The organism is Myxococcales bacterium, assembly GCA_016716835.1.
Classification (GTDB): domain Bacteria; phylum Myxococcota_A; class Polyangia; order Haliangiales; family Haliangiaceae; genus JADJUW01.
In genome coordinates, this window is the sequence record JADJUW010000002.1 from 633,128 (window position 1) to 690,798 (window position 57,671).

Below are 57,671 nucleotides of genomic sequence, written 5' to 3' on the forward strand. Positions count from 1 at the left end.
GATCGGTAAGTAGCTGGTTTTCATTTGTGAGAGGCGGGCAATTGTCGACGACATCAACGTGTGAATCATTGTCATCATTCCACGTGTTGACGTGGAACGTGATTGACGTGGTATAGGCGCTCGGGTTGCCCGCCTGGTCAGTCTGGCGTGCGACGACGGGATGGCTGCCATCGGCAAGTGCGGGCGCCGCCTTGGTGCAGCTAAAGTTGCCGGTGGGGCAGTCTGCGGTGCAATAGGTAGCGCCCCCGGAAGATTGCTTGACGTATACTGTGGCGCCTATTTCGCATTCGCCCGAGAAGGTTGGCAGGCCCGTGGGGAGGGTCTCTTGGGCGGATGGCGAACTAATTGTTGGCGGGTTGGGAATCGACGTATCGACGGTCACGACGCGCGCGGGAGAAGAGGGGGTGCCTACGTTGCCTGCCGGGTCGGTCAAGCGCGCAGTTAGGGGATGGGTGCCATTGGCTATCGACAGCAAGGTGCAGCTAAACAGGCCCTGTGCCACACACGGCGCGGTGCACATGGGGGCGGCGCCATTATTGCTCACGGTGACGGTCGCGCCCGGTTCACCGCACGAACCGCTGACGTAGAGGTTGCTGCCTGTCGTGGCGTTAAGCGTAATTGAGCCGCCAGGTGTTTGGATGGTCGGCGCGCCCGGCGGCAGAGCGTCGACCGTGACGTTGATGATGGTAATTGCGGTGGTGCCGGTCTGGCTGGCGATTAATTCGTGTGGGCCATGGGTGAACGTCGCGACGTCGCACGTATAGGCGTCGTCGTTGCATAGTTCGCTACAGAACGTTATGCCGTTGTCGGAGACGGTTACGGTTTGGCCGGCGGCGCAGGCGCCATAGACAGCGACGGCATTTTCGGAGGCGTTAAGCAGTTCGTTATTCGATAGCGCCGCGATCGTTGGCGGCGGGCCGACGTTGGCGATCTCCAAGGGGACAGTCGTCGAAGGTGGGCTCGTTTGGTTGTCTAGCGTTTGAGTAGCGGAAACGAGATAGGCACCATAGGGTTGCTCGTCGGTGGGGGCACACGTAAAATGGCCATCTATCGTACACGCGGTGGTGCACCAAATAATCAGATTTTCATCGCCGTCCCGAGCGCCGACCGAAACACTCGCAGCTGCCAAGCAGTCACCTGCAATGCTCGGGGTGCGATCGTTGGTCGTCCCCCCGGGAGTCGTAATAGTGGGCATTGGCAGCTCATCTGGGCCATCGAGGGGAGGACCGTCTAAGGGCGCATCACCGGGCGGGGTCACCGAATCTAGGCCCAAGATGGCATTACAGCTCGTTTGCACCACCAAAAGTGTGGCTATCAATGCGAGCCGCGATCGAGACCTCATCCAACGATAGTATACAGAGATTCAGGCGACACTGGATGTCTGACGATGGCCCCTATGTAGGTTTGCGGTCCTACCCAACCGTCATGCGGCCGCCATCGCGCAGCGCTTGCGGAATGAGCGGCGAGGGCTCGCCGGTGGACACCAACCAGAGCTGATGCGCCGCGCGGGTAACGCCAATGTGCAGCAGGTGGCGCGCCCAGTTGGCGGCGGGGTAGGAGGCCGCGTTGACGTCGACCATGACAACGTAGTCAAATTCAAGGCCCTTGACCTGCGTAACATCGGTCACGTCGACGCCGGGCTGAAACGTAAATTCATCGCGTCGCACGCGCCGCATCGCGGGAATATCGGTGCGTCGCAGGCCCTCGTAGTAAAGGTCTGCCTGCTCTGGGTGACGCGAGACGACCGCGCACGACGCGCTTGGCTCGCGCGCCATGAGGTTGCGCAGTGCATCGCCCAAAAACGCCACCGCCTCGCCGACGTCGCCAAACTCGTGCAGCTCGACCGGCTCGCCATCGCGCGCCGCGAGCGCGTCGTCCGGGGCCAGCTCGGGGCCGAGCACCTCGCGCGCCAGCAGCATCACCTCGGCGGTGGAGCGATACGACAGCTTGAGCGGACGCACCACGGCGGCCTGGCCGGTTTGCGCCAGCAACTCGTCCCAACCGCTGAAGTTATTGTCGAACACCAAACGCTGCGCGGTGTCGCCGGCAATCGTGATCGATCGCGCGTTCGGGCGATCGTCGGGCGCGTCGACCGCTTCGATGAGCACCTTGACCTCGAGCGACGAGCGATCTTGCGCCTCGTCGATGGCAATGTGGTTGTAGCGCACCTGGTCGCCCTGCGGCGTGATCAGCGCGCCGCGCTTTAGCTGGATGAGGCGCAACAAGATCGGGTCATCTTCGTCGTCGAGTTTGCCCGCAGGGCTATCTTCGTCCTCGAGCGCGCCGCCATCGGCGGTGGCAATGGCCTTGCCTTCGTCGTCGACGGCTTGGGTGGCGCTGGCGGTTTGCTGCTTGACCCACCTTACCGTCCGGCGAACGTCGGACTCGGTGATGTCGCTGCCGGCAAAGACACGCAGCAGCAAGGACTCATTCGTAAACAGTTCGGCCCAATCGTCCATCATGACGTCGGTGGCGCGGCGCCAACGCCGCAGCATGCCCTCCATGGCCAGGCGCACGCTGGAGTCGAGATTGGCGCCCTTTACCCACGTCAGCAGCGACATGATGCGGGGCACCAAGGCGATGTCGGCGCGCGCGTTCCAGGCCTCAACGATGTCGCGGTTGCCCGCGGCCGTTTGCATGATGTCGGTGCCGACTTGGGCGATCTGATCGGCGACGTGTTGCTCGAGCATCCCCATGACGCGCGGATGCTTCTTGACGCGCGACACCTGCTCGGGCGGATCTTCGTTGTATTTAGTCGGCGTCTCGGGGAGCAAGCGCAGTCGCGTGGCGCGCGCCCAGCCGGTATATGTGACGACCGGCACGCCACCGACGCCGAGCGCGGGCAGCACGCCGGCGACATAACGGACCAGGCTCTGGGTTGGCACCACGAACAGCATGGCGTTAGGGCGAAATCGCCGACCGTCGGCAAAATTGAGAAACGCTATGCGATGGAGCGCCACGGTGGTCTTGCCCGAGCCAGCGCCGCCTTGGATGACGACGAAGCCACTTTCGGGCTGCGTGATGAGATCGAATTGCTCTTTGTCGATGAGCGCGGCGATTTCCGGCAGCGCCTTGTCGGCGCGCATGGAGGCGCCGTGGTGCACGCCGAGCTTGCCCTTCTCGCCGCTGGCGGCCACCGGCTTGGCGCGCGCGGCCTTGCCAACGCCCCCGTGCAACGTCGGCGCGAGGCTGCCGACGGCCTGGTGCCACACGTTGCGCGCGTCGCGGATAAACGTGCCCTGCGGCGCGCCGATGCGCCGCAACTTGCCGCCGTGGATGGAGATGTTGCGCCGTACCTCCACCATGCCGCTGGTGGTGCGGCCGGCAATTTCTTCTTCGTAGTCGTCGCCCTCTTCGTAGCGATAATAGATGTGCGAAATGGGCGCATTGCGCCAGTCGACGATTTGCACGCCGGAGGCGCGATCTATAAAGCCGCGCTTGCCAACCAAGACGTCGCGCGCCTTGCCGCCGCGGCCTTCGCCGGTTTTCAGCCGCATGTGCGCGAAGTAGGGGCTATTGATGTCGACCGGCAGCGACTTGCCGCCGCCCAGCCGGCCGCGCAGCGCCGCCAACCGCGTCATCTGCTCGACCAGCGGCGCGAGATCCTCGGCGCGCGCTTCGGAGATCTGGTCGCGCAGCGCCACCAGGTCGCGGTCGATGTCGCTGGTGACCAGGCTGGGCCCATCGCCGGCGTCTTCGCCCAGCGCGACGCGCGCCGAAACCTGGCCGGAAAGACGTTCCTCGTCGGCGACGATTTGCGCGCCAGCACTGTTTTTGGCAACTTCGTTTCGCATGCAGGGTTTGACAATCTATCTCAACCGGCGCGGGCGGCAAGGGACGCCGGACCAAAGTGCCCGTCGTTTTTGAAACTTTTGGGTTGCGCCCCCCGCCCAGTTGCCCTATTTGCGAGGTGAAATGGCACGCACCAAGGCCCTGGCGGCAACCGATCCTCTTCGTCGCTGGACCACGCAGGATGCCTTAGAAACCTACAATATTCAGGGCTGGGGCTGCGGCTACTTCGGCATCAATTCAGGTGGCGACATGATCGTCACGCCGCGCGCCCCCGACGGCAGCATCAAGGGCGAGATCAACATGAAGGAGCTCATCGACGAGCTCACCGGCCGCGGCATCCAGATGCCGATCTTACTCCGCTTCTCCGACATCTTGCGCGCGCGCATCGAGCTCATTTGCGGCGCCTTTCATGGCGCCATCAAGGAGTATGGCTACAAGGGTCAGTATCGCGGTGTCTACCCGATCAAGGTCAACCAGAACCGCACCGTGGTCGAAGAGGTCATCGAATATGGCCGTCCGTTTCACTTTGGCCTCGAGGCCGGCAGCAAGCCCGAGCTCCTCGCCGTCATGGCAATTCACCAAGACGACGAATCGATCATTGTATGCAACGGCTACAAAGACGAGGAGTACATTGAGACGGCGTTGCTGGCGTCCAAGCTCGGCAAGACCGTCATCTTGGTGGTTGAAAAGCCAAGCGAGATCGATCAGATCCACCGCGTCGTCGAACGGGTAAAGATTCGCCCGACCTTGGGCATTCGCGCCCGCCTGTCGAGCCGAGGTGCTGGGCGCTGGGAGCAATCCGGCGGCGATTTTTCCAAGTTTGGCCTAACGCCAACCGAGCTGGTTGAAGCCGTGCAGAAGCTCAAGGAGTGGGGCGAGCTCGACTGCTTCAAGCTGCTGCACTTTCACCTCGGCTCACAGATTTCGGCGATCAAGTCGGTCAAGAACGCGCTGCGAGAGGCCGGCCGGCTATTCGTCGAACTCTATAAGATGGGCGCGACGGGCCTGAAGTACGTCGACGTCGGCGGCGGCCTTGGCGTCGACTACGACGGCTCGCAGACCAATTTCGCCTCGTCAATGAATTACTCGGTGCAGGAGTATGCCAACGACGTGGTGTATTCGCTCAAAGAGATCTGCGACGCCGACAACGTGCCGCACCCGACCATCGTGTCGGAATCCGGCCGCGCGGTGACGGCACACCATTCGGTGCTGGTGGTCAACACGCTGGGCGTTACCGAATTTAACACCTCGGTGCCCAAGGAGCTGCCCAAGCCGCCAGTGCCGGTGGTGAGCAACATGTGGGAGATCTACCAAGGCATCTCGCAGAAAAATATCCTCGAGTCGTATCACGACATCGTCGAATACAAGGACCAGGTGCTGCAGCTATTCAACCTCGGGCATCTCTCGCTTGAGCACCGCGTGATGTGCGAGAACTTATTCTGGGCAACCTGCGAGAAGACGCTGCTGATGGCGCGCCAGCTGCCGCACATGCCCGAGGAGCTAGAAGGCCTGGAAAAGGCGCTTTCGGACACGTATTTCTGCAATTTTTCGATGTTCCAGTCGCTGCCGGATGCGTGGGCTGTCGACCAGTTGTTCCCGATTACGCCGCTGCATCGCCTCACCGAAGAGCCGACCCAGCGCGCGACGCTCGCCGACATCACCTGCGACTCGGACGGCAAGATCGAGAAGTTCATCGACCTGCGCGACATCAAGCACGTGCTCGAGCTGCACCCCGTCAACGGCGAGGACTACTACCTCGGCATCTTCCTCGTCGGCGCCTACCAGGAAATCTTGGGCGACATGCACAATCTTTTCGGTGACACCAACACGGTGCACGTCATGCTCAACAGCGACGGCGATTACGACGTCAAGGACGTCGTCGCAGGCGACACCGTGAGCGAGGTGCTGTCGTATGTTGACTATAATCCTACCGATCTGCTCGGCCGGCTGAGAAGCACCGTCGAGGCGGCGCTGCGTAAAAAGATCATTACGATCGAAGAGTCGCGGACGCTGATCAATCAGTTCCGCCAGGGCCTCATCGGCTACACCTATCTCGCACGCTCGTAGTCGGCCAAAACTCGGTGGCGTAAACTCGCCATTTCGGCGGGATCCGCCGGATTTTTGCGGCGGGTTTTCGCAAAATAAGGGTATGGGGCCCCCAGGGGCTGTGCTATGACGATCCCGTGTCGGGCCAGCATATTTCGGTACAGGTCGCCGTGCTTACGGTGAGCGATACCCGCACTGCGCAAACCGACACGTCTGGTCAGACCGCGGTCGACATGCTGGTGGCGGCGGGGCATCGCGTTGTCGCGCGCGCCATTGTTAAAGACGAAATCAATACCATCCACGGCCAGCTCAAGGCGTGGGTGGCCGACGGTCAAGTGGACGTCATTATTACGACCGGCGGCACCGGGGTTACGCCTCGCGATGTTACGCCCGAGGCGCTTGAGCCGCTGGTCACCAAACCCATTCCCGGCTTTGGCGAGTCGTTCCGCTATTTGTCGTTTTTGGATATCGGGACCTCGGCGATGCAAAGCCGTGCCGATGCCGCCTTGTGCGAAACCACCTATGTGTTTTTGCTGCCTGGCTCGACCGGTGCGGTGAAGCTGGCGCTTGAGAAGATTATTATTCCGCAGCTCGATATCAACAACAAACCGTGCAGCATCACGGCGCTGTTGCCGCGCATCCGCAGCGAAATTCGGTAGGCTTTTGGGTGCACGGGAGCCGAGGCTGACGCGGTGAATATTGATGATGTCTTGCAGCGCGCGTTGGCGACGCGCCTGAATCTACAAATCGCGCTGTCATCGCTGGCGGTGATCGAGGAGTGGATGGATTTGCATATCGATCGCTGGCTCGACAACGTGCCGGCGCCGCCCGAGATGCCCATGGGCTGCGAGGCCCAATTCGAGGTGGTGCTCGGCAGCGACCTACGCCAGGTGACATGGTCGGCGTGGGGCGACCCGCGCGGCTTTGTGCCCAAGCTCGCCAACTATTTTCAGCTCTGCGTCATGGGCAAACAAGATAGCGAGGTGCTCGATCAGCTCGGCAATGAACTGCAGCCGGAGCAAGTGGGCAGCTGGCTGACCGTGACGCCGGGCAAGGTCTTAACCGGCTGGCAGTTTTGCGAGCCCATTGCGTGGGCGCGGCTGCAAGAAAGCTTTGCGCCGCATGCGGCGAAGTTGGCGGTGCATGCGTGGCTTGAGCGCAACGACACCGAGCAGATCGAACGCTTCGCGCAGGCGATTGGTGACGGCGCGTATTCGGAGCTTGAAATTGCGATGCCGGGTGACGATGCAGCGGCGCAGCTTGCGGCGCTTGCGCGCGCCGTGCCGCATTTTGGTGGCGAGCCGCTGCCGGCGGCGCTGATCGCGTGGTGGGCGCAACGCGCGGCGCAGCTGCCAGCGGCCGCGTCCGATGAGACCGGGGCGTCAAACGCCTTCGCCGTGGTCGTGCGCATCGCGCAAGGTGCGGTGACCCACGTGGGCGCGCTCGGGCCTGGCATTGGCAGCGACGGGCTTGGCGATCTTGCGGCACTCGCTACCGCGTGCAGCATCTCGTGGGACAGCTCGCTGGCGCGCGTGGTTCCATCGCTGTCGGCTCAGGGGGTACGTCGGCTTGCGTACGTGCAGGCTAGCGGCCGCGCGTCGTTGCAGCTGTATGTCGAGCCTGGCGACCCGGCCGTTAACCCAAACCGCAGCGGCAAGGTGGTTGTGAAGCCGCCGGCGTCGTCGGCCAATTAGTTGTGTCGTCGCGCGATGAGTTGTTGCTAGCGAGCGATGCCGAGCTCGAGCGCGCGTGCGCGATGGATCGCTATCGCGCTTCGGGGCCAGGCGGCCAGCATCGCAACAAGACCGAAAGCGCGATTAGGTTGCGTCACCTGGCGCTCGGCGTGACGGTGCATGCCGACGGCTCGCGCTCGCAGGCCGAGAACCGCGCGACGGCGGTGACGCGTATGCGCGAGGCCTTGGCGTTGCAAGTTCGGCAAGGGATGGTGCTTGAAGGCTGGCAGCCGGAGGCGGCGCTCGCAGCGTTTGTCGCCGGCGGCGGTCGCGACATCACGCGGCGCTCGCGGCAGAGCGGGGCCGTGCTCCTGCAATTCGCGCGGCTGCTCGACGTGGTTGAAGCGTGCGGCGGCGAGGTTGGCGCCGCGGCGCAGGCCCTAGGCACCAGTTCGAGTGCCTTGTCCAAGCTGCTGACGTACGACGACGACGTGGTGCGCGCGGTCAACGAAATGCGCTCGCGCCGTGGCCTGCGGGCCCTGCGGTAGGGGCTCAAGGCCCCACCCACACCTGGGTTATGGGTGGCAAACCCCAACTCTTAGTCAGTAAAATTAGCGTGTTAGGGCGGTCTGCTTAGGCATGGTGCTTGCAAAGTTAAGGCGCATGTCGAAGCATGGTGTTGTGGTTGTAGGGGTGCTGGGCCTTGCGGCTCAGCTTGGCTGCTTGGCGCCGACGCGCGATGACGCGGCGAATCTTGATGAAGACAAGGCCGGCGTTACCGAGGCTAACGAAGACAGCTATGACTGGGCTGACGATCCTGGGTTGCGCATGATGATGCTGCAGGCCGAGGCCATCGGCACCAAATACGACCTATGCGACGAGACAGCCAACTACGATGGCATTTGTCTCGACTGGTGTTGGAACGATTTAGATTGCGGTGCGGCCCAGACGCAGGCGGTGCAAAACCGCAGCACCCAACGCCTGCCGATCGTGCTCGTGCATGGCTTTAACGCCGGCAAAAAGGCCTTCCATGACGTGGCACCACGGCTGCGCGATGCCGGCTTTATAGTCGAAGAAGTGCAGCTTTCGCCCTATGCTCCGACCGTCATCCGTACCGACGAGCTGGCGACGCAGATCGCCGAAATCAAGGCGCGGCATGGCGCGGCCAAGGTGCATTTGATCGCACATTCATTTGGCGGCATCGACGCCAGGCGCTTGGTGCATGTGCCGCCCTTTACCGACGTCGCCGCGAGCATCACCACCGTTTCAACACCGCATCGCGGCACGCACATCGCCGAGCTGCTGACGGCAGAGTGGGTGCTAGAGCTCGCCCCAGCGGTGCTCCGCCGCATCTCTTTTATTGGCGAGAGCGACGCGGATTTCGTTGAGCAAAACGATTTTGCCGCGCAAGTTGCCGACATGATGCCGGCCGCCATGGAGGCGTTCAACGCCGCCTATCCCGATCGCGCCGGCGTGTTTTATCAATCGTATGCGGGCTATGCAACGACGCTTGGCGTGCGCAATAGCAATCACCTGGGTGATTGCGAAGAGCAGTATTGGGGCGGCGACGCCGCCTATGATCACATCAACCCCTTGCTCGCGGTCAGCCATGTGTTGCTGCGTGGGGCCGACGACGGCCTCGTCGCGGTGCGCAGCGCCAAGTGGGGCCGCTTTCGCGGCTGCCTCCCCGGCGATCACCTCGACGTCATCGGCCAAATCCAAAAAAGCGGCGCCAACTCCGCCGGCTTTGCCCACCACGACTTCTATCTCCAGGTCGCGCAGGAGCTCGTAACCTGCGAGGCCGCGGCGAGCCGCCGCGCGTTTAACGCCGCGATCTTCGCCGAATGCATGCAAAACGCCGGCGCCCCGGTGAACTAGCGTGGCGGCAGTCCGTCGCTGCGTGGGGTTATAAAAAGCCCGCGCGTCGGCGGATTTCTGGCCCGATGCGGTCAACCATGGCGTCGACCGTTCCATCTCGCATTGTGCTTTCTGAAATCGGTTCAAGGCTCTGCACCGTGAGCGTGCCCGCCCGGTCAACGCTGAGGAGCCGCTTGCCGCTGGCATCCGGTCCGGCCCAAAGCGTCGCCTTGCTGGCGGCGATGCGCGCTACTAGGCGTAACTTAGCCATGTCCCAAATGCGAATTTCGTTGCTGTAGGTCGTCCCGAAGATGAAGTCGTCATTGACCATGACCGTTTGCACGCCCGAACCGATGCCTTGGAGCGTCGAGATTTACGCGTAGGTGTGGCAGTTCCACACCGCGACGGTGCCATCGCCAAGCTGACAAAGAGTGCGGGTCAATAAGTCGGGGTGTTTTGGCCGTAAGGTCTCGCCGCAAAAGATACAACGTCCCCACCGCCACCCGGTGCTTGTGCGCCACCAGTGCCAGCGGCACGCCGCCGGCCGTGTGCTCCAGCGATATCTGCCAGCGGATGGCTGGGCAAAACCTGGTTTTCCTGTGATTTCCTACGGTTGTCTGTGTCTCGGTCTGCATGTGTCATCTCCATGTGGGAGTGACAACTTCAATTGGGGGCGGGGACGAACAACGGGTCCCGATACCGAGCTGGCTGAGCGGATCTATGAAATGCAGGTTGCACCACGTGTGAACCCTAAGTGCGATTTGCACATCTACAGCGCGATTTACACTTTGCAGGCTGTTTGTAACCATTTGAAACCATTTGGGTAACGCCTGGCACAGCGCATGCATTGCTTAAGGCCAGAAGGAAAAAACAATATGAAAAAAACAACTGGTTCAAAGCTTCAACTCAAACGTGTCAGTGTTGCGTCGCTCAACAACATGAAAGGTGCCGACGCTGGCCCACTTGTACTTAATCAAATGGAAGAGGTTTTGTACAACACCGGCGCAGGGGCCCATCAAGAATGGGTTAAGGTTTGGGTATACGATGACAAAGGTAATCTGGTACAAGAAGACGCAAAAATCTGGGTAGCTAACGATAGTAGTTGCGGCGCCGGCACGAACGGTATGGCAAGCGCCGGTCGCTGCTAGAATTCAAGTCTGTTGAAGTTGTATAGGCCCTCTGTGGGGCCTATACTCGCTTAAGTACCTTGTGGATATTAACTTTTCTACAGAGCGTAGAGCGCGCGTCTTAGACGAATTGATTGTTTCTATTTTCGCTACGTACCGAACGGGTTCAAATCTTTTTTTGCCCTGGGATATTTCGTTGCTTTGCGGATACCTTCGCAGTAGTGGTCGAACCGACTATCCAATTTCAACGGCAGAGATCGAAAGTGCCATGGCTTATGGGCTGCAGACCTCGATCGAGCATCTAAGCGATTCAACTAAATTTTCACTCCATCTGCATGGTGGCACGACGGCGGCGGCGTGGACGGTTGCGCATTTGTGTGACGACGCCGAACAGGTTTTGAGGGCTTCATTCGACCTTCGTATCGAACAAGAGCTTGCGCAGCCCACATGGTGCAACGAGTACGACCTTGCCAGCGGGTTAGTTGGAGTCGGCGTTTATGGCTTAGAGCGCTACGAGCAAGATCCAGCTTACGGCCGCGCCATCATCGAACAAGTGGTAAATCATTTGGCGACCCTCGCCGAATGGGAAAACGGCCGTTGCGCATGGCGCGTATCTGACAAAGCTCCCCATTTCGCGGCATATGAGCCGGGAAAACGAGCTTGGTATGCCAAGAGGTTCGATTGCGGCATGGCCCATGGCATAGCCGGGGTTATTGCATTTCTTGGATACGCCGCAGAGCTTGAGCTTCCACAGGCAAAACACTTACTAGTTGGAGCGCAACAGTGGCTTGATGCCAAGGTTCAGCCTTCGAATCCATATAACCGTCATCCAATGTATCTAAATGTGGGTCAGGACGACAGGATTCCCCGAACGAGATGGTGCTACGGCGACCTCGGGGCGCTATGCGGTCAGTGGAATGCTGCAGCCCGTGTTGGGAGCAACATTCAACCATACCGAGACGCGCTCTTGGAATGCGCCCAACGGAGCGAAGAATTTACCGGCGTCGACCTGCCGATTGTTTGCCATGGCGCGACGGGAAACGCACATATCTATACGCGATGTTTTCTCGCCAGCGGCGATGAGAGGTTTTTGCATGCTGCGGATCGCAACTTCGAGCTTGCGGTCGCCATGTTAGAAAAACCAGGGGCCATGGACCCGCCAGATATCTATGAGGGATTCATTGGCAACCACGTGGGCACGGCGCTAGCCTTGTTAGCAAGTTTTTCCGACGAACTGCCAGGTTGGCATAGGCTCCTGTGTATTGACATTCCAGTGCAAGAACCGATTTCAAACGCGTAGTGGCAAAAGCCATTGCCTTAAACTCAGATGGAGCACCCGATTGCAGAAAATGAAAATGCTCGCTTCGCCTTAGAGTTGTGTCGTCAAGTCGCCGATTCACTGCGAACCGCTGTGCCCTTGGCAACGGCAAAATGGTGGGAGCGCGCGCTGTTTTGGGGCTATTGGTCGAGCTACACCGATGCCGAGCAAGACGCGGAGGCAGCACGGATTTCATTGTCACACGCCGTCGCGGAGGCCGAGGCAGCGCTTGTCGCTCCAATACCACAATTCCAACTCATTGGGTCTGGCTTCGCGCTAAGCCATTTGTTGTTAGACGATGCGCCCAGCTTGCTCCGACGCCTAGATGATCAGCTGATGCGCTGGATGGCCGATGAGAGTTTTCCGAAAGACCTTGGCATTCTTAAAGGTCTGGCCGGCATCGCGATTTACGCTAACGAGCGCCGACTTGCGGGAGATGCTCAATTCGCGCAGCAATGTCTTGAGCCTATTTGGCAATATTTGCAAAAGACCGTGAGCATTGAAGGGGCTAATTATTTTTGGGTCACACCACAAGCGGCGTTGCCTGCCTGGTTAAAATCGCGATACCCAAGCGGCCATGTCAACTGCGGACTTGCGCACGGGGTGCCCGGCATCCTTGTCGCGCTAGATCATATTAATACCGCGGGCATTGCCGATACCTCGGTGTATGCGCGGGGTGTTCTTTCGTGGCTTGATTCAATCGCCCGCGACGACTCGCCTGAGACCAAGTACCCGCAATTGCTTGTCGGTAACAGAGCGGTCGGTGATCCGCGTACGGCGTGGTGTTACGGAGATTTTGGAGTCGCCACTGCAAGATGGCGAACGTGCATCGCGCTCAAGCTGCCGACGCGCGCCGTCCATGCCGAAGCCCTCGCCGCGGCGGCTCGCCGCCTTGAGCTTACACGCGTCAAGGACGCGGGAATATGCCACGGTGCCATAGGCAATGCGTTGATGTGCAAGCAATTTTTCCACGCTTCAAGTGACGAGGCTTTTAGCGATCTAGCGACCTCGTGGCTCATGCGGGCTCATGCCTACCACCAACCAAACCTTCCGTATGGCGGCTTTGGGGCTTATGGCGGTGACGAAGAATCGCTAGAAAATGGAGGTTTTTTTCGGCTGACGCTTCTCTAGCCGTTGGTGCGATCGGCGTCGCCCTCGGCATGTTGAGTTTATCCATTGAACTCGAACCTTCCTGGTGCAGAATTTTCGCAATGGACCTAGCCCACTGAACTAGTTGCGCCCTGAAATGAGTCGCTTGCGTCACTTTTGAAGTTTCGCACGACGGCGATTCCCACCAATCACCAGCTAACCGCGTTGCAAGGCGAATCGATTCAGGCACGACACAACGCGCATAAACAAGAACGTTGGCATGGAGCGAGGCGGAGGTGATGCGTCCAATATGATTCACGACGGTGGTATTGTCTAAATCAATCGTCACAACATAGTTTGATGTTAAATTCCCGACAATCCAAGACGTAGTTGGTGCCGTTTGCCAACGCGCAATTTCTCGCAAATCTGAGAGTGACCAGCCGACGACTTCGCGGTCGGCTCCCGCCGCGTAGAGCCTCGTGCCATTATCGACGACGACGAGGTCTTGAGCGCTTCGCTTAAGGCCCAAGAGCACGCCTTCTCGGTTCCCCGAAACGCGGCTAACAATAGAAATCGAACCGTCTATTAATGCAGCAAAAATACGGGTGCTGTCATGCGACCACGTAAACGTATAAATTTGTCCAGGCTGAAAGGTCTCCCAGATTTTCTTGCCTTGACTATTCCACAGCCAGAGTGTCGAGCTTAGCTCAGCCAGCGTCGCAATATGTTGACCGTCAGGCGAGAGCGTGGCCGCCCGCCAGGCCCCGGGCAGCTCGGCAAGCAGCCGCCCGGTTGTGACGTCGATTAGGATTACGCGATTCAGGCGCTTGGTTTCAATCGTCACGAGGACACGGGAGCCATCAGCCGACCACTCTACCGCCGTAGGATAGCCATTTGGCACGACCCCTTCCGACACGATGCCGCTGTCGTCGACGATAAACAACTTGCCATCCGTCAGCCCCATGAGGAATCGCTCGCGATCTACGGGCGAACCAGACAGTAAGTATACTCCTTTCGATTCAATCGGCATTGTCTTAACGGTTTCCCCGTCGACAATTCGCTGCCAGACGAGCGTGCCATTTGTGCGCCACGAGACAATACGCCCCGAGGCAGCAAGCACGGCGATCTGGGACACAACGCCCGGCTCTCCGGGCAAGAGTCTTTTAGTTCCGTTTTTTAAATTCCAGATGGCAATGCCACCGTCCGCGGCGCGAACAAGCTCTTCATCGGCGATAAGCGGAGGCTCCTCGTTGTAGTCGGCATTAGTCACTGGTTCAAAGACACGTTTTAAGAAAACGCTTTGGCTATTCCAAACCATGGCCGTGCCGTTTCTCGCCCCTGTCGCGATTTGAATCTGGTCCTTCGCGACAGCCAAAACCGACAACGAGCCACCATGCGAGTAGGTATTAAGATCCAACCCTCTCGAAATAGACCATTCTTTTGCAGACCCGTCTATTGATGCGCTTATCACGCGGTCATGTCCCAGCAACGCCACACTACGGATTGCGGCCTTGTGGCCAGAAAGCACTCGAGATGGCGAGCTAGAAAGCATTCCTTGCTTGTCTCTGGAATAGACGTGTAGCATTGCGTCGGCGCCACCAGACACCAGATACGAATCGTCAGCCGACCAGGCCAAATCAGAAACCGCGCCAACATGCGCCACAAATCGTTGTTTGACTCGTCCATCCGCACTTTCAATTATCAAGATCTCGCCACTGTCCGCGCCTATCGCGATTTCTGGGCGGGTGGTGCTTATGGCAATGGAGTTAATAATGTAGTCAACGGCGCCAAGAGACCGCAGCCGTTTTTTGAGCGAGGAAAACAACCTCGTGTTGTTAGAGGTCGTGCTTGCGATAAGGATAATGACTTCGCCACTGCGCGGGTCGAGCTTTGACCAAAGAAACGTGTTTTTGGAATTTGGACTTTCAAATATCGTTCGCGTTGTTCCATCGCTAACATTCCATCCGACTACTTTTTCTCGAACACCGGTCGATACTATCTCGCCAGAAATTTCACTCCATACAAGGTCAAAAACGCCTTCTCCGTGAAGTAGGCGTTGTGCAGCAAGCTGGCCGGAGGCTGCATCCCAAATCTTTACCACACCGTCGCTGCCAGCGGTTGCTATGAAATCTGACGCGCCGAGCCACGCTGCAACCGTCCGTCCGCCGGCGGGGTGTGCACGAAGCAACTGAATCAAATCGCCATTTTTCCAGATTCTAGCTGTGCCATCGTTGCTCGCGGTTAGGATGTGCATACCATCGCGACTAAATTCCATTGAAGTAATTTGGTCGGCGTGACCTAGCATCGTCGCCGTCGCAGCCCCCGCGGTTTTGTACGCAGTCGTGGCAAGATGATCGATGGTCGACGAAGCGCTGCCACGGCGAATTACTTCCGCGGCAAACAGCAAACTGTTAACTGCGTTGTTATTCGTCAGCGCGCCTGCCGCTTGATCTGTGTAGTTTTCCACCAGCTGCTGCTCGGCCCGCGCCGCGCTCACCTTAGCCGACGTTTCGCTGCGCTGAGCCTTGCTGCGTAGCCCTGCGAAAACAATTGTCGAGATCGTGAGGCTTACAAGCACCACGGCGCCCAAGCCACGAATAATGCGCTTTCGTTTCACATCAGAGGCAACGCTAGCCGCCGCAAACGACTCCTCTAAGTCGGTAACGCGACTCGGATAGCGGCTGCGCCATAGCCGATATTCGGCGAGTAAATCGCCACGCCAAAGCAACCCCTTGTCGCGATTTCGCCCGACCCATTGGCGAGCCGCGGCGCGCAGTTGGTCGCGCATGCGCGCGCCCTCGGCGTCTTCGCGGCGCCAGTTAATGAGGCGAGGCCACGCCGAGAGCAAGGCTTCGTGCACTACCTCGATGCGGTCGAGCGAGCCGGCGCCTTCGGAGGCGGTGAGGAGGCGGGCGTGAATCAGCGCCTCGAGCGTGGTCTCGGCGTCGGCGTGCTTGCCTAAGATTTCCAAGGCCTCAGCGCGGGTTAAAATGGCGCGCGTGCCGTCGGCGGTGACGAGATTGCGAAAGACGATGCGCACCAGGCCTTGCGCTTCGGACGACATGGCGCCGAGCACGCGCTCGGCGTGTTGGGCGAGCGCGCCGCCGACGCCGCCGAGCGATTCATACGCCTTGCGCGCGAGCTTGCTGGCTTGCCTATCGCGCAGCTCCCACAATTGCGCCGCGGTAAATGAGAGCAGCGGCAAGGCCGAGGGCATGTCGGCAATGGCCTGCACCATTTCGCCGGGCAGGGCAGGGTCGTCGAACTCGTAGCCGGCGCGGCGCGCGGGCTCGATGAGGATGCGCAGCAAGTCATCCGGCGTCGGCGTCGCGAGCAGTTGCAGGCCGCTGACCAAGCGGTCGCGCAAGGCCTCGAGCTGTTGGCAGCGCAGCAAGAAGTCGTCGCGCACGGTGAAGACGACGCGAATGGGGTCGGCCGGCGATAACGACGCCTGCAGCAGCATGTCGACATACGCCTTGCGCTCGGCGACGTCGTGGCACAAGGTGAAGAGTTCTTCGAACTGATCGACGTAGAGCATCAGGCTCTGCTTGCGCGCCGTGGCCCACGCGCGCAGCACGTTACCCAGGCCCGCGCCGGCAAGCGCCTCATCGGTGGTGGTTTCGAGACCTTCGAGGCCGCGCACCATGGTGCGCAGCGCCAGCAGCGGCGAGCCGCCGGGCCGGACGATCACTGACTTCCAGTGGCTGCCCAGCGCAGGCAGCACACCGGCTTGAATGAACGAGCTCTTACCAGCACCCGACGGGCCGACAATGCCGAGCATGGCGGTGACGCGGAGGCGATTGGCGACGGATTCGGTTTCGCGCTCGCGACCGACAAACATGTCGGCGTCATCGGCGGTAAAAGCAGCCAAGCCGCGATACGGCGCGCGCTCATTGAGTTTGCGCTCGCTGTCGAGCGCCTCAATGGCGACTTGCGTGCTCAGCCACCCCCACAGCGTGTGGTCGCTCTTTTCAAAGCCGGTTGGCATGGAGACTAGGCGCGCGCCGCTGCGGCCCGAGCCGTCGAGCACGAACAGCTCGGCGTCTTCGCCCGGGGCTGGGGCGGAAACTTGGAAAAATGGTGCAAGGCGAAGCACCGGCGCGCCGTCTTGCGTCACCAGCAGCGGCTCGCCGGAGGTGACCTCGGCGCCCGCTTGCAACGGCACGACCGGGCGCGGCTGGCGGCGCGTCCCCATCCAGCGGTCGGCCGTCTCGCCATGCGGCACCACCAGCAAATAATCGTGCAGCCACGCCAGACCGGCGAGCGCGACTTGCAGCTGCGGCATGGTCTCTTCGAGCAGGCGTTTGGTGGTCGCGGCATCGGGCGCGAGCGCGGTTTCGTAGTGGTCCTTGGTGGCGACAAGGGCCCGCATCGCGCGCGATACGGCGGAGCGTTCGCTCGGCTCATCGCTGGTGCGCGAGGTGGTGCGCGAGGTGTCGGGACAAAACAGCTCGATGAGCTCGGGCAGCGGCGCGCTGTCGCGGCGATCGGTAAATTGCACGGCGATGAGCTCGGCGAGGTCGAGCCACTCCATTTCATCGAGGCCATGGCGCTTGAGCTGGCCCAGCGCGCGCGCGACGTCGGGCTGGCCGCGCTCAGCCAGCGTGCCGTAGTGGGTCCAGCAGGCGAGCGATAAGTTGCCGAGCAAGCGCGTGGTGACGCGCATGATCTGAAACACGGCAGACAGGCCCTGGTGGGCGTTGCGCACGCTATCGAGCGCGGAGACGGCCTCGGCGAGTGGTTGCGGCGCGGTTGACAGCAACGCTTCGCGCAGCGCTGCGTCCAGCGTCGGCAGCTTGACCGGCTCTTGGTCAAAGCCAGTCGCCTTGCGCATCGCCGCGGCGAGTTCGACCGCGGTCTGGTAGCGATTCGCAGGCCGCTTGGCGAGCGCTTTTGCAATCACGGCATCGAGCGCGGGCGGCAAATCGCCGCCGAGTGGTGGTGGCGCCTGCCGCGCATGCGCGCGCGCGAGCTCCATGGAGTTCTTGCCCTTAAATGGCAGCCGGCCGGTTAGGACCTCGTAGGCCAAGATGCCAAGCGCGTAGACATCCGTGCGCGCGTCGGTGGGGATGGTGGGCACCCATTGCTCGGGCGCCATGTAGGCGGGCGTGCCGATGGTGTCGCTTTTTTGCACGGGCAAGGCGCTGGCATCGAGCGTCATCGCGCGTAGCTTGGTTAGGCCTGGCCCAACGGTTGGCTTGGCGCTGATGGTTTCGGTGGCCCCGCTGCGCTGTGAATCACTGTGAGCTGCGCTCGCCTGGGTTCCAATGACGCTAGCCGGCGTATCCGTTGATGGCGGTTGAGCAGTTGTGGGCGAGTCAGCGGCGTCATCGCCGCCCTCGGCCGCGCCGCTACTACCGCTGAGCTTGGCAATTCCCAGATCGAGCAGCTTGGGCAGCAGCCGCCCTGCGCGCGCGATGACCATGACGTTTGCCGGCTTTAGATCGCGGTGGATGATGCCTTGCTCATGCGCGGTGTGCACCACTTCGCACAATTTGTCGAACAGCGGCACGAACTTCTCGACCGGCAACGGCCCGTGTTTTTTGAGCAGCTCATTGAGCGGCGTGCCGCGCACCAGCTCCATCGCGGTCCACAGCGTGCCGTCTTCTTCGACGCCGAAAGCATAGATGTGCGCGGCGTAGGGATGGTCTAGCTGCGACGCAAACTGTGCTTCGCGAAGAAACTGCGCCGCAAACGCCGAGTCGGCGTCGGCGCGCGCGAGCGGAATCTTGATTACCGCCTCACGGCCGAGGCTGATTTGCTCGGCGAGGTAGACGGCGCCAAAGCCGCCGGCGCCGATTTGCTGGTGCACCACGAAGTCGCCGAGCAGGCGGCCGGTCATGGGGCTATTGGGCGTGCCGTCGGTGCGGGTTGTGGTCGTCACGGGCGCCCCGCTTCACCGCATTTCACAGACGGCCTCAGCTTTCGCGCCAAATGCACGACCGACATCCGTCTCACGGGCGTGATTGTATCGCCGAGGTCTTCGCCGCACAAGCGCGCCACCCACTTAGCCCGCGGGCGGGGGCGCTCTACCCGTGGTCCATCGGATTGTTGGGGGCTAATGCCCCGCCGCGGCGTCGGCGGTGGCGTCGGCGACCTCGGGGTGCATCTTCATGAAGTATTCTTTGTCGAGGGCTTTTTCGAGGCCGTCGTGGGCGGTGATGAGGCCTTCCTTGACCAGCTTGGAGAGGGTGCCGTCCATGGTTTGCATGTGATCGCTGATGCCGGCCTGAATGAACGATGGGATCTGCGCGGTCTTGGATTCGCGAATCATCGGGGTGAGTGCCGGCGTGGCGATGAGAATCTCGTGCGCCGGGATGCGGCCGGAGCCGTCGGCCTTCTTGAGCAGCTGCTGGGCGACGATGCCGGCCAGCGCGTCGGCGAGCATGCCGCGGATTTGCGGTTGCTCGTTGGCGGCAAACGCGTTGACGAAGCGGTCGATGGTGGCCGGTGCGCTGTTGGTGTGCACCGTGGCAAACACCAGGCAGCCAAAGCTCGCGAGCTGAAGCGCTAGCTTCATGGTCTCGGCGCCGCGAAGCTCGCCCACCAGGATGACGTCGGCATTTTCGCGCACGGCGCTGCGGATGGCCTCGAGGAAGCTCGGCGTGTCTTCGCCGACCTCGCGATGGGTGATCTGGCAGTTGATGGGGTGGTGAACAAATTCCACCGGGTCTTCGATGGTTAGAATGTGCGCCTGGCGGGTGGCGTTGATCTGGTTAACCATGGCCGCCAGCGTGGTGCTCTTGCCCGAGCCGGTGGGTCCGGTGACGAGCACGAGGCCCGCCTTGAGATCGGCGAGCTTGCGAATACCCAGCGGCACGCCGAGCTGGTCGAGGGTTAAGATCTTGGTGGGAATGATGCGAAACACCGCGCCCATGCCGACGGTCTTGCGCATGTAGTTGCCGCGGAAGCGGGCCTTGTCTTCGTAGCCGTAGGCAAAGTCGAGATCCCAGTTGGTGTCAAAGGTCTTGCGCTGCTCGGGCGACAGCAACTCGTAGAGCAAGGTCTCGACGCGCTCGGGCGACAAGATATCTTTTTCGATGGTGAGCGGGATGAGCTCGCCTTTGGAGCGAATCATCGGCGGATATTGCGCGGCGATGTGTAAGTCGGAGCCGCCGCGTTTCATCAGCATGTCAAAGTAGCGATCGATTTCGGGCATGCGGCTACGGCTCCTTATCTTTTTTGCCAAACATGCCGCGCGCGCGCGCCGCCATGTCGCCCATTTTTTGGGCGGTGTTGCTTTGCGGCGCGGCGACGACCGGCGCCGGGCCGCGCAGCTGCAACAAGAACTCTTTCTTTTGCTCGGCAAAGGCGAGCGCGGTCTCTTCGGTGATGCGGTCGGCCTTGAGCAAGGCCATGAGGGATTCATCGAGGCGAATCATGCCGAGCGAGCGGCCGCGCTGCTGCACGTTGGGCAGCTGAAATAGCTTGTTGTCGCGAATCAGCGTCCACAGCGGCGGGCACCCCGAAATGAGCTCGACCGCCGCGATAAAGGCGCTGTTGTCTTTATTGGGCACCAGCCGCTGCGCGATGACGAACTTGAGCGCGGCGGCGAGCGTGAAGCGAATTTGTTGTTGTTCGTTGGGTGGGAAAAAATCAATGAGACGGTCGATGGTCTTGGCGCCCGAGGGCGTGCTCATGGTCGCGATCACCAAGTGGCCGGTTTCGGCGGCGCTGATGGCGATTTCGACGGTTTCGCGGTCGCGCAGCTCGCCGATGACGATGACGTCGGGGTCTTCGCGCAGCGACGCCTTGAGCGCGGTGGCAAACGAGCGGGTATGGATGCCGACCTCGCGTTGCGACACCACGGCCAGCTTGCGCGGATGCAAGAACTCAACCGGCTCTTCGACCGTAAGAATGTGGCCGCGCTTGGTGCTGTTGATGAGATCCACCAGCGCGGCAAGAGTGGTGGTCTTGCCGTGACCGTTGGGACCGGCGATGACGACCAGGCCCTGATGATAGTTCGTGATTTTTTTTAGTTCGACCGGTAGCTCAAGCGACTCGATGGTTGGCAGCGGCTCCATGACCAGGCGAAAGCTGCCCTTGAGCCCGGTTTTTTGCCGCGAGATGTTCACCCGGCAGCGACCACCGCCCGGGATGTCGACGGCGAGGTCGGTGTAGCCGCGCTTTTCGAGGAGCTCGCGCTGCGAGAGCTGCATCAGCGGGTGCAAAATGCTCTCGACAACCTTTTCCGTCATCGGGTCGCCCCACGGTTGCATGAGCCCGGCGCACCGCATCTGCAGCGGCCGATTGGTCATGATGTGGACGTCGCTGGCGGCGCGGCCGCGGGCGGCGCGCAAGATGCCGAGCAAATCTGGTGGCGGATTGCCGAGTAGCAGACGCGAGCGCGGCGCTTGGACAGGCGGAGCGGCCGCGGGAGGCGGGGTGGGTGCCGCGTCTTGCTCAGGGGGCGGGGCAACCGGCATAGCGGCAGGCGACGCCGCGGGAGGCATGGCCGGCGGTGGTGGCGCAAACGTGCCGGCAGGCATCGCGGCCTGGCCAAAGCCCGAAATGGATCCGCCAGGATTGGCCGGCGGCATGGCAATCCCGCTGGCATGAGCCGCTCGCGCAAATCGGAGTTGGATGACGTCGCCGCGCCGCGCCGCTGAAATGGTCAGGTCGGCGGCAAACAAGGTGCAAGGCACATCGGGCGCATTGCCGTCGGTGCGAGGCACCACCATCGCCGCGTCGGTGCCCGCGATGATCGCTTCGATCTGCGGCGTCGTGAGCACCTGTTGTGACACCGGCTTGAACTCGCCGGCCATGCGCGCCATCACGGGCTTGCCGGTTTGCAGCGCGATTTCGGCGATGTCATCGCGGTCGAGCAACTTGAGAATTTGCGCGAGCTGCGCGGTCATGTCGTAATTAGTTTAGAGGTCTGGCGCGGCCTGCTCAATCAGCGCGGCACGGTTTCCCAAGGCTTTACACGAGGCGTGGTAGGCGGCTCGCACACATGTGCGCGGCCGCGGTCAATCCGCGACGTTTTGGCAATACGCGCCATACGACGGATCGTCGACGCAGGTATTGCCCTCGCAATCGCAGCTGCGGCGCCGCACCTGGCCTTCGTCGCACCACACCGCCGCGTTGCGATCGCAGCTGCCGAGCACGTCGACGCCGCGGCAAGGGTCGGTGCCTTCGATGCATCGGTACGCCTCGTCAACCACGCTCCAGCCGCAGGTGTTGGGGCACGAATCGGCCCACAGGCGATCGCTCAGACAATAGAGCGCGCGCCCGCCGGTGCATAGGCCCTCCGCGGTGACGTCGCCACAACCTGGCGTCCCAGCGGGATTGGGCGTCAGGCCGGTGTAGGTCTCGATCCATTCCTTCATGAAATCAGCGCGGGTGAAGCGATCGTAGCCAACGCATGAGCTATCGCCGCCTTTGAGCGCGCCGGCCACCCGCACGACGCCGGTGGAGTCGATGACCATGAGCGGCCCGCCTGAGTCGCCGCCACAGACGCCCTGCTCGCCGTCGCCCGCGATGCGAATAAACTGGGCGCCATCACTAGGTGGCGCCACCGCCTCGATGCGCGAGGCGACAAACTTTTTCTCGCCGATGCTGCCGTTTTCTTGTTCGCCAAAACCTCCGGCCTCGGCCGTATCGCCAACAAAAATTCGAGCGGTTGCGTGACGATGGGAATAGGCTCGACGTTGTGCGCGGCCAGATCAAAATCGGCGAGCTCGACGAGGGCGAGATCGAGTTCGATGGCGTCGCCGAGATAGCTGTAGGTTGGGCTGTTGATGATGCGGATGATGTCAAAGCAGGCATCGGGCTCGTAGAGGCTGGTGCCAATGCAAAATTGCTGCGACTCCGTAATGTCGCAATGCACCGCCGTGAGGACCCAGCCGTCGGCGATGACGGTGCCGGTGCAAATCGCGCCGTTTGCCCACACCCCAATGGCGCGCTCTTGGCCAAGCGAGAGCTCCACGTGCGTCGGATGATCAGTGCCGTAATATACAGCGTCTAGCTCGCGGGTGTCGCCGCATTGATCCTTGCCGGCGCCAGGGCAGGCGAGCAAGGCGCTCGCCAGCGGCAAAAGCAGGCAAATTGGCAGGCCGCGGCGGAGCATGGACAAATTGTAGCGGACGGCCAGGCAAATAGCATCGGGCATTTCGGTCGGGCCCCCCAAACTTTGACTGCCGTCACAGGGTGTGGGAACACCAGGCCATGGCCGACGGGAAATTATGGCATCACGGCGAAGGCTATCAGGGCGACGCGTTGGACGTGGGCTCGGTAGCCGCCTCGCCGTTTGACCAATTTAGGGCGTGGTTTGCGCAGGCCGAGGCTGCCGCGCTGCCCAAGGTAAACGCGATGGCGCTGGCGACGGCTGACCCCACGGGGGCGCCCTCGGTGCGCATGGTGCTGCTCAAAGAAATGGACGAGACGGGGTTTGTGTTCTTTACCAACTACGAGAGCCGCAAGGGCCGCGAGCTGGAGGCGCGGCACGACGCGGCGCTGTTATTTTTTTGGGACGCGCTTGATCGCCAGGTGCGCATCGAGGGTCGCGTCGAGCGCGTGTCGGCCGCGGATTCGGATGCGTATTTCAACGTGCGGCCGCGCGAGAGCCGAATGGGCGCGATTGCGTCACCGCAGTCCAAGGTAATCGAAAGCCGCGCCGCGCTGCAGGCGCGCGTCGACGAGGTCACGGCGCGCTTTGATCACGCCGAGCCGCCACGGCCCGCACACTGGGGCGGCTATCGCGTGGTGCCGCAGGCCATCGAATTCTGGCAGGGGCAACCCAGCCGCCTGCACGATCGGTTGCTGTATCAACGCGACGGCGCGGCTTGGTCGCTTGTCCGTTTAGCGCCCTAAGGCTTGGCGGATGAGGTGTTGGCGGGTGGCGCGGCGCAGCCGTTTACCCTGGGCATCGCGGCGAACTTGTCGCGCGAGCACCCTCGCCCATGTTTGCGTCGCCTTCCCAGATGGCAACACCTTGCCGGCGGGCGCGATATTGTACTGCTCGAGAATTTCGACCGCGACGGCTAAGCCGGTTTCGGCGGCGCCTTCCATATAGCCTTGAAAATCGAGCGAGCAGTGTTCGCCGGCGAAGTGAAGGTTGCCGACGCGTTCACCCTCGAGCCCATAAAATGCCCATTGTCCCGGGCGGTAACACGCATAGCTGCCAAGCGTGTGCGGATGGGTTGGCCAGTGCATGCGCACGGCGCTGTCCGCCACATAGGCCGCGGCGGTGCCTGGAAAGACCGTATCGAGCCACGGCTGCACCTCGACCGCTCGCGCCTCGGCCGTGCCATCGCCAATCGCAAGGCCGCGCGCTCCGCCGACGAAGTTGGTGATGATGCCAGCGTCGCCGGCCTGGCCGCGCGTGGTGTCCCACGTGGTTTGCAATTCGCCGACATCGGAAAACGACGACCCGGAGGCGTCGAGCTGAGTTTTCCATACGCGCTCGGAATACTGCATCATCAGCTTGGCGTTGGTGCCGTAGCCGAGCTCGTCGATGATGGCCAGCTTTTCCGCGGGGAGACCCAGCGCGCTAATGTTGATCTCGCGTAGGCGGGTGAATGGCAGCGCGAAGACGACATGCCGCGCGACCCAGTGCTGCTGGCCCGCGCCGGTCTGCGCGGTGACGTCGTAGTGGACGGCGCCGCTGGTGTCGCCCTCCGAGACATCGGTGACCACGGCGCCGGTTTGGATGCAATTGCTATCGAGCTCGTCGATGCGTTGCCTCAGCGCCTTGGCGATCGACTCGGAACCGGCGTGGAGGTGAAAGCGCTCATCGGAGTCGCCGAAGATGAGAAAATCATCGGTGGTTTCGTAGTCGATGAGATAGAGCATGTTGAAGACTGATTGCTCGTCTACCTCAAGACCATACTCACCGAGGTAGGCCGCCTCCAGCAGCATCCGCAAATGCGACGTGCTCGGCAGCCCCGCCTCGTTCTCGAGCCACTCGGGAATCGACATGGCGTCGATGCGCTCGAACTCGGCGTCGTCGGCCTCCGCGGCGGCCACGGCATTGGCCATGATGTCGGCAAGATCGACAAACTCATTGAGAATGGCGGCCTTGTCGACGTGTTGGCCATCGAGGTAGTAGGTGTCGGCGAGCAGCCCTTCTGACTCAGCGACCAAGTCGTCAAGCGCCAGGTTAAATTCATCGGCCAGCGCCTTCATGGTGAGGTGCCCGGAATCGATGAGCTCGCCGCCAAGTTCGATGAGTTGGCCGCTTGGCATTTGGTCATCCGCGCTAAAGGTGCGGCCGCCGGTGCGATCGCTAGATTCGAGCAAAATGACGGGAACGTCGGCGAGCAGCAAGCGATAGGCGCAGTGCAGGCCGGCGAGCCCGCCGCCGACGATGACGACGGGGGGACGTTCGGTGCCCTCGTTGCACGCCTTCAGCAAGGGCGCCACGAGGCTTAGGGCCGCCGTGCTTTGCAACCAGGCGCGGCGGGTGAGGCCGCCGGTCGCTTCCTGCGAGGACGCGCCCGGGTTGGCGTTGGCCGCAAGCGCGGCGCGGCGAGTTTGCCACGCCTGGTTGGCGAGGCGCTGCAAGGATTTAAAAAGTTTGGTTCGAGCCATGCGCGACAGTTTGCCACGCACGTCGCGGGGGGCGAAATGTAGGTAAATTGTTTTTACGTGACCGGGCGCACGAGGCCGCACGCTAGCGAGACCTCGTCGCGATAGGCGAGCCACGCGGCAAGTGTTTGCTCCATGGCGGTGACGACGATCGCACGGCGCTCGGGCGCGACATGGCCGAGCACCACGTTCCAAGCCGCCGCGCGGTGACTGCCTTCGACTTGGCGATGCGCCTTGGTGAGCGCGAGGTGTTCGAGGGCTAGCCCGTAGTGTTTTACGAGCGGATGATTTTCCAGCGGCGCCTCGGGGCGCTTGGGTGAATTTGGATCGAGCTCGCCGCGATCGTACGAGGTGCCTTCGATAAAAATGGTGGTGACCGCGGCCGCGACGTCCCAGCCTTGGTGTTGCGTACAGTCGTCGAGCACGACGCGGTAAGCTGCGGCTTTGGGTTCGAGCTTAATCTGCGCGAAGCGCGCCAAGTCCATGCCCAGCCCGCGCGGATACTCGAGAAATAGCTCGGGATGCGGGCGTCCGGCGACCAGCCCACCGGTTTCTTCTTCGTAGACATTTTCGATGAGGTCGCGCCGCGCCTCGGCGTGCGGGCATTGCACGTACGCCCACCCGACGAGCACGGGAAAGTCGCGCACGTAGGTCTCGTATTCTTGCTCAAAGTGATGGTGCAAGCGTTCGCGGGGTACGAGGCCGCTGGTGAACAGCGGCCAGCCCCAATGCACCTTGCGCTCCATGACGAGTAGCAGGGCCTCGCGAAACGATGCGGCGTCCATGGTTAAATTATAGACTTGGTGATGGGCGGGCAGGCGAAATCTTCGGTGAATTAGATCGCTTTCGAGTTGTTACGTCCACGGCAGGCCGCCAGCCGCTGAGGATGGCGCTCCTTACGCGCACGATGCTAGAAAAAATTATCTAGGCGCCGGGCGCGGCTTCAAATGGCCAGCGCCCCGGCGCTCTACCGCCATTCGTTCTCACCGGGGGGGCGAACACGCGGTCTGCTGCGTTCCCGGCCCCGGGTTTTTTGATGACCCGGGCCGGGCGCTGGTGGGGGGTGTCATTTATTGAAAATAGCGTTGATTTTTGCAGCAGCATGGGCCCTGTTCGTATATTAATGCTAAATCAATGAAGGGCCTCAAATCGACCGGCAGTGGCAAGTCCAGGGCTCAGCTCGCGCTGGCCGTTGGCACGGCACATCGCAAGGCGAAGGATGGTTCGCGACGAGGTGGCAAGCGTGCGGGTGCGGGACGCAAACCTAACGGCGCGGACGCGATGGTGTCGCATCTGCGGCGTCCACAACATAAGGCGGCGCATCCGCTTCACATATCAATGAAGGCGTTGCCACATGTGCCCAACCTGCGGCAGCCGCGGCTGGTTCGCGTTATCACGCAGGCGATGCGACAGGTGCACGGCGCGCAGCAGCGCGATGATAGCCGCGGCGCCTTTCGCATTGCCGAATTTTCGATTCAGGACACCCACGTGCACTTGCTCGCCGAAGCGGCCGACCAGCGCGCGATGTCGCGCGGCATGGCAAGCCTTGCGATTCGCATCGCCCGGGCCATCAATCGCGTGCTGGGACGTGAAGGCAAGGTCTGGCGCGACCGCTATTTTGCGCGCCGCCTCACTGTGCCCAAAGAAGTTCGCAACGCGCTCGTTTACGTGCTGCTTAACAGCACAAAGCATATGCCGGATCGGCTTGCAGCCGGGCGGTGGCAAACTAGCACGCGGGTGCTGGTGGATGTGCGCTGCACCTCGGCGGCGTGGTTTAAAGGCTTCTCGCCGACCTGCGAGGCAGCGTTGCGGATGGCTGAAACGGCGGCGCCGCAGCACGATCCTCCGGTCGTGCCAGCGGCGACGTGGCTGCTGACCACCGGTTGGCGCAGGCACGGGCTTATCGATCCGCGGCGAGACACACCTCGCAGCTGAAAATATTTCTCTGAACTAAGCGGCGTTTAGTTTGAAGCCGGTTGCCGCGTGTGATCGGGCGCAGGCGCGGATTGTGCCATCGACCGCTCGTGTGGGCGTGAAAAGGCTAACAGCGCAATTGCCGCGCCAACGCCTACCAGCAGCATGTCCCACTGCGCATCCCACACATCGCCTTGCGAGCCGAGGAAGGCTTGGCCGACATCGGAGGCGAGGAGCAGCGCGGCCCACCATTCGAGGAGCTCCCAAAAGGCGCCGAACGCGAACACGATGCTCCACGCGCAAACGGCGAGCCACGCGCCGCTCAGCGGCGTTCGCTTGCGCAGCACCTCGCGTGCGAAAAACGCGGGAAAAAGGCCAAGCGCAACATGACCAACGCGGTCGTAGTGATTCCGACTGAGATCAAATGCGTCGCGTGCCCAATTGCCAAGTGGCGTTTCGGCGTAGGTGTACATGCCGCCGTAGATCAAAACCAAAATATGAAGAAACGTGCCGATGTACACCCAGTTCGACAGCGGGAAGCGGCGGTAGCTTGCGGCCATGAAGGCGACAAGCAGTAAACCGGGGACCACTTCGAGCGACCAGCTTTTGATGCCCGCGGGCGCCACCAGCATGGTCGGCACGCTGATGGCCAACAGCAGGGCCAAGAGGACCACGGGCAGTTTGCGGGTCGCAGGCTGAGACGACATGCCACAACCCTACATGGTTTCGTTGGCGCCGCCGCGGCTACGAGCGGCCGTCTTCGACGACGACGAAGCGTCCGTTACGCAGTTCCACCGTCCACTTGCGTGGCGCCTGACCGCTCTGCCAACTTACGCCACTCATGTGGCCCTGGCCCGCGGCGCCGGCGCGCATTAGTTGTTCGAGCATGACGCGCGGGTCGACATTGCTCGGCATGCCGCCACCAAATGGCGAGGCAAGCGGGGCGTCATCGTCGTCGGCGTCGCGCAAGCCGTCGCGACCGAGCACCTCGACCTCGCCGGGGCGCCGCGCGCGATAACCACCGCTATCATACGCAAAGCGCTGCGCCATCGCCCGCGCCTGCCATACCTCAGCGGTGCCAAGGAACCACAAAAACGGCGCGATGAGCGCGAGGCGCCAGCTACCCGTGCCAATCGCGACAAAGACGAGCACGATCGCAAACACGCGTGACACCTTTACGGCGACCTCCGTCGCACGAACAAAATCGAATTTGCGGGTGAGCAGCGCCCGTAACACACGCCCGCCGTCCATCGGCAGCGCGGGTATAAGGTTGAAGATGGCGAGCGCGGCGTTAATATATCCAAACCATTGCGCCATCGGCTGCGCGGTGAGTTCAAACAGGCCAAAGCCAAGCACGGCCAAGGCGACCGAAACCGCGGGGCCCGCGAGCGCAATCGCGATCTCGTGGTTGGCCGATTTTGGCAGCTCCATCATCTTGGCGGCGCCACCAAAAAAATTGAGCTCGATGCCGGCGATCCGGACGCCCAGCCGGCGCGCGACGACGGCGTGGCCAAGCTCATGCAAGAGCACGCCGACCATCGCCATGCTGAGGATGAGCAGGCCTGCGGCGCCGCCTTGCCAGAAAAAAACCATGGCCAGGAGGAGGAAAAAACCGGTGCTCAGCTCAATTGGAAACCCGAGCAACGTGCCTAAGCGCATGCGTCCAAACATGAGCACAACGTGGGGCGCAAAGGGCGCGATGTCAATGGCTGGTTTACGCCGCAGCAGGCGGGGCAATCGATCCGCCAAAACCGGCGTCATCAAGCGCACTTAGCAAGGCTTCTGAGGTGGGCGATGCGGCGCCTGTGGCCACCTCTATCGTTGCGGAGGCTTTGGCGAGATCGACCGCGACGTCGGCGACGCCCGGCACGCCGCGCAGGGCGCGCGTTACGGAATTGGCACAGCCGCCACAGGTCATACCGGTAATGGCTAGTTTTATGCTCATGACCGCAACCTAAGGCTTGTTGGGGGCTGGGGCAAGCCGCAATATTTGCGCGGCGTGGCGGCCTCGTTATTGTGAGCGGGGTCGGGTATCAAGGCGTGTGGCAAGCGACGCGGCGGCGCCAAAAAAGACCGAGCTTGCCATTACCGGCATGACCTGCGCAGCGTGCGCATCGCGCATCGAGCGCGTCGTCGGCAAGGTCGCGGGCGTGCGCGAAGTCAACGTCGATCTGATAGGGCATCGCGCGGTGGTCGTGCACGACGGCGTGCCCGCGGCGACCTTGATGTCAGCGGTGGCGCGCGCGGGCTACGGCGCGACGATCGCCGAGCCGATGCAACTACATGTCGACGCCGAGTATCGCGATTACGTGCGGCGCTTGGTGGTGGCGCTGGCCTTTGGCGTGCCGGTGGTGGTGATGGCGATGAGCCATGGCCTGGTGCACATTCCCTATCAGCGCTGGCTCGAACTCGGTTTGTCGTTGCCGGTGATGGGTTATGCGGGTTGGCCGATCTGGCGCGGCGCGATGGTGGCGGCTCGGCATGGCGGCGCCAACATGAACACGCTGGTGACGCTGGGTGCCGGCGCGTCATTTGCGCTCTCGTTATGGGCACTGCTGACGACGCCCGCCGCGCACCACATGCACGCCCACTTCTATTTTGAGGCGGCGGTGGCGCCGGTGGCCTTTGTCCTGCTAAGTCGCGTGATCGAGACGCGGCTGCGCATGCAGGCGAATCAGCAGTTGCGCGGCATTTCATCGCAGCTAGCGGATGAAGTTACGGTGCTGGTTGGTGGCGAGCCGCGCACCGTGGCGCGTGCAACCTTGGCGGTCGGAGACGTCGTGGTGGTGCGGCCCGGCGAGGCGCTCGCCGTCGATGGCACGATCGCCAGCGGCGCGTCATATATAGATGAGGCCATGCTAACCGGCGAGAGCGTGCCACAGCGGCGCGAGGTCGGCAGCGCGGTGTATGCCGGCACGATGAATGGCAGCGGGGCGCTGACCGTGGTTGCGACCAGCAGCGCGAGCGAGTCGCGGTTGGCGCGCATTATTGGCGGCGCCGCTGACGCGCAGGCGAGCAAGGCACCGATTTCACGTCTGGCCGATGCGGTGTCGGCGCGCATGGTGCCGGCGATCTTACTGCTCGCCGCGGTGACGATAGCGGTTTGGTGGTTGCGTGGCGGACCAGGCGCCGCAACGCGCGCGTTTGAGTTTGGCGCCGCGGTGCTGATGATCGCGTGCCCGTGTGCGCTGGGGCTGGCAACGCCGGCGGCGCTGTCGGCGGCGCTGGCGCGAGTGGCGAGCCTAGGCGTGGTGGTTAAATCTGCCGCCGCGTTCGAGAAGGCGGCGCGCGTGCAGACCGTGGTGTTTGACAAGACCGGCACGCTGACCGAGGGACGGCCCGATGTGGTCGGCCTCGATCCGGCACCGGGTGTCAACGAAGCGCACTTGCTTGCCATGTGCGCCGCAGCCGAGGCGCAGAGCGAACATCCACTGGCGGGCGCGGTGTTGCGCGCGGCGGGGGCGCGCGGCGTGGCCGTACCAGCGGCCGAGGCGACGCAGGCGGCGACCGGGCAGGGCGTCACCGCGAGGGTCGACGGCGGCGTGGTGCGCGTCGGCAAGCGCGCGTGGTTGACGGCGGAGGGCGTGGCGATAGGCGAAGTAACTGAGCGGGCCGCGGTGACCACCATTTATGTCGCGCTCGACGACGCCTTCCTCGGCACGTTGGCGATTGCCGACGAGGTGCGCGCTGATGCGGCGGCGGCGATCGCGCAATTAACGCACGCCGGGTTTTCCCCTGTGTTGCTGACGGGCGACAACGCGAGCATCGCCGGCGCGGTCGGCGGCGCCCTTGGCATTAACGACGTAATTGCGGAGGCCACGCCCCAGAGCAAGGCGGACTTGGTACGGCAGCGCGCCGCGCAAAGCGGCCACGGCGTGGCGATGGTTGGCGACGGCATGAACGACGCGGTGGCGCTAGCATCCGCCGACGTATCGATCGCGATGTGGCATGCTAGCGACGTCAGCGTCGCGGCGGCCGATATCGTGCTGACGCAAAATCGGCTGCTCGATATCGCGGTGGTGCTCGGGCTCGCCAAGCGCACGCTGCGCGTGATCAAGGAAAACCTGTGGTGGGCGTTTGGCTACAACGTGGTTGCGCTGCCGCTCGCGGCAGGCGTGTTCTATCCCCGCTGGGGCATTGCGGTGTCGCCGATGGTGGCAAGCGCACTCATGGCGCTTTCGAGCATTTCGGTGCTGATCAATAGCCAGCGACTGCGTGCACGCGGCCCCCGCAGCGAGTAAGCTGGCGCCCTTATGGCCTCAGGTTCGCCAACGTCGCTCCCTGAATTTCACAAGGCCGAGGTCGACCTCGCGGGCCTGATGAAGGTGCTCGGCGAGCATCTGTATTCGACGCCGCTGGTCGCGGTGCGCGAGCTGATCCAAAATGCGCATGATGCCTTGGCTCGGCGCCGCAGCGAAGACGCCGCCGGCGACTACCAGCCCCGCATCGACGTGACCGTCCATGCGACGAGCAAGACTATCTGCATCAGCGACAACGGCGCCGGCCTTACGGATGAAGAGATTCGCCGCTACTTGGCAACGGTTGGCACGGGCTATACGCGACAGCTGCGCGAGGCGGGCGGCGCGGCCAGCGACGAGCTGATCGGCATGTTTGGGCTGGGATTTTTGTCGGCCTTTGTCGTCGCCGACAAGACGACCGTGACGACGTGTTCCTATCAGACCCCAGGCGCGGTGTGGGTTTATAGCAGCCGCACCGGCGAGACCTATACAATAGCCGCGGCGCCGGCAGGCACGTCGATGGCGGTGGGCACCCAGGTTGAGCTCGTGCTCAAGCCTGCGCATCACGCGCTGGCAGATGCCGACGTGCTGCGCGCGGTGTTGCGCAAATACTGTGCCTTGCTGCCGATACCGGTGTATCTCGGAGGCGAGTCGGTCGCGATCAATGCGGTCGCGCCGCCATGGCGAACCCAGGCGCAGGCCGATGCGGCGCCGGCGAGCGAATTGGCGCTGCGCAAGGCAAGGCTGGCTTTTGTCGCGCCATTCGAACCGACGTTTGAGCCAATCTGCACCCTGCCCATCGGCAAGAACGACGCCGACGTCGCCGGCCTCTTGTGGATCCAAGACGGCTCAACCTATGGCAACGCCGACAATCGCAACTTGCACGTCTACGTGCGCGGCATGATGCTCGACGACGATGCGCGCGACTTGCTGCCGCGCTGGGCCGGATTTGTCGGGGGCGTGATTGAATCGAGCCGCCTGGTGCCAACCGCGAGTCGCGAGGATTTGCAGCGGGATGCGGCGTGGGACGGGGCCGCGGCCGCGCTGCGCCTTACGCTGGTGAGCGCGCTGCGGGGGCTGGCGACGCGCGAGCCCGAGACCTGGCGCCGGGTGTGCCTCTATCACAATGAGGCGCTGCTCGGCGCAGCGCTCGCCGACGATGAGTTGTTCGAGCTGCTGCGCGACCAGCTCACGGTGCCGACGACCGAGGGCGATCTGCCGGTTAAAACCATCTTCGCGCGCGGCGGCAATCGCGCCTTTGTCTCGCTGGCGGTGCGCGGCGGGTTTGAAGAGACCTTGTTTCGCGCGCAAAAAATCCCGGTGGTGGCAGGGCGGCGCTATGCGGCGGCGAGTTTTTGCGAGCGCCATGCGCAGGGCGCGGGTGGCACCGTGGTGCGGCTCGGCACCAAGGAGGGCAACGCCACCGTGTTTCGCCGGGTCGAAGGGGAGCCGGGGTGGCGCGAGGCGCTGCAGGCGATGCTCGGCAGCGAGCACACCGAGCTGGTGCTCGCGAAGTTTGAACCCGTGGACATCCCGCTCGTTGTTGTCGTCGATCGCGACGCCGAGCTCAAGGCCGCGCTTGAGCACGACGACGCCGACAAGCGCCTCGGCGCGGGCGTCTTGGCGCTGGCACGCAAGTTCACCGCGGGCATCAAGACGGCCAACGCGAGCCTGTACGTAAATGTTGCGTCGCCGGCGATCGCGCGCCTGATGGCGGCGTGCGCGGCCGGCGCGGCGCCAAGTGCGTTGCGCGCGCATCCCGCGGCGGCGTTGTTGCGGGGCCTTGCCACGCTTACCAGCGGCAGCGGCGAGGCGGGTGGCACGGGCACCGGTGCCGGCGAGTCATTTTTGGCGGCGTATCGCGCCGTGGCCGTGGCCGTCGATTCGCTAATGATGGTAGACACGAGCAACTAGGTCACAAGGAAAACCATGGACATTTGGAGTTGGGTAGAGCGCCGCACCGACGAGCTGCGCGAGGCGGGGGACGAGCGGTTGGCATATATCGTAAATGCGCTGCCGAGCGCGGTGGTGGACGAGGCGCATCAGGCAGCCGATGCCATGATCGAAGAAGGGCTGGCGCGCGCGCAGGAGCTGGGCGATGCGTGGCTAGAGGTCTATTTTCGCCATTGGGCGCTGCAAAGCCGCGTGCTGCATCGCAACGACGCGCGCCGCCTGGGCGATGCCATCGAGGCGCTGGAGTTTTCACACCGCGACGAGTGTCGCGGCTGCCCGCAGACCACCTGCACCGTCCAGGACGTCGCCTCCTGCTACGGCCTCGTCGATGGCGCGGGCTATGCGCGCGAGCGGCTGGCGGTCTGTGATGAGGCCCTTGCCAAGCTAACACCGGCGTGGACCTGCTTTGTCTGCATTTCGAATGAACGCATCGACGCGATGATCGACGCGGGCGACGTCAGCGGTGCGGCGGCGTTTGCCGACGCGCAGCGCAAGCAATTGCTGGCGGCCGGCGACCCAGAGCGCGAATGCTTGCTCAACCTTGAGGAAATCTTGCTCCGCCAAGGCAAGTTTGACGAGGCCTTGGCGTGGACGACGCAAAGCACCGACGATCGCGACGACAGCGAATCTGAGCGGATGAAGCGCAGACTCATGAACGGCCTCTTATACGCCAACCTTGGCAACGCCGACGCCGCGCGCGCCGCGCTGCCGCCGCTCGCGGAATTGGCCGATCGCCCCGGCCAGCTGCCGCGTTGGCTGCGCTTGGCGACGTTGCTTGCCGAGCTTGGCATGTTAGAAAATACCGCGATGTTGCGGCTCGATGTCGCGCGCGCCATCGCCGTGCTCGAGCAACGCCACATCTTTCGCCTGGCGCTAGAAAATGCCGAAAAACTGGCGTTTCTCGCCGTTGCCGCCAAGCGGCGCGGCCCAGCGGAGCGCGCCCTGGCGGTCATGGAGCGCTGCCTGCCACAGCTCGCCCAGCCGCTCGATGCGCCTGCCAAGTTACATGCCGTTGGTCACTTGGTTGGCAACCTGACGTGGCAGCCTGCGGAGCTAACGACTTTGGGCACCCGGCTTGAGCGCGTGGCCTTGCGCGAAGACGCGGCGGAGTTGCTCGAGGAACTAGAAAGCGCGTTGGCGATCGAATCTCGCACCGACGACGCCACCGCGATTCTCGTACCGCTGGCGGCCTATTATCGCCGCTTGGGGCTCTCCCACGAGGCCGTGCGCGTGCTGCGCGGGGCGTTTGCCGCAACGCCCAGCGAAGACTTGATGTATCAGCTCGGCAACGTTTGGCTTGGCGATGGCCAAACCGCGGCGCTCACCGAGTTTGCCGATCAGCTGCGCCTCCGACCAGAAACCTGGGCGCGCGCCGGCCATCATTGGTTTGCCGGACGGCTGGCGATGGCGGCCAATCGATACGACGAGGCGCGCGATGAATTCTTGACGGCGATGCCTCTCATTCAACCAGGTCACGGCGTGCGCACCCTGGCCGCGGAATGCGAGCGTCGCCTTGGCCACTTCGACGTGGCGCTGGCAATGTTGCAGACCGTGATCGATAGCGGGGCGGAGGCCGGGCCGTGGGATTGGGAGCGCATGGCGCTAGCGACCATGACCCAGCGATGGGACGTCGTGCGAGAGAGCGCGGCGCGTCTCGAACTTGGCGTAGAACTCGGCGACACCGCCGACCACGGCGCAGGCGAGTTTTGCCAGATCGCGTTTGAGGGCGAAGAATATGTGTGGGACGCGGTGCGCGTCGGGCCGGTCACCGCGCGCATCAGCGAAATCGGGCCCCACAGCTCGACGCCGCACTTTGACGACTTGATCGTGTTTGATCGCCTGACGGCCAAGCAAGTCGGCGAGGTGCCCTCGCTGGGCGAGGACGGCGAACCGCTGGAAAATGGCGAGCTGGTCCCGGTCTTTGCGTTCACGGCCATCCGCGTGCTCGTGGCCGGTGGGTGTTTTCGATTCGCAATCGATGGCGTGCATCCTGGCGAAGCAGGGCTGGGTGAGCTCGCGGCCTGTCTCAAGAAGTATGGCGCGCGTGCGCAAGACGTCACCGATCGGATCGGCGGCGGCGACTATGAACTCACCGCTCCCGATGGCGAAGCGCTGCCGGGTATCTATCTCGTGGTCGCGCTGCCCGCCGCGTGCGATCTGGCGGCCGTGTCGCGCGAGATGGCGGCGATCGTCGGGCACTGGCCGCATCCGTTGGTGTGGCCGCGGCTTGCGCAAGCCGCGGGAGATGTGGAGCAGATTGCCGCACAGGCCGCTGCGGCCGACCTGTATGACATTACCGAGTAGCGCCCGCTGCGCGCGGCCAGCGATTGCGTTATGATTTTTGGGTAGGACGGGGGGCGTATGGCGCGAATTATCTTGGCTATCGCGGTGGGATTGGTCGTGGCCTTGGGCGGCTGCTTTTTGCCGCTATCGGCGGGCGCGCCGCAAATGGCGTCGACGGTGGGCAAAGGCAGCTATGGCACCAGCCTGGCGCTCGAGGCGCCAACGCTCGATCTCTCGGGCGAGGATGGATCGATCGGCGTGGCCCCGGCGGCAGGCGGCACCGCGACGGTGGCTTATGGCGTTGGCGATCGCACGGACCTCGAGGTGAGCCTAGAGGGCGCGATGTATCTCTTCATTCTGCCCATGCCTACGGGTGGCGCGGTTGGTGTGCGCCACCAGGTGGTGGCCTCCGAGCAATTTGACGTCGCGATCGCGGGGCGCCTTGGCGGCGTTGCGACGTCATTTAGCAGCGATGGCAACGAGCAAAAATACAGCGCGACCTATGCGGCGGCATCGGTGGCCGTGCAGGGCGCCTATGGGCCATTTCGCCCCTTGCTCTCGGCGCAGGTGATGCCTGCGCGCATTACGCGCAACGTGAATGGCGACGCGACCAAATTTGTCGGCACCGCGGCCTCGGTGACCTTAGGCGCGATGTTTCAATTGAGCGATCGGGTGCAGTTAGGGCCCTACTGGGCCGGTTTTTCGTTTGCGAGCGAGCGCGTCGAGCGCATCACCGAGTGGTCGGCGGGCGTGATGCTCGCGGTGCGCGGCGATCGGCGCGCGATCCCAAAATTAAAACAGTGAGAACACCATGAAACCATTTTCCATTTGTCTGCTGGCTACCGTCTCGCTAAGCCTGAGCTGTAAAAAGTCGAGCGAGCACAAGGTCGCTGACGCGCCCGCAGCGGCCGTCGACGCTGCAGCCGTCGACGTGACGCCACCGATGTCCATGCGCCTTTTCCCTGTCGGACGTTACAAACTGTTGGCGGCGTCAAGTAAGCACGCCTTCGTGTTGGAGATCGTTGAGCAGAATGGCCCGTATTGGGTGCTGGAGTGGAAAAGTGAGGACACCGCACCCGCGATTGAGGCTGGGAAGGCAACGGCGAAGGAACTAACAGTTTTGTCCATGAGCAAGGAACAGCTCAAGCTATTTTACAAATGTGTAGGTGATGCGACCGGTAACCCTGAAATCAAGGGATTCGCGACAATTACCAAACTGGCAAATGATGACCTTCGCTACGAGCTCGTGTCACCGCCCAACAAGGGCGGCACCGCGTGGGATTGCAAGGACGATGTTGCGCAGTTTTTTGGCACGTATCGCAAGATCGCCGAGGCGCCCAATCATTAGCCGAGTCGCGCAAGCGCCTGCGCAACGACTTGTGTTGCGACCTCGGAGCGTTTTTTTCCAGCTGCCTTGCCGGCGAGGTCGGCGGTCAGGCAGGTGCCCTCGGCGATGAGCGCAGCCACGGCGGCCTCGATGGCGTCGCCGCCGCGGGTGACGCGCACGTCGGCGTGGCGTGCGCCAAGCCAGCGCAGCATTTCGGCGGTCGCCAGCATCATCGCCATGGGGTTGGCGGCATCTTTGCCAGCAAGTGGCGGTGCGCTGCCGTGGATGGGTTCGAACATGGCGTGCCTATCGCCAATGTTGCAGCCGACGGCCATGCCCATGCCGCCCTGCAACACCGAGGCGAGGTCGGTGAGAATGTCGCCAAACATATTGGTGGTGACGCAGACGTCAAAGCGCTCGGGTTGCGTCAGCACAAACATGGCAAAGGCATCGACGATGGCGACGTCTTTTTCGATGTCGGGATACGCCTCGCCAACTTCGAGGAAGACCTCGTGAAAAAGCTTGCAGCCCCACAGCACGTTATTTTTGACGATGCAGGTGACGCGCTTTTTGCCATCTCCCGGAGCGCCCTTGCCGCGCGCGCGCGACACCTCGAAGGCCTTGCGGATGACCTTTTCGCTGGCGGCGCGCGTAATGACGCGCTCGTCGATGGCGGTAGTTGTTATCGCCGAAGGCGCCGTGCTCGCGGGTTCATAGTGGCCTCGGCCGCTGTAAAGCCCCTCGGTGTTTTCGCGAATCATCACCATGTCGACATGCTCGGGCTGCCACACGCTGGCGAACCTCCCGGAGATGCCGTGTTTGGTGCCCGGGTAACATTTTACGGGGCGGATGTTGGCGTAGAGATCGAAGTGGAGACGGTTGCCGATCACCGGCGACCAGCCGGCCATTTTGCCGGCGAGGTCGGGCCCCGCGGCATCGGTCATGGTTACGGGCCCACCGCCCGGTGCTGGCCACCCGACCGCGCCGAGCAAGATCGCATCGGCGTCGGCGCAGCGCTGATGCGCATCCGCCGGCCAGTCGCGGCCGTGCGCCAAATAGTAACGCCCGCCACACGGGATCTCGTCGATCGCAAACGCCACCCCAAGCTTGTCGCCAACGGCTGCGAGCAGCAGCGAGGCGTCGTGGGCGACCTCTTCGCCGACGCCGTCGCCCGGCAACAGCGCGATGCGATATCCCGATGATTTCATGCCCGCTACGCTATACCAACCGCCGTCACCATCGCGTCACCTAGGTGACGAAAGTGTTGCGCAATTGCAACGGCAGCGCCCTATGGCCGACGCATGGTGCTGGCATGAAGCAAGGAAACGCGCGAGTGACACTTATATTGTCGCTGGTGTTGGCGATGCTGGGGGCGGCTAGCCACGCCGAAGCACAACCAGCGGCCGCCGGGGGCTTTACGGTCAAAGGACGCGTCGTCGATGTCGCGACCGACCTGCCGGTGCCCGAGGCAATCATTTCGGTGCTCGACGACTCCGGCATCTTTGTGCTCAGCGATGAGCGCGGCGAATTTGAGCTGGTGCTGCCGGCGGGCCTACATGAGATCGCGGTCAGCAGTCCGTTTCACGACGCGGTCACGCTCTCATTCGTCGCCGGCAAGAATGCGCCAACTCTCTGGGCCAAGCTAACGCCGGTTGCGGAAGTCGATACCGTCGAGATTATCGGCGAGATTGATAGGCGCAGCGAGGCCTCGCAGTTGGCGGTGCGGCGCGAGGCGACCAATATGGTGGATATTGTCAGCGCGCAAGAAATCGCGCGCACGCCGGATGCCAACGCCGGCGACGCCGTCAAGCGCGTGGTCTCGGCGACTATCCTCGATGGCAAGTACGTGGTGCTGCGGGGCCTGGAAGGGCGCTACGTCTCGACGTTGATCAATGGCGTGTCGGTGCCCAGCCCCGAGCCCGAGCGCAACGCGGTGCCACTCGACCTCTTCCCAAGCTCGCTGCTCGCCAGCCTCACCGTCGCCAAGACCTACGACCCTGCGATGAACGGCAACTTTGGCGGGGGCATGCTGACCTTGCAAACCAACGCCTATCCGTTAACTCCCGAGTTTAAGGCGTCTATCGGCACCAGCTACAATTCCATCGCCACGTGGGAATCCGCGGCCTCCCATCCGCGCGATGGCATTGCCGTCGACCTCGGCTTCTTTGGCAAGCGCGGCGTGCCGAAAGAGCTCGCGACCAATTCACCGTTGCGCCCGGCGCAAGGCGCGCAGGTAGCCGGCGCGTTTGACGATTCATGGGAGGCACAGCCTTCGACGCTGGCGCCAAATTTCTCGCTCGGGCTCACGGGCGGCACTACCTGGCGCGGCGTTGGTGGCGGCAAGCACCCAATTGGCATGCTGGCAAGCGCGAGCTTTCGCGACAATAACTCGCTCAAGGCCAGCGAGACCGCCAAGGTCGCGCTCGGCAGCGACGGCCTGCGCCGCACCGATACCATCGATACCACGCTTGCCGCCAACGAAAAAACGCTGGGTGCCTTGCTTAGCACGGGCATTCGCCTGTCGCCGCGCGATGATTTGCGCCTCTTGGCGCTTTACTCGCATGCGGGCGAGACCACGGCGTTTAGCGGCCAGGGGTACAGCGAAAGCGAGTCGAGCAACGTCGAGCTCGCGCGCCTCGGCATGATCGAGCGTTCGATGTCACTGTGGCAGCTCGCCGGCGATCATCGCCTCGGCGGCGGCAGCGCTGGCGACGACGCGGCGGCGCGGCCGTGGCATTTGGCATGGCAGGCCAGCGTGGCCACCGCGGCGCGCAATGAACACGACAGCCGCGATACGCTCTATGTGTACGATGCCATCACCGGCGAGTCGCGCTTTCAAAGCCAGCCTGGCAGCGGCCAGCGCTATTTTTCCGACCTCGCTGATCTCAACGTCGGCGGCGGCCTAGACCTCAATAAACAATGGCAAGCCTTTCAGCTCAAGGTCGGTGCCGCGGTGTCGCGCTACGGCCGCACCTATGACGGCCGCCGCTTTCGCTATCGCTTCGTCGGCGAAGACCCCACGGTGCTCACCGATAGCCCCGATACGCTGCTGATTAGTCAGCGCGTCGGCGACGAGCTGCGCCTGCAAGAGGACACGCTGCAAGAAGATGCCTACGATGCCTCGCTGCTGACGACCGCGGCCTATGCCACCGGTGAGCTGGCGGTCACCCGCAAGCTGCGGCTGCAAGGCGGCGCGCGCGTCGAGCTCGCCTCGCAGGCGCTCGGCAGCGGCTCTGATTATGCGGTCGCGGGCATCGCGACTGATACCTCGCGCCGCGACGCCGACGTGATGCCGGCGTTTAACGCCACCTATGTGCTGGGCGAGCACAGCAGCGTGCGCAGCGGCTACAGCTACACCCTGGTGCGGCCGCGCTTTCGCGAGCTGGCACCGTTCCTCTATTTTGACTATACGCGGCGGCGCTCGATCTCGGGCAACACCGAGCTGCAAAATACTCATATCCATAACGCCGACGTGCGCTGGGAGTGGTTTCCCGCCGACAGCGAGGTAATTGCGGCCTCGGGTTTTTACAAGCGTTTCGTCGACCCCATCGAACAGGTGCTTGTCAATTCAGAGGCGGATGCGACGTTTCGCAACGCCACCGGCGCCGACCTGCTCGGCCTGGAAGTTGAAGGCCGCATGTCGCTGGCGCGCATAGCCCCGGCGCTGGCTGATTTCTACGTCGGCGCCAACGCGACGTTTGGGTGGTCGCAAATCGAACTCGACGAAACCGCGGCCATTAACACCAGCCAGTCGCGCCCGCTCTACGGCCAGTCTCCCTACGCCGTAAACGCCAGCGTGCAATATCGCGGCGCCCGCGTGGGCGACATCACGCTGGCCTACAATGTCGCCGGCCGCCGCATCGTTGACGTCGGCGTTGACGGGCTGCCCGACACCTATGAAATGCCGCTTCACCGCGTAGATGCCACTTATGCGCGCAAGGTGGCGGCGCAATGGAAACTGAAGATCTCGGCCACCAACTTGCTCGGCGACACCGTCTTGTTGCAACAAGGTGACCTGGCCGTCAATCAGCAGCGCCTGGGAACGACGATAAGTGCGTCATTGGAATGGATTCCGCTTCCGTAATTTGTGCCTAGCACGAAGGAGAAACGTATGAAGAAGCTACATTTTGCATGTGCCCTTGCCCTCGTCGCCGCGTGTTCCGACACCGACGACACCACACCGCCAACCCCTCCGCCAACTGGCGAGGAAGTTGTCGTGGAGGCCGGTGACATCACGGCCGACACTACGTGGGAAGCCATCAACACCTATCGCCTCGCCGGCCAAGTCTTTGTGACGGATGGCGCCGTGCTCACCATTGAGCCAGGCACCAAGATTGTCGGCGACCTCGGCAGCGTGCTCGTCATCACCGCCGATGCGCGCATCGAGGCCGAAGGCACGGCGACCGCGCCGATCGTATTTACCAGCAGCGAGCCCGACATGCCGGCGGCTGGCGATTGGGGTGGCGTGGTGCTGCTCGGCCGCGCGCCGATCAACGTTACTGGCGGCACCAACAAGGTCGAGGGCTTCCCCGACAGCGTGGGCAGCAAGATTACCTACGGCGGCAGCAACGCCGCGCATGACTGCGGCACGCTCAAATACGTTCGCGTCGAATTCGCCGGCTTTGAGCTGGCGCCGGACAACGAGCTCAACGCGATCACGCTCGGCGCGTGCGGCACCGGGACGACCATCCAATACGTGCAGACCCACCGCGGCCTCGACGACGGCATCGAGCTGTTTGGCGGCACGGTGAACCTCAGCCACATCGTCATCACGCAGGCCGACGACGACGCGATCGACTGGGACCTCGGGTGGAATGGCACGATGCAGTTTCTCGTCATTCAACAATCGGCCGCCATTGGCGACAAGGGGATTGAAGCCGACAGCAACAAGAACAATAGCGAGGCTCTGCCGCGCAGCGCGCCAACCCTGTGGAACGTCACGATGATCGGCGGCGGCGCTGGCGGCGGCCAGGGCGGCATTCATCTTCGCCGCGGTTCGGCGCTGAAGCTGTACAACGCGATCTTCATGAACTTTGAAAACTTCGCCATCAACGTCGACGGCAGCTCGACCGCGGCCTTAGCGAACGCCGGCGACGTGACCATTGAAAACTCGTACTTCGTGCCGGTTGGCGGTGGCGAGGTGTGGCCAACCAACTTTGACCAAATCGAGGTCGACGTGAATGGCAACCCGGTGCTCACCTCGGACGATTGCGTATCGCCAAATACCAGTTGCTTTGACGAGTCAAGCTTCTTTAGCGCCGTCGAATTTAACAACGTGCTTGGCGAAGACCCGGGCCTGACCGACCCAACCGACGCCGCTACCCCTGGCTTTGGCACCAGCGCCAGCGCGCCCGTGCTCGAAGGCGGCGCTACGCCACCGGTTGGTATGGACCGCAGCGCGACCTACATCGGCGCCGTTGGCACGACCAACTGGCTGGCCGGCTGGACCGCGTATCCCGCGGGTAACTAGCCAAATGTAGCTGTTGCGGGAGGGGCTCACTTGACCGATACTGGTAGCCCTCGTGGCGGCGCAAACCTTCGCAACGGCGGCTGCCTCTTCGGAGGCGAGCGCCACCGACATCAGCGCAGAGGCGGGCTCAGAATTCAATGCCGCCGCCGAGCTGCAGTTTCTGGAACTCACCGACCAGGTTGAGGACACGCCAGAGCCCGCTGCCACGCCCGCGGGCCTTGGGGCCGGCGGGGTGGAGATGCTGAGCATTTCGCGCCGTCAAAATGTTGCAGCCGAAGTCGACAGGCTGGTTAAGAAGTATCCGCAAGATGCTTGGCAGATCTTGGCGATTGCGCGGGTGAGGTTTGGCCCTGCCGCGATCGCCACGCACGACTACGAAATGGATCCGGCCCAAGTTGCCTCGGGTAGCAAAGCCACGGCCGTCTTCCAATTGACCAAGCGGATCGCGGCGCTCAAAGCGGTCATCGCGCTTGGCGACGCCGGCATTGAAGCTGCCGCGGGCGAGGCGCCTCAAGACTGGTCGACCTTGGGTGGTATGTTTCCGGCGCAAGCCGATCCACGAACGAAGACGAGCAAGTCGGGGCTGGGCGTCATGGCCGCGGCAATTACCGAGAAGATGGACCTAGAGCATCACCTCGGTATCTTAACGCGCGGTAGGGGGCCCTACGAGGGCGCTTATACCGAAGCGCCTCTCGAGAAACCGTGGACGATGCGTCGTCGCGACGGCAACGGGCTCGATTGCACGACTTTTCTCTTGCGCGTCTTAAACGATGCCCTAGTGGCGGCCGGCAAGCCCGAGCTCTTTAACGCTGCGATGTCGGCCGTCTACCAGGCATGGCGCGACAAGACCGGCTCATCGAAAAGTGCGGTCCCCGAAATTTCTGGCGCCGACGTCCTAAAAGGCATGCAAACCGCCTTGGGATGGCAAGGATTTTTTGTGTGGGGCCAGGCATCCGATTCGATGCCGAAGACCGACGAATACGAGAAAGACGATGCTAAGCGATACAAAGACGCCCACGATGGCAGTTGGCACCGCGTTAAGCTGGTGCCGAGTTTAGAAGTCGTAAATTTTGGCGAACCGAATGGGGAAACCGGGTTGGCCGAGGATACACCAGCAATTGCCAATTTGCGAAATCTACCGTTTGCGCTGTTGGCCGAAATTAGCGACGGCGGCATCGGGGGGCACATGGGCATCCTCGTCTATGGCAAGTGGTATGAGGTTCACTGGACGGACGAGGCGTCGGAAACCAACTTGATTGAGGTGTCCGATATTATGGTTAAATCGTGGAACTACGCCGCGGCCGTCGCCCCGACCGCAGACTTGGCCGCTGCCTTTAAGCAACCAAGACTCGGCCAACCACTAGGCCCGCTAACTGTAAAAAAATAGGCAGGCAACAATGCCCGCCTTGCGCACGGTTAGCGTGCGATCCATAAGGTTAGCTAGCGATCAGCGCGCCAGGATGCGCAGCTTGGCTTTGAAGTAGTACGGGCTGGCGCCGTCTTGGCACTGCACTTGGCCGCCAAAGTACCCGCCGCCGTTGTTGTTCAACTTGCCATCAGCGCGACAAACCTTGCCGATGTGTTCGCCTTCGTTACCCTTGTACGCGTCTTCGCCCGAGAGCCCGACGACCTGAACAATGGTGCCGCTGCCGATGTAGCTAACCGTCTCGGTCCAGCCTGGATCGACCGCTGGGACTGAGCTTGGCCAACCTGAGGCGGAGCTGCCGCCGCTGCTGCCACCGCCGCGTGCGGGAAGGCTGCCGGGTGCCAGCGAGACTTGATAGAAAAAGAAGTCTTGGTCGCCACAGGTAAATGGGCCAGCCCAATAACCATCGCGCTTTTGCGTGGTGGTGTCATCGGCATAGCACTCAAGGCCGACGATGCGCGCCTGGTCAGGCAAGAACGCATCTTCTGGCCCAAGGCCAACGAGTTTAACGGCTTGGTTCTTCACCACGGTTGGGCTGAAAGAACCCCCCGAGGCGGCAACGGTGCCGCCGCCGCCGGAGGCTGGAGCCGGCTCGCGAATTACGCAAGCCGAAGCCACCATGGTTGAGCCGATGAGTAAGGTTGCTGCTGCTATCTTTTTCATTTATTTCCCCTCTGTCTCTCTTAATTTATCTAGGCACCAAAATTCTAATGCGCGCTTTATAATAGTAGAAGTCTTCGCCGTCTTGACAGTCCACGGGGCCACCAAAATAGCCGTTGCCATGATTGGTCAGCTCATTTGTGGCGCGGCAAACGCGACCGACATGGGCTGCTTCATCCGACTTGTAGGCGTCATCGGCGTGGATCGCGATGATTTGCACGAAGGTATCGCCGGGCACCTCAGTGACGGTTTCGATCCAGTTGGGGTCGACCTTGGGCGCCTGTGTCGGCCATGGCGTATCACCGCCCGATTCTATCAACACCGCCGCACCTACCGATGTCGAGGCGCTATCACGACGAGTTAGCTGCACCTTATAGAAGTAATATCCATCGGCATCGCAATTGACGCTGCCCGAATAGTAAGCGCCAGCGGCCGTACGGTGTTTGGTCAGCAAATCCGTCGCGATGCAGGCGCGGCCACGAAGCTGCTTTTCGAGCGGTTTGTAGGCGTCTTCGGGGTGAATGCCAACCACCGTTACCGGTGTGCCCGCGTCGACGGTGTCGCCGAGCGCGCTTGCGCCATTGGGCTTGGTGGGCGCGACGCGTTGGATGATGCAAGCGGGTGCCGAGGCAGCGAGCGCGGCAAAAACTAATAGCCGTGACGGCGAGAGCCAGCGCATGCGCGACATCGTACGCCAGCACGCATCGCGTCAACAACACGCGTCGCCTCGGAATTGAACGCAGCGTGTAGGAGAGGACATACATTAAGGGCGTTGACGCTCGGCGCCATGGCTAGAGCGCCACTTCCACGCCGATCAGCGCCGTTGTCGAAAAGCCGACGCGGTTCTCAGCCGGGGCAGTTAGCCACGTATACGCGGCCTCGATGCCGAGCTCGGCGCTGAGGCGAACCGAAGGCATGAGGTGCATCGCACCTCCCAGCGCAACGCCAAGGGGCAAGGCATAACCGTCAAGGTCGCTCTCGACGTGACGCTGCACTCGCAGCCCGACGCTTGGCCGCACCCAGGGCACGATCGTCGCGGGTGGCGAGAGCTCGATGCGCACCCCAAACGTTAGTTGCGTCGCGCGTCCGGTAAAGGCGCCTTGCACGCAGCGGGTCGAGGCGCAGTCGTCGCCAGCTCCGCCAAAAATGAAGCGCGCTTGACCCTCAAAGGCATGGGTGTCGGTGAGTTCATAAAGATAGCGACCCTCGATCGCGGCGCCGCCGGGGGCAAGCGAGGCGCCTGCGGCCACGCCGACGCTGGCACCAAGCCATTGCCCGGATCCGGAGTCGGCAGCGACCGGCGACGTCGCGCCGAGGGCGATGACGGCGATCGCAAGCGCGCTGACATTTAGTGAAGACTGCATGTGGCGCCACCGTAACAAAGCCCATCCTTGCAGGCGAGTTTTCGCGTGGCGGCTGCGGGCGCGGTGCGGCGCCCTTGGTTGACGCCGCCCCCGGCTACCCGTACCGTAGCGCCATGGGGTACGCGCATTTCGTGGCGCGCGGCGTAGCTGGCGTCGCGTGTATGCTCGCTGCCTTCGCGACGGCCTGTATCCGCGTGCCACCGCCAGCTGCAGGCTTCGTCGCCGCGTCCGCAGAGGACCACGTGCCCGAGCCTGGCGCGCCGGTGGTTGTTGTAGGCGTCGGGCCTGGCGACGCTGCCGACGCAGGGCCCTATCTCGGCCAGGCATGCGTGGTGGTGAGCATCGAGGCTAACCAGGAGGCGCAGGGGTTTGTGCGCGCGCTGCTGGCATGCGGGGCCGAGCAAGTGCTCTTTACCGCGGTCAAGTTGCGCGAGGTTACTAAGCTCGCGACGCAGCGTCGCTTGCCACTCGGGTTGGAGGTCAAGATTGCCGGGATTGGCGAAGGCGACGTGTATTTTGCCGATCGCGAGCGGTTTATCGGCAACCGCTGCGAGGTCGTTTCGCTGCGCCGGTCGCAGGCGCTGTACTACCAAGGCACGCTGACCTGCTTTGGCGTCCCCTATCAATTTGCCTATGTGGCCGTGGCCGCCAGCCCGTAGGCTCGCACCCTACGAAATCGGCGGCAAGCCACTAAAGCGACCCGAGCGGTGCCGGACGTCGGTACCCTCGACCTGGAAAACGACCATCTCGGCGAGGTTGGTGCCGTGATCGGCGATGCGCTCGAGGAACTTGGCGATGGCCTGCAAGTGGATGCCGCGATCGATGAAGTCACGCTCTTGCATCATGGCGGTTTGGATTTCGATCGTGATTGAACGGTACGTGTCGTCGACCGCCTGATCGCGCGCAAACACCGAGCGCGCCTTGTCGCCATCGCGGGCGACAAAGGCGTCGATCGCGTCGCGGATCATCGCTTGCCCGGCGGCGGACATTTTCTGCAGCTCGCCCGCGATCGCGGGCGCGGGCGCGGCGCCAATGGCCACCACGCGTTCGCAGATGTTGACGGCCAGATCGCCGATGCGCTCGAGGTCGGTCACCATCTTCATCGCCAGCGTGATGGTGCGCAGGTCGGAGGCCAAGGGCTGACGCTTGGCCAGGATGAGCAGACAGAGCTCATCGGTTTCGAGTTCGAGCGAATTGACGCGTAGATCCGCTTGCTGCGTGGTGCGCGCGAGGTCGAGGTCACCGGTTGCCATCGCCGTGGTCGCGTGGGCGATCATTTCCTCGACCAGCCCGGCCATGCGCAACAGCTTTTCACGGACCTCGCGGAGCTCCGCTTCATATTCGCGGTCGGTATGCTGCTTGCCGGCGATCACACCTCAAGCATACCGCGATTGCGGCCACAATCTACTCTAGGCTCACAAAAGTGACCCTGCGCGCGGACTAGTCAACCCCGCCGCCGCTGCTTGTGCGATGCACCTCGACCCATTGGTCGTTATCGGCCTGAAAGATGACGTAGCTGCCGACGATGATTTCATCGCCAAAGGAGGCGGCAGAGGCAAAGAAGCCGTAGGCGCCCGCATAAGGCTCCGCATTGCCAGCAAGGATTTCGCTGTCCCAGCCGTTGCCGATCCGTCGTGCCAGCACCAGCTCCTGCGAGGTGCTGTCCTGGTGTACGACCGCGGGGCCATCGGGGGTTATGATGAGCTGGGTGTCATTGCCGACGAAGTGCAGCTCGGGCTTGGGCAAGCCGTCCTCGGTGGTGCCGACGACGCGGTAGCCGGTATCGACGACTTCGCGCAGCCCGGTGGTTACGTTTTTGTAGAGGAGGTCGTTGCCGGAGTAGCTCTGATAGGCGACGTGGAGTTGGTCATCAGCGTCAAAGGCGGCCGAGGAATAGCGGCCGACATCGCCGGCGGTATCAACGCTGGTCGGCGCCCCAAAGCCGCTGCCGGTATCGCTGACTAGCTTGAGGTCGCCGCGCTCGCGGTCGTAGTAGAGGATGTGCGGTGCGCCCGTGCTATCGCGCACCAACGTCGACCACAGGCCCAGGCCATCAGCCAGCGGATAGGGGTCGGCTTCGGGGAAGGGTAGTGAAACCGAGTCGACGACGCTGGTGGTCCAGTCCGAGGCGCTCGCCGGGCTAGCGGTGGCGGCGGTGGCAAAGCGCAGCTCGGCGGTGACGTTGCCGTCGCCATCGGAGATTTGCGCGAGATAGGAAATCGCAGGTCGACCATTGGCAGGGTCGATGGAAATCGACGTGTACAGGCCGACATCGCTAGCGGCCGTATCAGCGCGCGGCGTGCCGGTGCCAACGTCGACGGCGTGGCTTTGCCAGCCCTCGGCCGTCTTGCGCGCAAACTTAAGCGAGTTGTTGGTGCGATCGTAGTAGGCGATCATCGGCAGGCCATCGCTGGCCAAATCGAGGCTGGCGTAACGACCGACATTTTCGCCGGGGTCGACGATGCCGCCGCGATGCTCGGCGTCTGGTACTAAGACCGGGCCATCGGGAACGCCATCGACAAATTCCCACGTGGTGCCGGCGACGCGGCCGGCGTCGGTGGTCTGAGCGACGACGAGGTCGCCGTAAGACTGATTGTAGGCGGCGATCCATACCATGCCGCCATCATCGACCTTGAGGTCCATGAACACGCCGTTGCGGCCAGCGGGGACGCCGTCTGAGCAAATACATCCATTTTCAAAGCAGATGCCGATTTCGCCGGAGGCGCAGCTGAGGTCGCCGCAATCGCTGGTGAGCTCGCAGGTGAGGCTGTCTTTGTTGCAGTCGCACGCAGGCATGGCGGCGCCGGCGGCGAGGCAGAAGGTGGTTGCCACGAGGTTGCGTTGGCTCCCTCGCTGACGACGCACCAGGCGACGGCGCAGCAAGAGCCACGCAAGCGCCATCGCCGCCATGCCAAGCGAGGCCGCGCCGGCGCCGCTTGCCGAACAGCCCATGTTGGCGTTGCCAAGCGTCGCGTCGGTGGCGCTCATATTGCCTTTTTCGTCGCGCACAAAGACGCGGACATCGCCGCGCTTGGCAAGCACCTTCAACGCTTGGGTGTCAAACGAGTTATCGTTGCTCCAAGCGGTGCGCGGTTGCGTGTCGCCTGGCGAGCCAAAGGCCCATTGCAGCGCGCTCGCGGGGCTGACGGTATCGACCGCGGGAAACCGCGTCGTGGTGCCGACGACCTCGATCTTGCGGTCAAGCAAGGTCGGTGCGAGGCCGTCGATGACGACGGGTAAGCGCATCACGCGTGAGCCCACCGAGTCATTGGTACGACGCGCGATGAGCTGCACCTCAAACTCGCCTTGCAGCGCTAGCAGCGGTTCGTTGACGACAAGTTGTGGGCCGCTGGCAAAGGGACGCCACATGCCTCGCGTGGTTGGGCCTGCGACGCGCCAGCTCCACGTCACCGCGGCGCCGTGGCTGTCCGTGGTGGGGACGTTAACTACGACTGATGGCAGGCGCGCGCTGTCTTGCGCGTCCAGGCCCGCGCGCAGCGTGTCGATGTTTGGCTCATGCGCGCGGCCAAGGCTCGGGGCTTGGTCAAATTCGACCGACAGCCCCATCACGCCCGCACCCGGCACGGTCATGCTGGCCTGGATCGCCAGGAAGTCGTCCTGCGTGGTCTGCACGCGGCTGATGCCGATGTTGCCAAGCGCGAGCCCTGCAATCTCGGGCACCACGATGTCGGGAATTGCGCCGGTAAGTTGGCCGAGCAGCGCGTTGAGGATAACCGTAAATCGCGACTCGAGGTCGGCCGCCGTCTCGCGAACGAATTCGCTGTTGATCACGCTAGCTTCAATATTGTTTGAGGTCAGGCCGACGAGCGTCGGCACCAGGGTCGGCACGCCGTCTTGCAATACGTACTCAAGGTTGACGCCAGCGGACATCGTAAGTTGGAGCGTAAACACTCGGAGATAGCGCTCATAGAGAAACGCATACATGTCCGCTTCGAGGTCTTGCAACGACAAGGTAAGGTGCGGCGAATTGGCCGTGCCCTCGCCAATCGAAAAATCAATGGCTCGTTGTGGGCGTAGCACCAGCGCGAGGGGCTCGGTTTGGGTATCGGCAATCTCGGAGACTGACGGCGCCAGCAGCGCGAGCGTGCCCATGCGAAGTTGGTCAGATAAATCGGGGCCGAGTTGCATACAGGCGCCGCCCGACGTCACCAGGTGATGACCGGCTAGATCGAGCGCGGTTTCGGAGATGCCAATTTGCACGTCCGCGCCCGCCGCGTTGGTTGAGAACGGGGTGGCCTGGGCTAGCTGCTTATTGCCGCGCGAGCTGTTGGCCAGCGCCAAGTTCGGCGCCGCCAGCGCGGGCACGCAGAGGCTGGCCTCATTGTCGTCGCCAGCGCTGCGCGTCGCGGGGTTGCGATCGGCGTTAAACGCGGTGATCATGCCGAGTGACAACCCGTTATTTTGAAACGTGGCATAGCCGCCGGGGACGAGCTTGGTTTCCAGCGCGCCGGCAATGCCGAGGTTCGGAAGCACCCCGCCCATGTCCATGCTACCGGCGAGGCCGAGGGGATCAGGGAGAATGGTTGGCAGCGCCTCGCGCACAGCGTCCTCAACGTTGTTCTCAAGCGTATTGACGAGCGAGCCCTTGAACCAGCTCACGATGTCGCTGGCGAGGCCGCAACCGGAAAGCGTGAGCGGCCCTTCAAGCGTGTTCGCGTTGTTGTCTTGGTAGACTTGAACCGTCAGATCTTGATCGTTGATACCAAGTTCGCCGTTCGCTTTGATCATGAGGCTGATATCGATGTCGGCCTTGAGGTTGTCGCCTTTGACATAGAAGTCGCAATCGAGCAACCACGAATCAAAAGAAACCTTCATGGTCGGATTGCCGAGGTCGAAGAATAATTGCGCGCGCATGCGAGTTGCCGACAGCGGCGTGATGGTGAGCGATTTCGCGTTGACCACCGCCATGCATCCCGGGTTACAAGCGCCACCAGAGTTTTGTGTACAGAAGTCGCCGAAGTTGGTGTCCATCTTGGGGATGCACATGCCGCCACCAAACTGGTCGTTGATCATCTGCTTGCCAAATTGGCCGATCTTGCCGAGGCCGCCGTTGGTGACGCGCACTTGCGCGCCGCCTTCAATGGTCTGATCCTTGGGGATGCCGCCCGCTGGCAACGGCGCCATGGTGGTACAGCCACTGCCGGTCGAATCGCAGGCCGCGAACAAGCAGGCGACAAGCCAAATGGGAGCGGCGCGACGCGCAGACCAGAGCGAAGCGGAGCGGCGCGCGGAAGCTTGGCGGGTAGAGATGGTGTTAGTCATGGCGGATCGTCCAATCAAAAGGGTGCAGCGAATTTGTCATGCCGCGGCCGAGATGCAAACCAAAAAACGCCGGCGAGATGCCGAAAAGTAGCGTAAATTCAAATGGTTGCATGGTGCATTGCGTCATGACGCGTGGCGACAGGAGGCCCCACTAAGGGGCGAATAAATTCACTTGCTGAGCTATCTCAACTGGTTGAGTCCGGGGCCCGTGATGGGGTCCACAAACACCAGGGGTGGCCCGTCGGCTTGACACCGAAAGCAAACGCAGGTAGTTGGATAGCCGTTTAGAGCGGGCCCATAGCTCAGTTGGATAGAGCACCGGACTTCGAATCCGTAGGTCGGGCGTTCGAATCGCTCTGGGCTCACTGTGGGAACCTTCTCGGGGGCATAGCTCAATTGGTAGAGCATCGGACTCTTAATCCGCTGGTTGTAGGTTCGATTCCTACTGCCCTCACAAAACTGAAACGCTGAAATCGCAAAGCCGCTCCTTACCTCGACGTACATATGCAAGTGCGCGAGCCGCGCCGCAATGGTCGTGGCTTGCTTGCGCTCGACGATGAGCGCCGCGTAAAATGACCGCGTCTTTACGAGGGGGAATAAACGAATGAAACGAGTTTCGAAAGTTATGTTGGCCTGGTGCTTTATCGGCATGGCCGTGTCCGTGGTGGCCTCGGGGTGCGGCGACAACGCCCCGCCGATTATTGAGACCGACCCGCCACCGCCACCACCTGAACCAGGTCCTTGCGACGGCGAGCTAACGCTCGAGCAGTTCGCAGATTGCTTCAATGGCGCGTACATTGACAAGATCTTCAATTGCGGCCTCGGCGACCCAGGCGCGGTAGATGAAGACAATTTAACGGGGGCTTGGCTTGGTTCGGGCTACGACGACCAATCCGTGGCGGATATTCTCGCGTCGATTGCGGCGGGACGCGTGGCGATCGACGGTGCGGCGGCGCAGGCATGCTACGCGCAAATGGCGGAGCTTGATTGCGTCTATCTGTTCGTTGGCGGAAATCAAGATGTGTTGTCGGAATGCGACAACGTGCTTGTGCCGCAAGTAGCATCAGGCGATACCTGCGGCGCCGACTTTGAGTGCGACGACGGTGACTGCTTAGGACTAAAAGATTGGTGGGACATCGGCACGGTTTGCGAGCCGACAGGGGAATGCGTCGGGGCGTCCGCCATTGGCGAGTCATGCAACGACAATTACTGCACCGATGGCAGCCACTGCGAAGACTTCGACAACAACGACAACTACACCTGCGAATCCGGCGATGCCGGTGCCGACTGCGAAAGCAATGATTCCTGCGATTCTGGCCTGTACTGCGTATTCCCGGCGCCATTGACTGGGAACCCAGTGCTGGGCACATGCACGGCCAAGGAGCTGGTCGCCGACGGCGACCCGTGTAGCGACACCACGATTTGCGACGACGGTGGGCTTTGTCTGCCCGCTGGCGATGGGGGGGCGGACATTTGCGTCAACAGCGACGAAGCGGGCGATCCATGTATCGTGACGTGCAACAACGGGCTTTCGTGCGTGACGACGTTTGTCAACCTCCAGCTTACCAGCGGCATCGGCCAGCTTGGCGAATGTACCTCTGAGATTCCCGGCGTGGGCGACGACTGCCTCGAGAACGCGAATATAGGCTATTGGGGGGCCTGCGGCTTGTTTTTGCAATGTGAAGGACAGACCAAGGGCGACCCTGGTACGTGTCGCAACATAGGCACCGTTGGTGCGCCATGTGGTGGCTTTGATTTCGCGGTGACGGGCGGTGGCGGCGAATGCACGATCGGCTTATTCTGCTCCGACGAGGTCGTTGGCGCGCCACAGCCGACGTGCATAGCCCCGCAAGCGGAAGGCTCATTTTGTACGGATTCGTACCAATGTGCCGATGGCGTGTGTAATTCCTCGGGGTTGTGCGTCACTGCCGTGGCCTGCGAACCCGAATTTAACGACTAGTCGCGCGCTGCGGGTGCGGCGATGGCAAGTGCTCGCATCATGAGCTGATACGGCAGCGAGCGTTGCGCGACCTGGTTTACCGTCGCGACCACGTAGGTGTCCCACGCCTCCGCGTAGAACATCACGGTGCCCGACGCGCCCGAGTGGCCGATCAGATCAGGGAAGCGTCGAAACGGCGAGAAGATCCACGGCGTGCGAAACAGCATGACGCCGGTGCCATAGCGCAGCGGAAAGAAGATTCGTCGCCAGGGCGCCTGGATGTCGCGGTAGATGTGTTGTGAAAACAGCGCGCCGCTGCCGAAGGCTTTAAGAAACGCCATGCTGTCAGCGAGCGTCGATACGATGCCGCCGTCGGCGCCGACCGAGGCCATCGCCAGAGGAATGTTGAGCGCGCGGTCGCCGAGCTTCATGGCGCATACGTCTTGGTAGCGGGCGATCGTGGGCGGCGCAAAGCAATAGGTGTCGCGCAGGCCGAGCGGCCGGCAGATTTCCGCTTCGACGACGTCGGCAAAGCTGGCGCCATACTGGCGCTCGATGATGGCGCCAAGTAGTTGGTAGTTGGTGTCAGAATAAAGCGCGCGGCCTGGTGTGCCCGGCATAAAATGCGGCCGCTGCAGCTCGCGCGTCCAGGTGATGACGTCAGCTAGGTTCCAGCTCATGTCGTGCGCGAGCGCACGGCCAAACGTGGTAGCGCCATCGGCCCGCCTGCCTTCAAAGTAGTCCGGCAGACCCGAGGTGTGCGCGAGCAAATCGGCCACGGTGATGCGCTCGGTGACATCGGTCTGCTTGTAGACGGCGAGACGGCGCAGATCTAGGTCGGGTAGGTAGCGCGCCATGGGGACAGCCCAGTCAACAACGCCGCGCTCGCGGAGCTTGGCCATGAGCGCCGTCACGTAGAGCTTGGTGGCGCTGGCGATAAAAAATTGCCGCGGCTCGTGGTGCGAGAAAAACTCAACGCCCTCGCGGGGCGCGCGCACCGCGAGCAGGACCTCGCCGCAGGCCGGCTTTTGCTGCATTGTCTCGACCAAGCGTTGCAAGGCGGCATGGATCGCAGGGGCTCGGCCACTCATAGGGGCCTTTGTACGACAGGCAACGAGCGGTGGGAGGTGCCATGCGACAAATTGATCCGCCTCACCCACGCTGGCCCCGGCCATTGTGCCGACGTTGCGGGCCGACTATGCTGCCGGCGTGACTAGGTTTTTTGAGCAGGTCTTTGGCGTCTATTTCGATGACCTCGATCCCTTTCATGTCTTGCACAATGCGCGCTATTTGTTGTTGTTTGAGCGCGCGCTGGGGGCGTACTGGATGGAGCAGGGCTGGGGCTCCTTTCAGGACACCTCACATCCCGAGCGCTTTCATCTGGTGGCCCGCAACGAGATCGATTACGTGCAGCCGGTGCGCGGCGTGTGCCGGGTGCGGGTGCGGGTGTGGGTCGACACGCTGGGCACTTCGTCGCTGACCTTTGGTTTTCGCATGCTGCCGATGGATGCGGATGTCGATCACGCGCGCGGCAAGCGGGTGATCGTGCATGTCGACCCCGCGACGCTCGCGGCATCGCCGTGGCCGGCCACATTTCGCGAGGCCATGAAGCCGTGGCTGGCCTAGGCGCAAAGCGTGTCGAGGCAGGTGCGCCAGGCGCAAAATCGCAGTAGCGTCTCGGCGTGCCTGAGACGCGAACGATCGTTGCGAACTACTACGACCGCTTCAACGCCGGCGATTTCGACGGGATGTTGGCGCTGCTAACCGACGACGTGGTGCACGACATTAACCAAGGCGGCCGCGAAACGGGCAAGGCCGCGTTTGCGGCATTTATGGCGCGCATGCAGGTGGCGTATCGCGAGACGCTGCGCGATGTGGTCATCATGGTCGCGGCGGATGGCGCGCGCGCGGCGGCCGAATTTGTCGTGCACGGCACCTACCTGCGAGCCGATGAGGGCATGCCGCCGGCGCGCGGCCAGGCGTATGTGTTGCCCGCCGGCGCGTTTCTCGAGCTGCGCGACGGCAAGATTGCGCGCGTGACGATGTACTACAATCTCGCGCAATGGTTGCGGCAAGTGGCATAGGGCGCAGGGCCGCGGTATGGAGCTAACCATCAAGCCCTGCACCGGCGCGGCGATCGCGCCCTATCTCGCGGACCTCGCGCGGCTGCGCATCGAGGTGTTCCGCGATTTTCCCTATCTCTACGAGGGCACCATGGCATACGAGGAAGGCTACCTTAAAGGGTATGCCGCGGCGGCCGATCACCTCGTCGTGCTCGCGCTTGACGGCGACAACGTGGTTGGTGCCAGCACCGCGATGCCGCTGCTCGCGCATGGCGATGACGTCGCGGCGCCGCTCGCTGCCGCAGGCTACGACCCGGCGACGATTTTCTATTTTGGCGAGTCGGTGTTGGCACCGGCATATCGCGGGCGCGGCGTGGGGCATGCCTTTTTCGACGAGCGCGAGCGCTTTGGCCGCGCGCGCGGGTTTTTGCGCGCCGCCTTTTGCGCCGTCGAGCGGCCGAACGACCACCCCTTGCGACCGCCCGCATATGCGCCGCTCGACGCCTTTTGGCAGCGACGCGGCTACGTGCGCCACCCCGACGTGCGCACGAGCTTTACCTGGCAGGATATCGACGAGGCGGCGCCAAGCGCCAAGCCTATGGTGTTTTGGACCAAAGCGTTGTAACGCGCGAGCCTATGCACGTCACCGTCGCCGCCTGTCAGTATCCGATCGAGCGCTTCGCCTCGTTTGCGGCGTGGCAGGCCAAGGTCGAACGCTACGTCGCGCAGGCCAAGGCGCAAGGGGCCGACCTCTTGCTATTTCCCGAGTACGCCTTCATGGAGCTCGCGACCTTGGCCTCGCCAACGTCGCTTGCCGACGAACTCGTCGCGGTCGTCGGCATAGCGGATGCGATCATCGCGCACGTGCGCGCGCTCGCGCAGGCGCACCAGCTAATCATCGTCGCCGGGACCGTGCCGCAGCGCGGCGCCGAGGGCATGGTGCGCAATCGGGCCTATGTCTGCGGCGCGCGCGGCGAGCTGGACTTTATCGAAAAGCAGCAGATGACGCGCTTTGAGCGCGAGCAATGGGACGTTGGCGGCGGCGACGCGCAGGCGGTGTTTGCCTGCGCCTGGGGCACTTTCGGCATCGCCATTTGTTACGACATCGAGTTTCCGCTCATCGCGCGACGGCTGCGCCAGGCCGGCGCCTCGCTCATCTTGGTGCCGAGCTGCACCGATGCGCTGGCAGGATATCACCGCGTGCGCATTGGCTGTCAGGCGCGCGCGCTTGAAAACCAAGGCGTCGTGGTGCAGGCGACCACAGTTGGCGCCGCACCGTGGCTGCAATCGGTCGATGAAAACGTCGGCGCGGCTGGCTTCTTTGGCCCGCCCGACGTCGGCTTCGCAAGCGATGGCGTACTGGCGCTCGGCGCGATGAACGAACCCGGCTTGCTGGTCCATCGCGTCGACTTGGCGGCCGTCGCCCACGTGCGTGAAAACGGCAACGTCCTCGTCGATCGCGACTTTGACGCGCCGGGGCACCTCGCTGGGCAGGTACGCCGCGTCGCGTGGTAAGCGCGCCGCGCGCGAGGTGCTACTTCCAGCCGCAGACAAACGGGCGCGGACTGGCGAAGGCGAAGTTGAGCGCCGGGCCATAGGTGCGGCCGTCGAACGGCTCTTCGAGCATGATGCTGACGAGCACGCATTCGCGCCCTTCTTTTTTCTTCATCAGCGCAACCGAGGGCGCGCGGCGCGCCAGCACGATGCCGAGGTCATTGCGGTGCGGCTGCCATTCGCCTGCGGTGCGAAACTCCAGGAGGTCCCATTCGGCGGCATAGTGCTTGGTGATTTTTTCGCGAATCTTGGCGAGGTCCGCCTTGCTGTGCACGCTCTCGGTCAGCTTGGAGTGCCCACGCGCGGTCAGCTCGTCGAGGCTCTTGGCGGTGGCGTTCACGGTTAGCTCGCCGGCCGCCACGGTATGGCCGACGTGCGACATGCCGTAGCAAAACACGCGCGAGGCAAATTTGACGCTGTTGGCGCCGGGCCTAAGCTGCGGCACCACGCGCGCCAGCCACGCAAAGGGCGCGGTTTTTTCGTCGGCATTGGCGTAGGTGCCGCCCGCGGTGAGCGAGCCCTTGGCGGACAATTCAAACGACGTGCGCTTCTGAAATTGTTCCTTGGTCAGCTTGGTCGTCTCGAGCTCGAATTCGGCGCCGCCATTGACCGACGCCCAGTGGCGAATCCAAAACTCCGCGATGCTTGAATCGGCATGCTCGCTGCAGTCCATGCGCAAATCGGTGTGGACGGCGTTCCATGGCGACTCCTTGAGATACACGCGCGCATGCAGCGGCGCCGCCGCCTCGACGCTGGTCACCGCGCTG

General features: G+C 62.7%; 45 protein-coding genes and 2 tRNA genes (2 of these 47 running past the window's edge). 26 read left to right on the forward strand and 21 right to left on the reverse strand.

Translation table 11 applies throughout. The features are described from left to right. Both IPL79_17540 and IPL79_17545 read right to left on the reverse strand, forming a co-directional pair. Positions 1–1,297 carry the 5' portion of a hypothetical protein gene (locus IPL79_17540; protein MBK9072781.1) on the reverse strand. It extends 566 nt beyond the left edge of the window, so only the first 1,297 of its 1,863 coding nucleotides appear in the window; the start codon lies at positions 1,295–1,297; the stop codon falls past the left edge of the window. A gap of 115 nt (positions 1,298–1,412) precedes the next feature. Continuing rightward, positions 1,413–3,794 carry an ATP-binding domain-containing protein gene (locus tag IPL79_17545; protein MBK9072782.1) on the reverse strand — a complete coding sequence of 794 codons (2,382 nt, stop codon included), beginning with the start codon at positions 3,792–3,794 and terminating at the stop codon, positions 1,413–1,415. A gap of 121 nt (positions 3,795–3,915) precedes the next feature. Between IPL79_17545 and speA the strand changes: the two genes are divergently transcribed. From speA to IPL79_17570, 5 genes are all read left to right on the forward strand, one after another. Next, complete coding sequence (gene speA / locus IPL79_17550) at positions 3,916–5,859, forward strand: biosynthetic arginine decarboxylase (GenBank protein MBK9072783.1); 1,944 nt, start codon at positions 3,916–3,918, stop codon at positions 5,857–5,859. A gap of 98 nt (positions 5,860–5,957) precedes the next feature. Then, positions 5,958–6,497 carry a molybdenum cofactor biosynthesis protein B gene (gene moaB, locus IPL79_17555; GenBank protein ID MBK9072784.1) on the forward strand — a complete coding sequence of 180 codons (540 nt, stop codon included), beginning with the start codon at positions 5,958–5,960 and terminating at the stop codon, positions 6,495–6,497. A 33-nt stretch (positions 6,498–6,530) separates the two neighbouring features. Beyond that, complete coding sequence (locus tag IPL79_17560; GenBank protein MBK9072785.1) at positions 6,531–7,532, forward strand: hypothetical protein; 1,002 nt, start codon at positions 6,531–6,533, stop codon at positions 7,530–7,532. A gap of 62 nt (positions 7,533–7,594) precedes the next feature. Beyond that, entirely contained in the window at positions 7,595–8,059 is a 465-nt protein-coding gene (locus IPL79_17565; GenBank protein MBK9072786.1) for a peptide chain release factor-like protein, read from the forward strand. 115 nt (positions 8,060–8,174) lie between these two features. After that, the gene (locus IPL79_17570; protein MBK9072787.1) at positions 8,175–9,389 is read left to right on the forward strand and encodes an alpha/beta fold hydrolase; all 1,215 of its coding nucleotides are present in this window, start codon (positions 8,175–8,177) and stop codon (positions 9,387–9,389) included. A 28-nt stretch (positions 9,390–9,417) separates the two neighbouring features. On the opposite strand, the gene IPL79_17575 is transcribed toward IPL79_17570, so the two are convergent. Further along, complete coding sequence (locus IPL79_17575) at positions 9,418–9,711, reverse strand: hypothetical protein (GenBank protein ID MBK9072788.1); 294 nt, start codon at positions 9,709–9,711, stop codon at positions 9,418–9,420. Positions 9,712–10,243: 532 nt separating this feature from the next. Here IPL79_17575 and IPL79_17580 point away from each other — a divergent pair. The 3 genes from IPL79_17580 (at position 10,244) to IPL79_17590 (ending at position 12,944) form a co-directional block, all read left to right on the forward strand. Further along, positions 10,244–10,516 carry a hypothetical protein gene (locus IPL79_17580; GenBank protein MBK9072789.1) on the forward strand — a complete coding sequence of 91 codons (273 nt, stop codon included), beginning with the start codon at positions 10,244–10,246 and terminating at the stop codon, positions 10,514–10,516. Positions 10,517–10,577: 61 nt separating this feature from the next. After that, on the forward strand, positions 10,578–11,795 hold the full coding sequence (locus tag IPL79_17585) for a hypothetical protein (protein MBK9072790.1): 1,218 nt from the start codon (positions 10,578–10,580) through the stop codon (positions 11,793–11,795). A 27-nt stretch (positions 11,796–11,822) separates the two neighbouring features. Next, on the forward strand, positions 11,823–12,944 hold the full coding sequence (locus IPL79_17590; GenBank protein ID MBK9072791.1) for a hypothetical protein: 1,122 nt from the start codon (positions 11,823–11,825) through the stop codon (positions 12,942–12,944). On the opposite strand, the gene IPL79_17595 is transcribed toward IPL79_17590, so the two are convergent. From IPL79_17595 to IPL79_17615, 5 genes are all read right to left on the reverse strand, one after another. Next, positions 12,829–18,786: a protein kinase gene (locus IPL79_17595; protein ID MBK9072792.1), complete on the reverse strand. Its 5,958-nt coding sequence runs from the start codon at positions 18,784–18,786 to the stop codon at positions 12,829–12,831. The two genes, IPL79_17590 and IPL79_17595, sit on opposite strands and share 116 nt — an antisense overlap. A gap of 174 nt (positions 18,787–18,960) precedes the next feature. After that, entirely contained in the window at positions 18,961–20,061 is a 1,101-nt protein-coding gene (locus IPL79_17600; protein ID MBK9072793.1) for a PilT/PilU family type 4a pilus ATPase, read from the reverse strand. A gap of 4 nt (positions 20,062–20,065) precedes the next feature. Next, positions 20,066–21,760 (reverse strand): PilT/PilU family type 4a pilus ATPase, encoded by a 1,695-nt coding sequence (locus IPL79_17605; GenBank protein MBK9072794.1) that lies wholly within the window; start codon positions 21,758–21,760, stop codon positions 20,066–20,068. Between the two features lie 111 nt (positions 21,761–21,871). Beyond that, complete coding sequence (locus tag IPL79_17610) at positions 21,872–22,231, reverse strand: hypothetical protein (GenBank protein MBK9072795.1); 360 nt, start codon at positions 22,229–22,231, stop codon at positions 21,872–21,874. Further along, positions 22,228–22,971: a trypsin-like serine protease gene (locus tag IPL79_17615; protein MBK9072796.1), complete on the reverse strand. Its 744-nt coding sequence runs from the start codon at positions 22,969–22,971 to the stop codon at positions 22,228–22,230. Before IPL79_17615 ends, IPL79_17610 begins: the two co-directional genes overlap by 4 nt. 98 nt (positions 22,972–23,069) lie before the next feature. Here IPL79_17615 and pdxH point away from each other — a divergent pair, with 98 nt between their 5' ends. After that, a complete protein-coding gene (pdxH, locus tag IPL79_17620; GenBank protein MBK9072797.1) occupies positions 23,070–23,714 on the forward strand; it encodes a pyridoxamine 5'-phosphate oxidase in 645 nt (214 codons plus the stop codon). Here the strand turns inward: pdxH and IPL79_17625 are convergent. Together IPL79_17625 and IPL79_17630 are read right to left on the reverse strand one after the other, a co-directional pair. Beyond that, positions 23,703–25,433, reverse strand: coding sequence for an FAD-dependent oxidoreductase (locus IPL79_17625; protein ID MBK9072798.1), 1,731 nt, complete (start codon positions 25,431–25,433; stop codon positions 23,703–23,705). The two genes, pdxH and IPL79_17625, sit on opposite strands and share 12 nt — an antisense overlap. A gap of 53 nt (positions 25,434–25,486) precedes the next feature. After that, positions 25,487–26,215 (reverse strand): iron-containing redox enzyme family protein, encoded by a 729-nt coding sequence (locus IPL79_17630; GenBank protein ID MBK9072799.1) that lies wholly within the window; start codon positions 26,213–26,215, stop codon positions 25,487–25,489. Positions 26,216–26,564: 349 nt separating this feature from the next. Here IPL79_17630 and IPL79_17635 point away from each other — a divergent pair, with 349 nt between their 5' ends. Then, the gene (locus tag IPL79_17635) at positions 26,565–27,365 is read left to right on the forward strand and encodes a transposase (GenBank protein MBK9072800.1); all 801 of its coding nucleotides are present in this window, start codon (positions 26,565–26,567) and stop codon (positions 27,363–27,365) included. A 26-nt stretch (positions 27,366–27,391) separates the two neighbouring features. Here the strand turns inward: IPL79_17635 and IPL79_17640 are convergent, their stop codons facing one another. The 3 genes from IPL79_17640 to IPL79_17650 are packed head-to-tail and all read right to left on the reverse strand — an operon-like array spanning position 27,392 to position 29,289. Then, the gene (locus IPL79_17640) at positions 27,392–28,051 is read right to left on the reverse strand and encodes a DUF2238 domain-containing protein (GenBank protein MBK9072801.1); all 660 of its coding nucleotides are present in this window, start codon (positions 28,049–28,051) and stop codon (positions 27,392–27,394) included. A gap of 37 nt (positions 28,052–28,088) precedes the next feature. After that, complete coding sequence (locus IPL79_17645; GenBank protein MBK9072802.1) at positions 28,089–29,015, reverse strand: M50 family metallopeptidase; 927 nt, start codon at positions 29,013–29,015, stop codon at positions 28,089–28,091. 43 nt (positions 29,016–29,058) lie between these two features. Then, a complete protein-coding gene (locus IPL79_17650; GenBank protein ID MBK9072803.1) occupies positions 29,059–29,289 on the reverse strand; it encodes a heavy-metal-associated domain-containing protein in 231 nt (76 codons plus the stop codon). Positions 29,290–29,386: 97 nt separating this feature from the next. On the opposite strand from IPL79_17650, the gene cadA reads away from it, so the two are divergent. The 5 genes from cadA to IPL79_17675 are packed head-to-tail and all read left to right on the forward strand — an operon-like array spanning position 29,387 to position 37,166. Then, complete coding sequence (cadA, locus tag IPL79_17655) at positions 29,387–31,585, forward strand: cadmium-translocating P-type ATPase (GenBank protein ID MBK9072804.1); 2,199 nt, start codon at positions 29,387–29,389, stop codon at positions 31,583–31,585. Positions 31,586–31,597: 12 nt separating this feature from the next. Next, entirely contained in the window at positions 31,598–33,496 is a 1,899-nt protein-coding gene (locus IPL79_17660) for an ATP-binding protein (protein MBK9072805.1), read from the forward strand. A gap of 15 nt (positions 33,497–33,511) precedes the next feature. Next, entirely contained in the window at positions 33,512–35,839 is a 2,328-nt protein-coding gene (locus IPL79_17665; GenBank protein ID MBK9072806.1) for a hypothetical protein, read from the forward strand. A gap of 57 nt (positions 35,840–35,896) precedes the next feature. After that, complete coding sequence (locus tag IPL79_17670) at positions 35,897–36,622, forward strand: hypothetical protein (protein ID MBK9072807.1); 726 nt, start codon at positions 35,897–35,899, stop codon at positions 36,620–36,622. Positions 36,623–36,629: 7 nt separating this feature from the next. Further along, positions 36,630–37,166 (forward strand): hypothetical protein, encoded by a 537-nt coding sequence (locus tag IPL79_17675; protein ID MBK9072808.1) that lies wholly within the window; start codon positions 36,630–36,632, stop codon positions 37,164–37,166. Here the strand turns inward: IPL79_17675 and IPL79_17680 are convergent. Beyond that, the gene (locus tag IPL79_17680) at positions 37,163–38,353 is read right to left on the reverse strand and encodes an isocitrate/isopropylmalate dehydrogenase family protein (protein ID MBK9072809.1); all 1,191 of its coding nucleotides are present in this window, start codon (positions 38,351–38,353) and stop codon (positions 37,163–37,165) included. The two genes, IPL79_17675 and IPL79_17680, sit on opposite strands and share 4 nt — an antisense overlap. 104 nt (positions 38,354–38,457) lie before the next feature. On the opposite strand from IPL79_17680, the gene IPL79_17685 reads away from it, so the two are divergent. From IPL79_17685 to IPL79_17695, 3 genes are read left to right on the forward strand one after another with little or no spacing between them, the layout of a single operon-like run. Next, entirely contained in the window at positions 38,458–41,229 is a 2,772-nt protein-coding gene (locus IPL79_17685; protein ID MBK9072810.1) for a TonB-dependent receptor, read from the forward strand. 27 nt (positions 41,230–41,256) lie between these two features. After that, entirely contained in the window at positions 41,257–42,615 is a 1,359-nt protein-coding gene (locus IPL79_17690; protein MBK9072811.1) for a hypothetical protein, read from the forward strand. Between the two features lie 52 nt (positions 42,616–42,667). Further along, entirely contained in the window at positions 42,668–44,002 is a 1,335-nt protein-coding gene (locus IPL79_17695; GenBank protein ID MBK9072812.1) for a hypothetical protein, read from the forward strand. 60 nt (positions 44,003–44,062) lie between these two features. Here the strand turns inward: IPL79_17695 and IPL79_17700 are convergent, their stop codons facing one another. From IPL79_17700 to IPL79_17710, 3 genes are all read right to left on the reverse strand, one after another. Further along, entirely contained in the window at positions 44,063–44,704 is a 642-nt protein-coding gene (locus IPL79_17700; protein MBK9072813.1) for a hypothetical protein, read from the reverse strand. Between the two features lie 25 nt (positions 44,705–44,729). Next, positions 44,730–45,380 (reverse strand): hypothetical protein, encoded by a 651-nt coding sequence (locus tag IPL79_17705; GenBank protein ID MBK9072814.1) that lies wholly within the window; start codon positions 45,378–45,380, stop codon positions 44,730–44,732. Positions 45,381–45,492: 112 nt separating this feature from the next. After that, positions 45,493–46,065: a hypothetical protein gene (locus IPL79_17710; protein ID MBK9072815.1), complete on the reverse strand. Its 573-nt coding sequence runs from the start codon at positions 46,063–46,065 to the stop codon at positions 45,493–45,495. A 113-nt stretch (positions 46,066–46,178) separates the two neighbouring features. Here IPL79_17710 and IPL79_17715 point away from each other — a divergent pair, with 113 nt between their 5' ends. Beyond that, positions 46,179–46,724, forward strand: coding sequence for a hypothetical protein (locus IPL79_17715; GenBank protein MBK9072816.1), 546 nt, complete (start codon positions 46,179–46,181; stop codon positions 46,722–46,724). A 9-nt stretch (positions 46,725–46,733) separates the two neighbouring features. Here the strand turns inward: IPL79_17715 and phoU are convergent, their stop codons facing one another. Together phoU and IPL79_17725 are read right to left on the reverse strand one after the other, a co-directional pair. Continuing rightward, positions 46,734–47,438, reverse strand: coding sequence for a phosphate signaling complex protein PhoU (gene phoU / locus IPL79_17720; protein ID MBK9072817.1), 705 nt, complete (start codon positions 47,436–47,438; stop codon positions 46,734–46,736). Between the two features lie 67 nt (positions 47,439–47,505). After that, complete coding sequence (locus tag IPL79_17725) at positions 47,506–51,210, reverse strand: hypothetical protein (GenBank protein MBK9072818.1); 3,705 nt, start codon at positions 51,208–51,210, stop codon at positions 47,506–47,508. Between the two features lie 429 nt (positions 51,211–51,639). Between IPL79_17725 and IPL79_17730 the strand changes: the two genes are divergently transcribed. The 3 genes from IPL79_17730 to IPL79_17740 all read left to right on the forward strand — a co-directional run bounded on the left by IPL79_17730 (position 51,640) and on the right by IPL79_17740 (position 53,308). After that, positions 51,640–51,713 (forward strand) — tRNA-Arg (locus IPL79_17730). Between the two features lie 16 nt (positions 51,714–51,729). Next, a tRNA-Lys gene (locus IPL79_17735) sits at positions 51,730–51,802 on the forward strand. A 171-nt stretch (positions 51,803–51,973) separates the two neighbouring features. Continuing rightward, the gene (locus IPL79_17740) at positions 51,974–53,308 is read left to right on the forward strand and encodes a hypothetical protein (protein ID MBK9072819.1); all 1,335 of its coding nucleotides are present in this window, start codon (positions 51,974–51,976) and stop codon (positions 53,306–53,308) included. On the opposite strand, the gene IPL79_17745 is transcribed toward IPL79_17740, so the two are convergent. Continuing rightward, on the reverse strand, positions 53,305–54,378 hold the full coding sequence (locus tag IPL79_17745; protein MBK9072820.1) for a beta-lactamase family protein: 1,074 nt from the start codon (positions 54,376–54,378) through the stop codon (positions 53,305–53,307). The genes IPL79_17740 and IPL79_17745 overlap by 4 nt on opposite strands. Before the next feature lie 118 nt (positions 54,379–54,496). Here IPL79_17745 and IPL79_17750 point away from each other — a divergent pair, with 118 nt between their 5' ends. From IPL79_17750 to IPL79_17765, 4 genes are read left to right on the forward strand one after another with little or no spacing between them, the layout of a single operon-like run. Next, positions 54,497–54,913, forward strand: coding sequence for a thioesterase family protein (locus IPL79_17750; GenBank protein ID MBK9072821.1), 417 nt, complete (start codon positions 54,497–54,499; stop codon positions 54,911–54,913). Positions 54,914–54,969: 56 nt separating this feature from the next. Beyond that, positions 54,970–55,371 (forward strand): nuclear transport factor 2 family protein, encoded by a 402-nt coding sequence (locus IPL79_17755; protein ID MBK9072822.1) that lies wholly within the window; start codon positions 54,970–54,972, stop codon positions 55,369–55,371. 16 nt (positions 55,372–55,387) lie between these two features. Then, complete coding sequence (locus IPL79_17760) at positions 55,388–55,975, forward strand: GNAT family N-acetyltransferase (GenBank protein MBK9072823.1); 588 nt, start codon at positions 55,388–55,390, stop codon at positions 55,973–55,975. 11 nt (positions 55,976–55,986) lie between these two features. Next, entirely contained in the window at positions 55,987–56,865 is an 879-nt protein-coding gene (locus tag IPL79_17765; GenBank protein MBK9072824.1) for a carbon-nitrogen hydrolase family protein, read from the forward strand. Between the two features lie 19 nt (positions 56,866–56,884). On the opposite strand, the gene IPL79_17770 is transcribed toward IPL79_17765, so the two are convergent. Further along, on the reverse strand, positions 56,885–57,671 hold the 3' portion of the coding sequence (locus tag IPL79_17770; GenBank protein ID MBK9072825.1) for a hypothetical protein. It continues 653 nt past the right edge of the window; 787 of the gene's 1,440 nt are visible here — the last part of the coding sequence; its start codon lies off the right edge, out of view — the gene reads right to left on this strand; it ends in the stop codon at positions 56,885–56,887.

Coding starts and splice junctions, on each gene's coding strand:
- IPL79_17545 (MBK9072782.1), bottom strand. CDS start 3,794: ATGCGAAACGAAGTTGCCAAAAACAGTGCTGGCGCGCAAATCGTCGCC.
- speA (MBK9072783.1), top strand. CDS start 3,916: ATGGCACGCACCAAGGCCCTGGCGGCAACCGATCCTCTTCGTCGCTGG.
- IPL79_17565 (MBK9072786.1), top strand. CDS start 7,595: ATGGATCGCTATCGCGCTTCGGGGCCAGGCGGCCAGCATCGCAACAAG.
- IPL79_17570 (MBK9072787.1), top strand. CDS start 8,175: ATGTCGAAGCATGGTGTTGTGGTTGTAGGGGTGCTGGGCCTTGCGGCT.
- IPL79_17580 (MBK9072789.1), top strand. CDS start 10,244: ATGAAAAAAACAACTGGTTCAAAGCTTCAACTCAAACGTGTCAGTGTT.
- IPL79_17590 (MBK9072791.1), top strand. CDS start 11,823: ATGGAGCACCCGATTGCAGAAAATGAAAATGCTCGCTTCGCCTTAGAG.
- IPL79_17600 (MBK9072793.1), bottom strand. CDS start 20,061: ATGCCCGAAATCGATCGCTACTTTGACATGCTGATGAAACGCGGCGGC.
- IPL79_17605 (MBK9072794.1), bottom strand. CDS start 21,760: ATGACCGCGCAGCTCGCGCAAATTCTCAAGTTGCTCGACCGCGATGAC.
- IPL79_17610 (MBK9072795.1), bottom strand. CDS start 22,231: ATGAAGGAATGGATCGAGACCTACACCGGCCTGACGCCCAATCCCGCT.
- IPL79_17615 (MBK9072796.1), bottom strand. CDS start 22,971: ATGCTCCGCCGCGGCCTGCCAATTTGCCTGCTTTTGCCGCTGGCGAGC.
- pdxH (MBK9072797.1), top strand. CDS start 23,070: ATGGCCGACGGGAAATTATGGCATCACGGCGAAGGCTATCAGGGCGAC.
- IPL79_17625 (MBK9072798.1), bottom strand. CDS start 25,433: ATGGCTCGAACCAAACTTTTTAAATCCTTGCAGCGCCTCGCCAACCAG.
- IPL79_17630 (MBK9072799.1), bottom strand. CDS start 26,215: ATGGACGCCGCATCGTTTCGCGAGGCCCTGCTACTCGTCATGGAGCGC.
- IPL79_17635 (MBK9072800.1), top strand. CDS start 26,565: ATGAAGGGCCTCAAATCGACCGGCAGTGGCAAGTCCAGGGCTCAGCTC.
- IPL79_17640 (MBK9072801.1), bottom strand. CDS start 28,051: ATGTCGTCTCAGCCTGCGACCCGCAAACTGCCCGTGGTCCTCTTGGCC.
- IPL79_17645 (MBK9072802.1), bottom strand. CDS start 29,015: ATGTTTGGACGCATGCGCTTAGGCACGTTGCTCGGGTTTCCAATTGAG.
- IPL79_17650 (MBK9072803.1), bottom strand. CDS start 29,289: ATGAGCATAAAACTAGCCATTACCGGTATGACCTGTGGCGGCTGTGCC.
- IPL79_17660 (MBK9072805.1), top strand. CDS start 31,598: ATGGCCTCAGGTTCGCCAACGTCGCTCCCTGAATTTCACAAGGCCGAG.
- IPL79_17665 (MBK9072806.1), top strand. CDS start 33,512: ATGGACATTTGGAGTTGGGTAGAGCGCCGCACCGACGAGCTGCGCGAG.
- IPL79_17670 (MBK9072807.1), top strand. CDS start 35,897: ATGGCGCGAATTATCTTGGCTATCGCGGTGGGATTGGTCGTGGCCTTG.
- IPL79_17675 (MBK9072808.1), top strand. CDS start 36,630: ATGAAACCATTTTCCATTTGTCTGCTGGCTACCGTCTCGCTAAGCCTG.
- IPL79_17680 (MBK9072809.1), bottom strand. CDS start 38,353: ATGAAATCATCGGGATATCGCATCGCGCTGTTGCCGGGCGACGGCGTC.
- IPL79_17685 (MBK9072810.1), top strand. CDS start 38,458: ATGAAGCAAGGAAACGCGCGAGTGACACTTATATTGTCGCTGGTGTTG.
- IPL79_17690 (MBK9072811.1), top strand. CDS start 41,257: ATGAAGAAGCTACATTTTGCATGTGCCCTTGCCCTCGTCGCCGCGTGT.
- IPL79_17700 (MBK9072813.1), bottom strand. CDS start 44,704: ATGAAAAAGATAGCAGCAGCAACCTTACTCATCGGCTCAACCATGGTG.
- IPL79_17705 (MBK9072814.1), bottom strand. CDS start 45,380: ATGCGCTGGCTCTCGCCGTCACGGCTATTAGTTTTTGCCGCGCTCGCT.
- IPL79_17710 (MBK9072815.1), bottom strand. CDS start 46,065: ATGCAGTCTTCACTAAATGTCAGCGCGCTTGCGATCGCCGTCATCGCC.
- IPL79_17715 (MBK9072816.1), top strand. CDS start 46,179: ATGGGGTACGCGCATTTCGTGGCGCGCGGCGTAGCTGGCGTCGCGTGT.
- IPL79_17725 (MBK9072818.1), bottom strand. CDS start 51,210: ATGGCGCCGTTGCCAGCGGGCGGCATCCCCAAGGATCAGACCATTGAA.
- IPL79_17740 (MBK9072819.1), top strand. CDS start 51,974: ATGTTGGCCTGGTGCTTTATCGGCATGGCCGTGTCCGTGGTGGCCTCG.
- IPL79_17745 (MBK9072820.1), bottom strand. CDS start 54,378: ATGAGTGGCCGAGCCCCTGCGATCCATGCCGCCTTGCAACGCTTGGTC.
- IPL79_17760 (MBK9072823.1), top strand. CDS start 55,388: ATGGAGCTAACCATCAAGCCCTGCACCGGCGCGGCGATCGCGCCCTAT.
- IPL79_17765 (MBK9072824.1), top strand. CDS start 55,987: ATGCACGTCACCGTCGCCGCCTGTCAGTATCCGATCGAGCGCTTCGCC.